The organism is Streptomyces sp. NPDC057963 (assembly GCF_042887155.1).
Lineage (GTDB): Bacteria > Actinomycetota > Actinomycetes > Streptomycetales > Streptomycetaceae > Streptomyces.
On sequence record NZ_JBHVPX010000018.1, the window covers coordinates 1 to 54,873 of the forward strand.

A 54,873-nucleotide genomic window follows, 5' to 3' on the forward strand; every position below is an offset into this window, starting at 1 on the left:
TGCGTTTCCGACTCTATCAGACTCTTTCGTGTCCGATTCCCGGTCGAAGCGGGGTTGCTTTCCAGTTCTTCGCTTTCGCGTTTCCCTTTCCAGCGGTTCCAACCTTACCAGATTCTTTTCCGTTCCGTTTCCGGTCCGAATTTGAATTCCGGCGGCCTTTGGAGTGGCCTTGCCTTTCGGCTTCCGCTACATTAACCGATCCTCTTGGCAACTCATAATCGAGTCGATGGGGTCGAATTACGGGCATGCCGAATTCGCACCCGCCAGGGTGAATCGTAGGTAGTGGTTGGCCGCTTCCGAATGCTCGGGGCGGTCCGATGGACCGTACCGACAGCAGTACCCGTTTCAAGCGGCTCGGGCTACATTAGGCGGCGCCCAAGGGCGAGTCAAGTTGCGCGGCGGCGTGGCACGTGGGCCCTGTAGGGACTCACTGTGCGATCTCCGTCGATCCAGAAGCGCCAGGGATGTACGGATCCGTCGCCGCCCACTCCGGTGCGTGGGCCGCTGCGTACCTGGTCGCGCGGTGGTGGGGTGCCTTGCAGTACGACCAGCTGGGCGCCGGGGTGGGTGATGACGTCGGTCCCGTCGAGCGCACGGTCGATGTCGAGGGCGGTGGCCAGTCGAGCCGGGCCTTTGGCCAGTTCCTTGTCATTGCGGGCCGAGACTCGACGTTTGCGAGTGAGGTCGGCCCCGACCTGGATGTCTCCGGCCCTCAGCAGCACCCCGCTCGCCCTGCCCTCGGGTCCGCACACCAGGTTGAGGCAGTGCCACATGCCGTAGGTGAAGTAGACGTACGCGTGGCCGGGTGGTCCGTACATGACGCTGTTGCGCGGGGTGCGGCCTCTGAACGCGTGCGATCCGGGGTCGATCTCGCCGGCGTAGGCCTCCACCTCGGTGAGGCGGAGTTCGATGGGGCCTTCGGACGTGGTGCGTACCAGCGTCCGGCCCAGGAGGTCGGGGGCGACCTCCAGTACGGGGCGGTCGAAGAATGCGCGTGTCAGTGGCGTACGGTCCAGGCCCTCGATCATGGCGTTCGAGGGTACCGGGAACCGACTGCGGTCGTGGCGCGTATCTAGGGGTCAGGACCAAGGAGGAGTAAACATGGGCTTCAAGCGGCTGCTCGCGAGCATGGGTGCCGGCGGTGCTTCGGTGGAGACCGAGCTGACCGAGCTCAATGTCGTACCGGGAGGGGTCGTCCAGGGCGAGGTACGGGTCCAGGGCGGATCCGTGGATCAGCGGATCGAGGGGCTCTCCGTCGGTCTGCAGGCCCGGGTCGAGGTCGAGGGCCACGACACGGAGACCAAGCAGGACATCGAGTTCACCAAGCTCCGGCTGGGCGGCGCGTTCGAGGTGCGGGCCGGTGCCGTGCACATTGTGCCGTTCGGTCTCGAAATCCCGTGGGAGACGCCCATCACGATGTTCGCCGGTCAGCATCTGCACGGCATGAACATCGGCGTGACCACGGAGCTGGAGATCGCGCGGGCGCTGGACTCGGGCGACCTCGACCCGATCAATGTGCATCCGCTGCCGGCCCAGCAGGCCATTCTCGACGCCTTCGGGCAGCTCGGCTTCGGCTTCCGCAGTGCGGACATGGAGCGGGGCCACATTCGCGGTACGCGCCAGCGGCTGCCGTTCTACCAGGAGATCGAGTTCTTCCCGCCGCAGCAGTACCGCGGGCTGAACCAGGTGGAGCTGACGTTCGTCGCGGACGACCGCGAGATGGACGTCGTCCTGGAGATGGACAAGAAGTCGGGGCTCTTCAGCGAGGGCAGCGACTCGTACCGCTCGTTCAAGGTCGGGCTGAACGACTTCCATGGGACCGACTGGGCGGCGTACCTCAATCAGTGGCTCGCCCAGGTCGGCGGTCAGCGCAACTGGCTCTAGGGTCGGTGGGAGACCTGCCGACAGCAGTAGAGCGATCAGAAGAGGTGCTGACGTGACCGAGCGGAAAAGGGCGCCGCTGCCGCACGACTTCCATCCCGAGGTGCCGTCGTTCACGGTGGTGAGCGAGGACCTCGCCCCCGGGGCGGTCCTGGCGGACGCCCAGGTGTTCGCGGCCGGGAACACTTCGCCGCAGTTGCGGTGGGAGGGGTTCCCGGACGGGACCGGGAGTTTCGCCGTGACCTGTTTCGATCCCGACGCTCCGACGGGCAGCGGTTTCTGGCACTGGGTGGTCTTCGACATCCCGGCGTCGGTCACGGAGCTGCCGGCCGGTGCGGGCGGCGGGAAGTTCGAGGGGCTGCCCGCCGGTGCCGTGCACGTTCGCAACGACTACGGGTCGAAGGACTTCGGCGGTGCCGCTCCGCCGGCCGGGGAGAATCACCGCTATGTGTTCACCGTGTACGCGGTGGACAGCGAGAAGCTCGGTGTCGACAGCGATGCGTCGCCCGCGGTCGTCGGATTCAATCTGCGGTTCCACACGCTGGCCCGTGCTCAGCTGATCGGTGAATACACCGGTCCCGTCCAGTAGCCGGTGGGCCGGGAGTTCACCTGCCGTTTGCCCTGCCCTGGTCTTGGAGAGACCAGGGCAGGGCATTTTTATTGCGTTGTCCATCACGGCCTGCCCGGCCAGAGTTGATCCGGGCCTGCCAGGGGGCGGGCGGCACACGGGAGGTGGGCGGGATGCGGGACACGCTGGTACTGAACGCGAGCTTCGAGCCGCTGTCGACGGTGACGCTGAACCGTGCGGTGGTGCTGATTCTGCAGGACAAGGCCGTCGTCGAGCAGTCGCACCCCGATCTCCGTATGCGAGGCGCCGCCGTGGACATCCCGGTGCCCCGGGTGATCAGGCTCTGCAGGTACGTGAGGGTGCCGTTCCGAAGACAGGCCCCGTGGTCCAGAAGGGGCGTGCTGATCCGGGACCAGCACCGGTGCGCGTACTGCGGGCGGCGGGCGAGCACCGTCGACCATGTGGTGCCGCGTGCCCAGGGCGGTCAGGACACCTGGCTCAACACGGTGGCTTCCTGTGCCGAGGACAACCACCGCAAGGCGGCCCGGACGCCGGAGCAGGCGGGGATGCCGCTGCTGCGACAGCCGTTCGTACCGTCTCCGGCAGAGGCGATGCTGCTGGCGCTGGGGGCCGGCGAGCGGTCGGCACTACCGGAGTGGCTGGACCGCACCGCGGCATAGTCGGCGTAGTCGGGCTACGCATGGTGTCGTACTCCGAAGCCCGTCTCCTGGTGGGGGGCGGGCTTCCGTGTGTCAGCGGAGCAGCAGCTGGACGATGGCGGCCGTACCGACCGCGACGATGAGGGCGCGCAGGACGGTGGGGCTGAGGCGGCGGCCGACCTTGGCGCCGATCTGACCGCCGAGTGCGGAGCCGACCGCGATCAGTACGACGGCCGTCCAGTCGAAGTCCGCGACGAAGAGGAAGAAGAGCGCGGCGATGCTGTTGACGACGGCGGCCAGGACGTTCTTGACGGCGTTGAGGCGCTGCATCGTGTCGTCGAGCAGCATGCCCATCAGGGAGAGATAGATGATCCCTTGGGCGGCGGTGAAGTAGCCGCCGTAGACGCTGGCGAGCATCAGCCCGGCGAAAAGGAGCGGACCGCCGTCGGGGCGGGCGGGGATGCCCGAGTTCTCGCGTCGGCGCTGGACCGCTTTGCTGATGCGGGGTTGCAGGATGACCAGGACGAGGGCCAGGGCCACCAGGATCGGCACGATCGTCTCGAAGGCCGTGGAAGGCAGGGTCAGCAGGAGGGTCGCGCCGGTGAGGCCGCCGATCAGGGCGCCGATGGCGAGCTTGAGGACACGGCGGGCCTGCCCGGTGAGTTCCTCCCGGTAGCCGATGGCGCCGCTGATCGAGCCCGGGATCAGACCGAGGGCGTTGGAGACGGTGGCGGTGACCGGGGGCAGGCCGGTGGCGAGCAGCACGGGGAAGGTGATCAGCGTTCCCGATCCGACGATCGCGTTGATCGTCCCGGCGCTGATGCCCGCGGCGAAGACGGCGAGCATCTCCCAGGTGGTCATGGCGAATCCCCCGTGCATGATCGGTGGTTGGTGCACTGATCATGCACGAGGGCGTGTACACATCAGTCGACCGGGGGCTGTTCCCGGCGTTCCTTCCCGGTGTCGAATCCGGAGGCGCCGCTGCCGAGGTTGCCGAAGGCTCCGCTGAGGCCCTTGAGGGCGTCACCGATCTCGCTGGGCACGATCCAGAGCTTGTTGGCGTCGCCCTCGGCGATCTTCGGGAGCATCTGGAGGTACTGGTACGAGAGGAGCTTCTGGTCCGGGTCGCCGGCGTGGATGGACTCGAAGACCGTACGGATGGCCTGGGCCTCGCCCTCGGCGCGCAGGGCCGAGGCCTTGGCCTCACCTTCGGCGCGCAGGATCGCGGACTGCTTCTCGCCCTCGGCGGTGAGGATCGCGGACTGCCGGGTTCCTTCGGCCTGGAGAATCGCGGCGCGCTTGTCACGGTCGGCGCGCATCTGCTTCTCCATCGAGTCCTGGATGGAGGTGGGCGGCTCGATCGCCTTGAGCTCGACGCGGTTGACGCGGATGCCCCACTTGCCGGTCGCCTCGTCGAGGACTCCGCGGAGGGCCGCGTTGATCTCCTCGCGGGAGGTCAGGGTCCGCTCCAGGTCCATGCCACCGATGATGTTGCGGAGGGTGGTGACGGTGAGCTGCTCGATCGCCTGGATGTAGCTGGCGACTTCGTAGGTCGCGGCCCTCGCGTCGGTCACCTGGTAGTAGATGACCGTATCGATGTTGACGACCAGGTTGTCCTGGGTGATCACCGGCTGGGGAGGGAACGGCACGACCTGTTCACGGAGGTCGATGCGGTTCCTGATCGTGTCGATGAACGGAACGACGATGTTCAGGCCCGCGTTGAGCGTGCGGGTGTAGCGGCCGAAGCGCTCCACGATGGCGGCGCTGGCCTGCGGAATGACCTGGATCGTCTTGATCAGGGCGATGAAGACGAGCACCACCAGAATGATCAGAACGATGATGATCGGTTGCATCGTGTTCCTCGTTGCCCTTCGGTTGCCGACGGATCGCGATGATCGAGGTCGAGATCGCGGGAGGGACCGTATGTCTGGACGGCCCCGTTCTCATGATGATCGACTTCGAGTCTGACAGAACGTGCTCTGTCGTGTGGGTGGTTCGGTCACATGACGACTGCTGTGGCACCGTCGATGTCGACGACATCGACCTGTTGGCCCGGGTCGAAGCTCTGGTCCCCGTCGAGTGCGCGGGCGGACCAGATCTCTCCGGCCAGCTTGATCCGGCCGCCGCTGCCGTCGACCCGTTCCAGGACGACGGCCTGACGGCCTTTCAGCGCGTCGATACCGGTGGCGAGTTGAGGCCGGTCGGCACGGTGTCTGGCGGCGATCGGCCGGACCACGGCGATGAGCGCCACGGAGACCGCGACGAATACCAGTACTTGGGCCACGATGCCGCCGCCGAGTGCCGCGACGACCGCCGCGACGACCGCTCCGACGGCGAACATCCCGAACTCGGGCATCGCGGTCAGGACGAGCGGGATGCCCAGTCCCGCAGCGCCGATCAGCCACCACACCCACGCGTCGATGTCCACGTGTTCATGGTAGGACCGCGGGTGCCCTCGCGGACAGGGCGCAAGCGGGCGTCGTGCCCGACAGGTTCCGGCCAGACCGGTTCTGCGAGTGCGACAGGTTCTACGGGTTCTGCGGGTCCGCCCGTTCTACGGGTTCTGCCGGTTCTGCCGGTTCTACGAGAGCGGGAGTCCGTGGGCCGTGTAGCGGTCGCCCGTGTGCTCGACGACGAGCGGCAGGCCGAAGCAGAGGGAGAGGTTGCGGGAGCTGAGCTCGGTCTCCATGGGGCCCGCGGCGAGCACCTTGCCCTGGCGGATCATCAGGACATGGGTGAAGCCGGGGGCGATCTCCTCGACATGGTGGGTGACCATGATCATGGAGGGAGCGAACGGGTCGCGGGCCAGTCGGCCGAGGCGGCGGACCAGGTCCTCACGGCCTCCGAGGTCGAGTCCCGCGGCGGGCTCGTCGAGGAGGAGCAGCTCGGGGTCGGTCATCATGGCGCGGGCGATCAGGGTGCGCTTGCGCTCGCCCTCGGACAGGGTGCCGAACTTGCGGTCGAGGTACTCGGTCATGCCGAGGCGGTCGAGGAAGGCGCGGGCGCGCTCCTCGTCGACGGCTTCGTAGTTCTCGTGCCAGGTGGCGGTCATGCCGTAAGCGGCGGTGAGCACCGTCTGCAGCACGGTCTGGCGCTTGGGCAGCTTCTCGGCCATGGCGACGCCCGCGATGCCGATGCGGGGGCGGAGGTCGAAGACGTCGGTACCGACGCCGCCGAGTTGCTCGCCGAGGATTCTGGCGGTGCCGGTGCTCGGGAAGAGGTAGCTGGACGCGATGTTGAGGAGGGTGGTCTTGCCGGCGCCGTTCGGGCCGAGGATGACCCAGCGCTCCCCCTCCTTGACCTGCCAGGAGACGTCGTCCACCAGAGCGCGTCCGTCGCGGACCACGGATACGTCCACCAGCTCCAGTACATCGCTCATGGCGCGTTGTCTCCCCATGCAGTGTCGAGATCGTCGCGTGCCTGTGGGCACAGCTCCCAGGGAAATCTACGCCACCTCGGGAGTGCCTCAGGCGCTGGGCCCGTGTGAGGACAGGCCCCTGGTCCGTTCCCTAGGCTGTTCCCATGCTTTCGGAACCACGCTCAGGGCTGCTGGCCGCTTGGGGAAACGCGCTTCTGGCGGGACTCGCGTCGCCGGACGACGCGGTGCTCGCGATTGTCGGGGAGGACGCGGTCCACCGCGTGGAGGGGCTGCCGGGTGAGGCGGGGCCGGTCGGGCTCACGCTGGCGCTCGGGCGGTTGCGGGGTCTGGGGGTGACCGGATTCCGGGTCGCGCTGCCGGCACCCGGACACCCGCTGGGGCTGAGCGGTCCGCCGGACTTCAACGCGCGAGCGCTGGAGGCCGAGGAGGCGGTGGTCGCGTTCGGTGCGCCGTACGGGCTGGTTCCCGAGGTCCGTGAGGCGGGGCGGGAGGGGGATGTGCACGTCGAGGTGGTGTGGCGCTGTCTGCCGGTACGGGAGGCGCCGCCGGCCGATGTGCCGTCGCTGGGTGAGGCGGAGCGGGAGCTCGCCGAGGCGCTGCGGGACGCGACGGCGGTGCTGTCGCGGCTGGACGTGGCCGGCTCCGGGCCGGTGGCCGAGGCGGCGGTGGATGCGTACCGGGCGCGGACGGAGCGGGGGCGCGAGGTGCTGGCTCCGGGATATCCGCCGCGGGCGGTGCGGGTGCTGGAGCTGGCGCAGCGGGTCGGGCTGCTGATCACGGTGGCGCACGAGAACGGGCACGGCGGTGCGGTGAGCGCGTCGGAGATCGCGGCGCGGGGGGAGGCGCTGAGGCCGGTGGAGCGGGTGGCTCGACGGGCGCAGGTTGCCGCGTACAACGCGTATGTGGAGGAGAGGGAACGGGAGCGGTAGGGCCGGGCGGCCGGGCGGGAGCACCCCTTGCCCCGCCCGGCCGCCCGGGTGCCGTCCTGCGTCCTCGATCGCCGGACGGGCCGGGACGGTGTCGCCGGACGGGCCGAGCGTGTGCCGGACGGAGTTCGACGCGCCCGTCCGGCGACACAGGACCGTGGGGCCGGTCAGCCGTTCAGGCCGAAGTTCCCGAAGGCCGGGTTGAGCAGGCCGATCACATTGACGGTGTTGCCGACCACATTCACCGGGACGTTCACCGGGACCTGGACGACGTTGCCGCTGACCACACCCGGGGAGTGGGTCGCGGCACCGTGGGCGTCCGCGCCGTGGCCTGCGGCGGAGGCCGCACCGGCACCGGCGGCGATGATTCCGCCGGCGAGCAGGGTGACGGCAGCGGCCTTCTTCAGGTTCTTCACTTCAGGATCCTCCTAGCGTGGCTGCGGCCGATCGCCGCAGCACCCTGGAGAACGCCCCCGAGTCGAACAGGTTGCGCCGTCCGGGTGACATACACCCGACAGTATGAATCTCGGTCCGGAGGAAGATGCGCCGCTTCGGTGCGGGTCAGCCCGCCGCCCCGTGCCGGACGGCCCAGAGGGCCGCCTGGGTCCGGTCCGAGAGATCCAGCTTCATCAGGATGTTCGAGACGTGCGTCTTGACGGTCTTCTCGGAGAGGACCAGCGCTCGCGCGATCTCGCGGTTGGAGCGGCCGTCGGCGATCAGGCCCAGCACTTCCCGCTCCCGCTCGGTGAGAGTGCTCCCCCGGCCCGTACCGCTGCCTCCGTCGTCCTGGGCGAGCAGGGCGCCCGCGACCTCCGGCTGGAGCAGGACGTGGCCCGCGTACACCGAGCGGATGGCGCCGGCCAGGGCGTCCGGGTCGACGTCCTTGTATACATAACCGGAAGCTCCGGCCCGTAGCGCGGGGACCACGGTGCGCTGTTCGGTGAAGCTGGTGACGATGAGGACCTTGGCCGGGTTCTCCAGCTCGCGGAGCCTGCGCAGGGCCTCGATCCCGTCCGTGCCGGGCATCTTGATGTCCATCAGGACGACATCGGGACGGAGCTCCTCGATCCTGGCCACCCCTTCCGCGCCGTCGGACGCCTCACCGACCACTTCTATGTCGTCCTGTACCTCAAGGAACGTACGCAGACCGCGGCGGACCACCTGGTGGTCGTCGACCAGCAGCACCCTGATGATCTTGTCAGCCACCGGGTACCTCCATCTCGATCGTGGTGCCCTTGCCGGGCGCCGATTCAACGGTGAGCCTGCCGCCGACCCCGCTCGCGCGGTCCCGCATCGACACCAGGCCCAGGTGGCGGCCTGCCTGCCGGGTGGCCGCGGGTTCGAAGCCGCTGCCGTCGTCGGTGATCCGCAGCAGCGTGCCGCTGCCGTGCCGGGCGAGCGTGACGCCGACGTGCTCGGCCCCCGAGTGGCGCAGCGCGTTGTGCAGGGCCTCCTGGGAGACCCGGAGCAGCGCTTCCTCCTGGGCGGCGGGCAGGGCTCGCACGCCCAGGCTCTCGAAGGTGACCCGGGCGCAGTGGGCGCGGTCCAGAACCTGGATCTGGGTGCGGAGGGTGGCGATGAGACCGTCCTCGTCGAGCGCGGCCGGGCGCAGTTCCACGACGGCGGCGCGCAGCTCCTCCACGGCTTCCGCGGCGAGCGCGGCGACCTGGTGGAGCTCGCCCTTGGCGCGGGCCGGGTCGCGGTCGATCAATGCGGTGGCGGCCTGGGCCGTCAGCCGCAGCGAGAACAGCTTCTGGCTGACCGCGTCGTGCAGCTCATGGGCGAGCCGGGAGCGCTCCTCGGCGATGGTGAGCTCCCGGCTGCGTTCGTACAGCCGGGCGTTGGTGAGGGCGATCGCCGCGTGCTGGGCGAGGATCGACAGCAGTTCCTCGTCCTCGGCGGTGAAACCGCAGCTGCCCTCGGGTTTGGGGCAGCGCTTGTTGGCGAGGAAGAGTGCGCCGATGATCTCGTCGCCGTCCCGGATGGGCAGGCCGAGGAAGTCGGACATGTCGGGGTGGGCGTCGGGCCAGCCCTCGAAACGGGGGTCCTTTCGGACATCGGCGAGGCGCTCGGGCTTCGCCTGGTGGAGCATCGCGGCGAGGATGCCGTGCTGCCGGGGCAGGGGGCCGATGGCCTTCCACTGCTCGTCGCTGACGCCGTCGACGACGAACTGCGCGAAGCCGCCGTGGTCGTCGGGCACGCCCAGCGCGGCGTACTCGGCGTCCAGCAGTTCGCGGGCCGAGGCGACGATCGTCTTCAGGACGTCGCGCATTTCGAGATGCCGGCTCATGGCGAGCAGCGCGGCACTCACCGCTGCGAGGCCCGACGGTGGGCGATGGCTCATGGCCTCACCGTACCGGCGGGGGTACGGACGCCGTATCGGCCTGTGGACGGCTGCCGATTAGGGCGCAGGGACTAGGTCCGGCCCGTCCGGGGCGGGGACCGGCGAGGAACCCGCCCCGGACGTGAGGACCGGCACGGGACCCGTCGGCCCGGGGCGAAGTGCCCCGTGGTGGCGGGTGGGAGCGGGCGGAGGGACCGGATCCCTCGCGAGCGGGGACGGGCGCTGTCCCGCCGTACGCCTGCACCCCTGTCCCGCCGTACGCGTACACCGCTGCTGCCCTGCCGTACGCGTGCACCGCTGCCTCCGGCACGAGTCCGGGGACGTCCATCCGTCGGATCCGGGACCGGACCCTCACACTCCGAATTGCTTGAGCAACCAGTGGTGAGTTCGTTATCCGGCCGATGTGAGGCCGGGCATAGGACCCACGTCACTTACGAAGCCTGCTAGTGGATACATAAACACCGCATCAGTAGGCATGAGCACGGGACGCCACCTTCGAGCAGGGCCGTGATCCACTACCCGGAATCGTACGTCACACCTTTGCCACGCCATTTTGCTGGCGCTAAGAATTGCACTCGTCCCCGACGGAGATGCGAACACACCGCCTCCCGTCTTCGTCCTCCGTGAGGACTCCCGCTATTCGAAGAGGTACGTCTGCATGTCCGAGTCCAGCATCCCCGGCCGCCGCCGTCGTCTGAACAAGACCCAGAAGCTCTCCGTCGCGGGCATCTCCGCCGTCGCCGTCGCCTCCCTCTCCTTCTCGCTCGTCCCCGCCAATGCCGAAGGCAAGCCCGAGGCCTCGGCCCCTGTGTCCGCCGCCCCCGTGGTCCTCGCGTCGGCCGCCGGTACCCCGCAGGCCAAGGCACTGCAGGCCAGCCTCATCGAGCAGCACTCCACCGCCGAGAAGCTGGTGAAGGCCGCGGACCTCGCGAGGGCCAAGAAGGCCGCCGCGGTCGAGGCGAAGGCGCAGGCCGCCGCGAAGGCCAAGGCTGCCGCCGCGGCCGAGGTCAAGGCGCAGGCCGAGGCCAAGGCCCGGGCGAAGGCCGAGGCCGTCGCCGAGAAGCGCACCGGCACGCAGGCCGCCAGCCGTTCCGAGGTCCGTACCCCGGTCTACGCCAACAACCTGGACGGCTGGATCAGGCAGGCCCTGGACATCATGAAGACGCGCGGCATCCCCGGCTCGTACGACGGCCTGCACCGCAACATCATGCGGGAGTCCACCGGCAACCCGAACGCGGTCAACGGCTGGGACATCAACGCCAAGAACGGCACCCCGTCCTGCGGTCTGCTGCAGGTCATCCAGCCAACCTTCAACGCGTACCACGTCTCCGGCACCTCCTCGAACATCTACGACCCGGTCGCCAACATCACCGCGGCGGCCAATTACGCCGCCGACCGCTACGGCTCGATCGACAACGTCAACAGCGCGTACTGATCGGCTCCGGACGTCCTCGGACGGCCTGCGGATCCACATGCGCACACGCCGAAGGGCGGCACCCCGCGCGGGGTGCCGCCCTTCGGCGTTCCGTGCCGGTGGCCGCGCCTACTTGCGCATGACCTCCGGCTCGTGGCGGCGCAGCAGCCGCGCGACCACGATGCCGCAGATGATGCCGAGGAGCAGCAGCACCGAGATGTCGATCCCCCACTGGCCGGCCGAGTGCTCCCACAACGGGTCCAGGTCGGCCGGGTTCTTCGGGTCCCACGGTGCCATGAGGTGCGAGAGGTCGAGCGTCGTACCCACGCCGGCGATGGCCCAGCGGGACGGCATCAGCCAGGCGACCTGCTCCAGGCCGGGCGATCCGTAGACCTGGAAGAGGATGCCGGTGAAGACGATCTGGACGATCGCGAACATGACCAGCAGCGGCATGGTCTTCTCGGCGGTCTTCACCAGCGAGGAGATGACCAGGCCGAACATCATCGAGGTGAAGCCGAGCACGGTGATCGTCAGGCAGAGCTCGACGGCCGGCGGCATGATCAGGCCCTCTGCGGGCAGCTCACGGGTGGCGAACCCGATGCCGCAGATGATGACGCCCTGGATGGCCGTGATCACACCGAGGACGATCACTTTGGACATCAGATAGGCGGAACGGGAGAGACCGGTGGCCCGTTCCCGTTCGTAGATGACGCGTTCCTTGATCAGTTCTCGTACGGAGTTGGCCGCGCCGGACAAGCACATGCCGACCGCGAGGATCAGCATGATCGTTCCGGCGGCCCCGTTGAACCGGGACGGCGGCTTCGGCGGGGCCAGGCCGAAGGTGGCCGGGATGACCACGCTGACGACGCCGAGCACGGCGGGCAGGATCACCATCAGGCCCATGAAGCCCTTGTCGGACGCGATCACCGAGATGTAGCGGCGGATCAGTGTCCACAGCTGAACCGTCCAGCCCTGCGGCTTCGGCGGGCGCATCTGCTGCGGAGTCGGCATGTGCGCGGACTGCACGGCGACGGCGTCGATGTCCGCCGCGTACATCTGGTAGTGCTGCGAACCGCGCCAGCGGCCCGCCCAGTCGTAGTCGCGGTAGTTCTCGAACGCGGAGAAGACATCGGCCCAGGTGGTGTAGCCGAAGAAGTTGAGCGCCTCCTCCGGGGGGCCGAAGTAGGCGACGGAGCCGCCCGGTGCCATGACGAGCAGCTTGTCGCAGAGGGCCAGCTCGGCGACGGAGTGGGTGACGACGAGGACCGTACGGCCGTCGTCGGCCAGGCCGCGCAGCAGCTGCATGACATCGCGGTCCATGCCCGGGTCGAGGCCGGAAGTCGGCTCGTCCAGGAAGATCAGCGACGGCTTGGTGAGCAGCTCCAGGGCCACGGAGACACGCTTGCGCTGGCCGCCGGAGAGCGAGGTGACCTTCTTGTCCTTGTGGATGTCGAGCTTGAGCTCGGCGAGGACTTCGAGGATCCGGGCCTCGCGTTCGGCCTCGGTGGTGTCCGCGGGGAAGCGGAGTTTGGCCGCGTACTTGAGAGCCTTGGTGACGGTGAGTTCCTTGTGCAGGATGTCGTCCTGCGGGACCAGACCGATGCGCTGGCGCAGCTCGGCGAACTGCTTGTACAGGTTCCGGTTGTCGTAGAGGACGTCCCCCTGGTTGGCGGGCCGGTAGCCGGTGAGCGCCTTGAGCAGGGTGGACTTGCCGGATCCGGACGGGCCGATGACCGCGACGAGCGACTTCTCCGGGACGCCGAAGGAGACGTCCTTGAGGATCTGCTTCCCACCGTCGACCGTCACCGTGAGGTGGCGGGCGGAGAAGGAGACCTCACCGGTGTCGACGAACTCTTCCAGCCGGTCCCCGACCAGGCGGAAGGCCGAGTGACCGACGCCGACGACGTCGTTCGGGCCGATGAGCGCGGAGCCGGACTTGGAGAGCGGCTGGCCGTTGACGTAGGTGCCGTTGTGGGACCCGAGGTCACGGATCTCGAAGCGGCCGTCGGGCGTCGCGTGGAATTCGGCGTGGTGGCGCGAGACCTGGAGGTCGGAGACGACCAGTTCGTTCTCGAGCGCACGGCCGATACGCATGACGCGGCCGAGGGCCACCTGGTGGAACGTGGTCGGGTTGCGGTCGCCGTAGATCGGCGGGGCCCCCGCGGCACCGCCGGGCCGGCCCGCGCCGGGTGTCTCCGCCATGCCCTGCTGATGCGGGACCTGGGGCTGCTGGGGCTGCGCGGGCTGCTGTTGCGGCTGGGCCTGAGGATTCTGCTGCCAGCCCTGCTGCGGCTGCGGAGCCGGGGCGGCCTGCCCGCCGGGCCGGCCCGCGCCTCCCTGCTGGGCCGGCCGGCCGGGGGCCTGCTGCGCACCCGCGCCCTGCCCGCTGTACGCATCGGCACCCGCGGCGGCGGCGACGCTCAGCCGCGGTCCGTCAGTGGCATTGCCCAGGTGCACGGCGGAGCCGGGGCCTATCTCCAGCTGGTGGACTCTCCGGCCCTGCACATAGGTGCCGTTGGTGCTGCCGTGGTCCTCGATGAACCAACTCCGGCCCCCCCAGCTGATCGTGGCATGCCGCCACGAGACCCTGGCGTCGTCGATCACCAGGTCACCCTGCGGATCACGACCCAGGGTGTACGGCCTGGACGGATCGAGCGTCCAGGTCCTGCCATTCAATTCCAGTACGAGTTCCGGCACTCCGCGCCCCACTAGTTGTCCCCCGAGTTACCCCCGTTGCAGGGAGTCTAGGGATGCTGAACATCGTGGGGAACTATTCCAGGAGCGGTCCCCGATACGAAAGTCGGGCGGGGTGAAGGCCCCGCCGAGACCTGCGGTGTTGCGCCGTCGGCCCACGAATGACCGGCACGGAGCCCGGCAGGCGCGCGAGTGCGTACGAACGGTGAGTGAACGGATCGATCCAGGATGCTCCGGCCTCGCGCGCACTCCCCCGGATGCGTCCGCGGTCGCCGGACGTGCCCACGCGTGTCCTGTCCGTCATCGCACGGTGTTCCGGGCGGGCGGGAGCGCGGCGGCGAGCACAGAGAACCGGACGACGCGCTGTCCGGCCTTCGGGACGGGCCCCCGGTGCCATCGATCGGACCGATACGGTGGGAGCACCATGAGCGCATCTCAGCCACCTCAGTCCTCCCCGTCTCCTGAGCTCCCTGAGTCCCGTCAGGGCACGGACACACCTACCCTTCTCGTGAAGATCTTCGGGAAGGACCGCCCCGGGATCACCGCCGGGCTCTTCGACACCCTCGCCGCCTACTCGGTCGATGTCGTCGACATCGAGCAGGTCGTCACCCGTGGCCGCATCGTCCTGTGCGCGCTGGTCACCTACCCGACCGCCGGCGGCACCACCGAGGGCGACCTGCGGGCGACCGTGCACAGCTGGGCCGGCTCGCTGAAACTGCAGGCCGAGATCATCTCCGGTACGGGTGACAACCGCCCGCGTGGCTACGGACGTTCCCATGTGACGGTGCTCGGGCACCCGCTGACCGCGGAGTCGACCGCCGCCATAGCGGCCAGGATCACTTCGACCGGCGGGAACATCGACCGGATCTTCCGGCTCGCGAAGTACCCGGTCACGGCGGTCGAGTTCGCCGTCTCCGGCACCGGGACCGAGGAGCTGCGGACGGCGCTGGCGACGGAGTCCGCGGGGATCGGTGTCGATGTCGCGGTCGTCTCGGCCGGGCTGAGCCGCCGGGCGCAGCGGCTGGTCGTCATGGACGTCGACTCGACGCTCATCCAGGACGAGGTCATCGAGCTCTTCGCCGCCCACGCCGGCTGCGAGGACAAGGTCGCCGAGGTGACCGAGCAGGCGATGCGCGGCGAGCTCGACTTCGAGCAGTCGCTGCACGCACGGGTGGCGCTGCTGGCGGGGCTCGATGTGTCGGTGGTGGACAAGGTGCGCGCCGAGGTGCGGCTGACACCGGGGGCCCGCACCCTGATCCGTACGCTGAAGCGGCTCGGCTACCAAGTGGGCGTGGTCTCGGGCGGGTTCACCCAGGTCACCGACGATCTGAAGGAGCGGCTCGGGCTCGACTTCGCCTCCGCCAACACCTTGGAAGTGGTCGACGGAAAGCTCACCGGCAGGGTCGTCGGCGACATCGTCGACCGGGCCGGCAAAGCCCGGCTGCTGCGCAGTTTCGCCGAGCAGGCCGGGGTGCCGCTGGCGCAGACCGTCGCGATCGGCGACGGTGCGAACGACCTCGACATGCTGAACACGGCCGGGCTCGGGGTGGCCTTCAACGCCAAGCCGGTGGTCCGCGAGGCCGCGCACACCGCGGTGAACGTGCCGTTCCTGGACACCGTGCTGTATCTGCTGGGCATCACGCGCGAGGAGGTCGAGGCCGCCGACGGTCTCGTCGAGTGAGGCACGTCCCCGTAACAAACAGGGCCCCGGTGGTTTCCGCACCGGGGCCCTGCTCGTACGGGGACGTGAACCGCGGCACGCCGTGAACCGCGGCACGTCGAGGGCTGTGGGACGTCAGCGGCCGTGCGGCAGCGGGAACCGTACGGCGGCGGAATCAGTCGTTGGGTGTCCAGTACTCGATCAGCTTGCCCACTCCGTGCTCCACGCCCTTCCAGGAGCCGGTGAACTCCACGACGGCGAAGGCGGCGGTCGGGAAGCCGCCGCGGTTCATCCGGGCCAGGGCATCGCCCTCGGCCGATTCCGAGAGGGCGTCGGCGACCGCGTGCATCCCGGGGTTGTGGCCGATGACGAGCAGGTCGCGCACGTCGTCGGGGGTCTCGTTGATCAGGGCGATCAGTTCGCCGGGAGACGCCTCGTACAGTCGCTCCTCGTACACGGTCCTGGGACGGTGCGGCATCTCGTGCACCGCCAGCTTCCACGTCTCGCGCGTCCTCGCGGCGGTCGAGCAGAGGGCCAGATCGAGAACGATCCCGGAGTCGACGAGTCTGCGGCCTGCGACGGGGGCATCCTTGCGGCCGCGCTCCGTGAGTGGCCGCTCATGGTCGGAGTCCTGCGACCATTCCGCCTTTGCGTGCCTGAGAAGGACGATCCTGCGAGGTGTATCGACGCTCATACACCTCAGCTTCGCACGAAATGTGCCGCCCGGCGCAGGGTGTTGAAGGGCTTCCACAGGCTGCGTGGAAACCGTCAGCCGGACACCAGGGCCGCGATGCGCTCGAACAACCGGCCGATCGCGGGGTCGGCCGTCGCCACGCTCGTGTCCTCGGATCCCACGATCAACAGCAGGAGCGCGGCGAACGCGATCGCGGGCAGCGCGATGGCCCACCACGGCAGCCTGACCTCGACACTGCCCGTGGCCGAGTGGGTGGACCGGGTGTGCATAGGGGCCGACATGCCCGCCTCCGTGAGTCGTGGATTCTGATACTCAGAACCTACGGACACGGAGCAGCCCGCCCCATCCGGTGACCCACCCACTTCACCCTGACCCTGTCCCCCTAGGGGACAGTGGTGCTAGCCCCACCCCCGGCACCACCGGCCGTCGGACCGTACGCGACCGCGCGCTTCGGGAAGGGGGCGGGCGGAGTCGCGGAACCGGCGGAATCGGGGGCCGGGCGGGTTTCAGGGGGACGCGACCGAGGCGATCACCGCGATGACCACGGTGACCAGCAGCATCGCCCCGAGCACGAGGAGCAGCTTCTTCTGACCGTTCTGGGGATTCGGGTCGAGCACAGGAGACATGGGCTCAGTCTCGCATCTCAGCACTCGTCCTCGATCGTCCGGTCCCGCCCGGCCAGAACCCCGGCCGCCATCTGCGGCACCATGAGGCCGGCCATCAGCGCGATCGGCAGCCCCCAGCCGCCGCTGTGCTGGTGGAGCACGCCGACGAGCAGCGGGCCCGGGATCGAGATCAGATAGCCGGTGGACTGCGCGAACGCGGAAAGCCGGACCACGCCGGCGCCACTGCGGGACCGCATGCCGATCATGGTCAGGGCGAGCGGGAAGGCGCAGTTCGAGATGCCGAGCAGCAGCGCCCAGGCCCAGGCCCCGCCGGCCGGTGCGAGGTAGAGGCCCGCATAGCCGATGAGGCCGCAGGCGCCGAGGACGACGACGATCGGGCCCTGGTTCCTCATACCGGCGGCGACCCGGGGTATGACGAACGCGAGAGGCACGCCCATCGCCATGGTCACGGCCAGCAGGACACCCGCCGTACCGGCCGAGACGCCCGCGTCACGGAAGATCTGCGGCATCCATCCCATGGTGATGTACGCGGCGGTGGCCTGCAGGCCGAAGAAACAGGCGAGGCCCCACGCGGTACGGCTGCGGGTGATCCTGAGCGCCGGGGCGTCGTTGTGGTGGGCGGCGGGCCTCCCCGGGGCGTCGCGCCGCTCCCGTACCAGCGGAATCCAGGGCAGGATCGCGGCCGTGGCGAGCACGGCCCACATGCCGAGGCCCGCCCTCCAGCTGCCGCCCAGCGCGCTGGTCATGGGCACGGTCACGGCGGCGGCGAGCGAGGTGCCGAGGGCCAGGGCCATCGAGTAGAGCCCGGTCATCGGACCGACGCGGTCCGGGAACCAGCGCTTGACGATCACTGGCATCAGCACATTGCTGACGGCGATGCCCATGAGGGCGAGGGCGCTCGCGGCGAGGAAGCCTGCCGTGCCGCCGACGAGCGGCCGGATCACCAGACCGGCCGTGATGGCGATCATGCCGACGCAGACGATCGCCCCCGGGCCGAAGCGGCGGGCGAGGCGCGGCGCCATGACGCCGAAGACCGCGAAGCAGAGCGGCGGTACGGAGGTGAGGATCCCGGCGACGCTGCCGCTCATGTGCAGCCCGTCCTGCACCTCTTCGAGGAGGGCGCCGAGGCTGGTGATGGCGGGGCGGAGGTTGAGCGCGGCGAGGACGAGACCGATGGCGACCAGCCGGAGCAGCCACGGGGAGGGACCGGGAGCGGCCTGCATGGCCTGTGCGGTCTGCGGGGCGGAAGAGGCTTGCGGGGCCGGGGTTTTCGCAGGGGTGTCCGCTGTGGTGGCGGGACTCAGGGTCCGGGTCCGGTTCTGCGGCTGGATCTCGTCGTCGGGCATGGGGTCATCATAGAATCATGGGATGATTGATTGTCCAATCCTCCGCATACTGCTCTGAGACCATTCACCACCGGGAGAGCACCCCCGTCCCGCTCGCTTCTCTTCCTCCCTCCTCACCCCTCCCTCCTCACCCCTCACCCAGCAACCCGAGCAACCCGAGCAACCCGAGCAAGGAGCACCATGGCGCTGACGTCTCCGCGGCGTTCGGCACTCGCCGACCAGGTGATTGCCCAGCTGAGGAATCAGATCACCTCGGGCGAGTGGCCCGTGGGTTCACGGATCCCCACCGAGCCCGAGCTGGTGGAGCAGCTGGGCGTGGCCCGCAACACGGTCCGCGAGGCCGTGCGCGCGCTCGCGCACAACGGCCTGCTCGACATCCGGCAGGGCTCGGGCACCTATGTCGTCGCCACCAGCGAACTGGCCGGGGTCATGCACCGCCGCTTCGCCGCCGCCGATCCGCGCCATGTCGCCGAGCTGCGCTCCACGCTGGAGTCGTCGGCGGCACGGCTGGCCGCCGCCCGGCGCACCGAGCGGGATCTGAAGCAGCTGGACGCGCTCATGGCACGCCGTGAGGAGACCTGGGCCGCGGGCGACGCCGAGGCATTCGTCGCGGCGGACGCGACGCTGCACCTGGCCGTGGTCGCGGCTTCGCACAACGACGTGCTGACCGGCCTCTACGCCGATCTGGGCGATCTGCTGCGCGACTACCTCAGGGGCGATGTCGGCCAGGAGCTGCGGCCGGAGAACCACATGGACCACGGCCGGCTGGTCGAGGCGATCCGGGCCGGGGACGCGGAGACGGCGGCGGCGGAGGCCGCGAGCCATGCGTTGAGCTGTCTGGTGGACCGGGTGTGAGGGGGCGCGTCGAGCCGCGCCGCGGAGAACACCGGAGGAGCGTCGAAGGAATCGTCAGACGGAACCCTGGATCCGGTGGGTGATCCAGACGGAGCCGACTTCCTTCCAGCAGCGGTCGTCGAGCCGCACGGTCCGGCCCGGCCCCACGTCGACCGGGACCGCGTCCGCGTCCATGTCCCACCAGCGGCGGCATTCGGTGTGCAGTTGCACGCGGTCGGTGGAGGGGTAGGGGTTGTGGCAGTAGGCGACGACCTGGGAGCCCCGGACCGACGTCCGGCATTCGGATCCGGCGGGATCGGGCAGGGGAGCGTCGGGGGCCGATGCCCCGGCTCCGGCCCGGCCCGCCGTGGATATGACGGATACGCCCCAGGGGGCGACCAGTCCGGCCACGACCATGGAGGCCGCAGGCAGGGCCCAGGTCCGGCGACGTGTGGAGCACATGGCGACCTCCTCCCCGCAGCCTGACCAGAAGTCCGGTTCCACCACATTCTGCGGTGGATCGACCATCTTTTCGACTTGAGCGGGCCGGGCCGGACGCAGACGTACGACGGCCGCGTACCGCCTGTTCAAAGGCGGTACGCGGCCGTGTCACAGCCGGTCGTAAGAGGTCAGGCGCCCATCATGTGCACGCCGCCGTCGACGTGGATGATCTCTCCCGTGGTCTTCGGGAAGAAGTCCGAAAGCAGGGCGACGACACCGCGGCCGGCCGGCTCGGGGTCCGCCATGCTCCAGGACAGCGGGGAGCGGGTGTTCCACACGTCCGCGAGCTCGGAGAAGCCCGGGATGGACTTCGCGGCCATGGAGCCGATCGGTCCGGCCGAGATCAGGTTGCAGCGGATGTCGTCCTTGCCCAGGTCACGGGCGAGGTAGCGGGAGGTTGCCTCCAGCGCGGCCTTGGCCGGGCCCATCCAGTCGTACTGCGGCCAGGCGAACTGCGCGTCGAAGGTGAGGCCGACGATCGAGCCGCCCTCGCTCATCAGCGGCTTGCAGGCCATGGCGAGCGACTTCAGCGAGAACGCCGAGACGTGCATCGCGGTGGAGACGGACTCGAACGGGGTGTTCAGGAAGTTGCCGCCGAGCGCGTCCTGCGGCGCGAAGCCGATCGAGTGCACGACGCCGTCGAGCGAACCGAGCTCGTCACGGACCAGCCCGGCCAGGCGGTCGAGGTGCTCGGTGTTGGTCACGTCCAGCTCGATGACCTTGGCCGGCTTCGGCAGCTTCTTGGCGATGCGCTCCGTCAGCGTGGGCCGGGGGAAGGCGGTCAGGATGACCTCGGCGCCCTGCTCCTGGGCCACCTTGGCGGTGTGGAAGGCGATGGACGACTCCATCAGCACACCGGTGATGAGGATGCGCTTGCCGTCGAGAATTCCGCTCATGGTGATCAGTGACCCATGCCCAATCCGCCGTCAACGGGGATGACGGCTCCAGTGATGTACGACGCGTCGTCGGAGGCGAGGAAGCGCACTGCGGCGGCGATCTCCTCGGGCTGCGCGTAGCGGCCGAGCGGCACCTGGGACACGATGCCCTTGCGCTGCTCCTCGGTGAGCACCTGGGTCATGTCGGTGTCGACGAAACCAGGTGCGACGACGTTGAAAGTGATGTTCCGCGAGCCGAGTTCACGGGCCAGCGACCGGGCGAAGCCGACCAGACCCGCCTTGGAGGCGGCGTAGTTCGCCTGCCCGGCCGAGCCGAGGAGCCCGACGACGGAGGAGATGAGGACGACGCGGCCCTTCTTCGCGCGCAGCATGCCGCGGTTGGCACGCTTGACGACCCGGAAGGTGCCGGTGAGGTTGGTGTCGAGTACGGACGTGAAGTCCTCCTCGGACATCCGCATCAGCAACTGGTCCTTGGTGATACCGGCGTTGGCGACCAGTACCTCGACGGGACCGTGCGTGTCCTCGATCTCCTTGTATGCCTGCTCCACCTGTTCGGCGTCGGTGATGTCGCACCGGACGGCCAGAACGCCCGCCTCGGTGAGGATCTGGGGGGGCTCGCCCGAGCGGTACGTGATCGCGACCTTGTCGCCGTTGTCGGCGAAAGCGCGGGCGATGGCGAGGCCGATGCCTCGGTTTCCTCCGGTGACGAGAACCGAGCGGCTCAACGGATCACCCTTTCGATAGCGGTCTGGTACCTCGAAAACCTATCGGTACCACCCGCCCCACGGGGAATCGGCCCCTGACAGCGCCTCACCCCGGGCACTGTGGGGTTCCTACAGAGGTTCTCCGCCGCACCGCGCCGCATCCGCCCACGGGCGGGCGACGCCCGATATCACCGGGTGCGGTCACCGTCCGGCGTGGTTCACTGCCGTGGTGTATCGAGAAGGGAATTCCCTGTGCCCCACGAGGTAGACCAGTCGTTCCTCGCCCTGCCGCTGCGGGCCCTCGCCGACGCGGCACTCGCCCGCGCGCGTGCGCTGGGTGCCGTGCATGCCGACTTCCGCCTGGAGCGGGTGCGCAGCGCGTCCTGGCGGTTGCGGGACGCCCGGCCCGCCGGGACCTCGGACACCACCGATCTCGGGTACGCGGTCCGTGTGGTGCACGGCGGGGCGTGGGGGTTCGCGTCGGGCGTGGATCTGACGATGGACGCCGCGGCGAAGGTGGCCTCGCAGGCCGTCGCCATGGCCAAGCTGTCCGCGAAGGTGATCGCGGCGGCCGGGTCCGACGAGCGGGTCGAGCTGGCGGACGAGCCGGTGCACGGCGAGCGGACCTGGGTCTCGGCCTACGAGATCGATCCCTTCGACGTACCGGACGAGGAGAAGGCGGGGCTGCTCGCCGAGTGGAGCAGCCGGCTCCTGGGCGGGGAAGGGGTCGCCCATGTGGACGCCTCGCTGATGACCGTCCACGAGAACAAGTTCTACGCGGACACGGCGGGCACCGTCACCACCCAGCAGCGGGTGCGGCTGCATCCGCAGTTCACCGCGGTCGCCGTGGACGGGACCACCGGTGAGTTCGACTCGATGCGGACGATCGCCCCGCCGGTGGGCCGCGGCTGGGAGTACCTGACCGGGACCGGCTGGGACTGGGACGGCGAGCTGGAGCGGATTCCCGGGCTGCTGGCCGAGAAGATGCGGGCGCCGAGCGTCGAGGCGGGGACGTACGACCTGGTCGTCGACCCGTCCAACCTCTGGCTGACCATCCACGAGTCGATCGGCCACGCCACCGAGCTGGACCGGGCGCTGGGGTACGAGGCGGCGTACGCCGGGACCTCGTTCGCCACCTTCGACCAGCTGGGGAAGCTGGCCTACGGCTCCCCCGTGATGAATGTGACGGGCGACCGCACCGCCGAGCACGGGCTCGCGACCGTCGGGTACGACGACGAGGGTGTCGAGGCGCAGTCCTGGGACCTGATCAAGGACGGGACGCTGGTCGGGTACCAGCTGGACCGGCGGATCGCGAAGCTGACGGGTCTGGGCCGGTCCAACGGCTGCGCGTACGCGGACTCGCCCGCCCACGTCCCCGTCCAGCGGATGGCGAACGTCTCGCTGCGGCCGGATCCGGACGGGCTGTCCACGGAGGATCTGATCGGCGGGGTGGAGCGCGGGATCTATGTGGTCGGCGACCGGTCCTGGTCGATCGACATGCAGCGCTACAACTTCCAGTTCACCGGGCAGCGGTTCTTCCGCATCGAGAACGGCAGGCTGGCCGGTCAGCTGCGCGACGTCGCGTACCAGGCGACGACGACGGACTTCTGGGGCTCGATGGAGAAGGTCGGCGGCCCGCAGACGTATGTCCTGGGCGGCGCCTTCAACTGCGGCAAGGCCCAGCCCGGCCAGGTCGCGGCCGTCTCGCACGGCTGCCCCGCCGCCCTCTTCCGGGGCGTGAACATCCTCAACACGACGCAGGAGGCCGGACGATGAGCCGCGTCAGCAAGCCGCACGAGATCGTCGAGCGGGCGCTCGAACTGTCCACCGCCGACGGCTGTGTGGTCATCGCCGACGAGGAGTCGTCCGCCAATCTGCGCTGGGCCGGCAACGCGCTCACCACGAACGGCGTGACGCGGGGACGGACCCTGACCGTCGTCGCGACCGTCGACGGTGCGCAGGGCACCGCGTCCGGCGTGGTCTCGCGGTCCGCGGTCACCGCCGACGACCTGGAGCCGCTGGTACGGGCCGCCGAGGCGGCCGCGCGCGGGGCCGGTCCTGCGGAGGACGCACAGCCGCTGGTCAGCGGGGTCCCCACGTCGCCCGGCTTCACGGACGCGCCGGCCGAGACGGGCTCGGACGTCTTCGCGGAGTTCGCCCCGACGCTCGGCGACGCCTTCGCCCGGGCCCGGTCCGGCGGCCGTGAGCTGTACGGCTTCGCCCACCACCAGCTGACCTCGACCTACCTCGGTACGTCGACGGGGCTGCGGCTGCGCCACGACCAGCCGAACGGGACGCTGGAGCTCAACGCCAAGTCCCCCGACCGGTCCCGGTCGTCCTGGGCGGGCCTCTCGACGCGCGACTTCAAGGACGTCGACCCCGCCGGGCTCGACGCGGAGCTGGCGCAGCGGCTGCGCTGGGCGGAGCGCCGTATCGAGCTGCCCGCCGGGCGGTACGAGACGCTGCTGCCGCCGACCGCCGTCGCCGATCTGCTGATCTACCAGCTGTGGTCCTCGACGGCACGGGATGCCGCGGAGGGCCGGACGGTGTTCTCCAAGCCGGGTGGCGGGACGAGGCTCGGCGAGACCCTGTCCGAGCTGCCGCTGTCGCTGCGCAGCGACCCGCACGCACCGGGCCTGGAGTCGGCGCCGTTCGTGATCGCCCATGCCTCGGGGGACGGTGCCTCCGTCTTCGACAACGGTCTGCCGCTGACGTCGACCGACTGGATCCGGGACGGCAGGCTGGAGCAGCTGACGACCACCCGGCACACGGCGGGGCTGACCGGGCTGCCGGTCGCGCCGGCGATCGACAACCTGGTGCTGGAGGGCGGGGGTGAGCGGTCGCTGGACGAGATGGTGGCCGCGACGGCCGGCCGCGCGCTGCTGCTGACCTGCATGTGGTACATCCGGGAGGTCGATCCGGCGACACTCCTGCTGACCGGGCTGACCCGCGACGGGGTATATCTCGTCGAGGACGGCGAGGTCGTCGGCGAGGTGAACAACTTCCGGTTCAACGAGTCGCCGGTGGACCTGCTGTCGCGGGCCGCGGAGGCGGGCCGTACGGAGAAGACGCTGCCGCGCGAGTGGGGCGACTGGTTCACCCGGGCCGCCATGCCCGCGCTGCGGATCCCGGACTTCAACATGAGTTCGGTGAGTCCGGGGGTGTGACCCGCCCGGGGCCGTCCCGTAATCCCTGGCCTTCGTGCGACGACAGCTGCGGCACCGCGCCGCGTTCTCGGAACGCCCGGATACCTCCGGTATTCGGGCGCCCCTCCGCCTTGCGGTGCACCGCATCCGACGCCGGACGCCGATCCACCAGGGGTTGACAGGACAGCCCTTAGACTTGCTGTTGCCATTCGACACACATCTGAGGAGAGAAAGAAACGTGACGGACATCGTCGACGAGCTGAAGTGGCGTGGGCTGTTCGCCCAGTCCACTGATGAGGACGCACTGCGCAAGGCTCTCGCGGACGGTCCCGTCACGTTCTATTGCGGCTACGACCCCACTGCGGCGAGTCTGCACGTCGGCCATCTGGTGCAGGTGCTCACCATGCGCCGGCTCCAGCGGGCCGGGCTGCGGCCGCTGGCCCTGGTGGGCGGGGCCACGGGACAGATCGGTGACCCGAGGCCGACCGCCGAGCGGACGCTGAACGACCCGGAGACGGTCGCCGACTGGGTGTCGCGGCTGCGGTCCCAGATCGAGCCGTTCCTGTCCTTCGAGGGCGAGAACGCGGCGGTCATGGTGAACAACCTGGACTGGACCGCGGGCATGTCCGCGATCGAGTTCCTCCGTGACATCGGCAAGCACTTCCGGGTCAACAAGATGCTGACCAAGGACTCCATCGCCCGGCGGCTGGAGTCCGACGAGGGCATCAGCTACACCGAGTTCAGCTACCAGCTGCTCCAGAGCATGGACTTCCTGGAGCTGTACCGGCGCTACGGCTGCACCCTCCAGCAGGGCGGCAGCGACCAGTGGGGCAACCTCACCGCCGGCCTCGACCTGATCCACCGCCTGGAGCCGGGTGCCGAGGTGCACGCGCTGGCGACCCCGCTGATGACGAAGGCGGACGGGACCAAGTTCGGCAAGTCCGAGAGCGGGGCCGTCTGGCTCGACCCGGCGATGACGACGCCGTACGCGTTCTACCAGTTCTGGCTGAACGTGGACGACCGGGACATCTCCCGGTACATGCGCATCCTCAGTTTCCAGAGCCCCGCGGAGCTGGCGGAGCTGGAGAAGGTCACCGAGGAGCGTCCGCAGGCCCGGACGGCGCAGCGCGCACTGGCCGAGGAGCTGACGACGCTGGTGCACGGCGCCGACCAGTGCGCCGCGGTCGTCGCGGCGTCGAAGGCGCTTTTCGGCCAGGGCGAGCTGGGCGAGCTGGACGAGGCGACGCTGAGCGCCGCGCTGTCCGAGGTGCCGCACGCGCGGGTCACCGAGCTCGGCCCGCTGGTGGACCTCCTGGTGGAGGTCGGCCTGGCGCCGAGCAAGTCGGGCGCCCGCCGCACGGTGAAGGAGGGCGGTGCGTACGTGAACAACGTCAAGGTCACGGACGGCGAGAGCGCACCGGACCGCGAGGAGCTGCTGCACGGGCGGTGGCTGGTGCTGCGCCGGGGCAAGAAGAACCTCGCCGCCGTCGAGGTCACCGGCTGATTTCCCGGCGGACGGACATCGGCTGGTCACCGGCCGGCGGACATCGGTAGTGCGGCCGGGCACGCGTGACGCGTGTCCGGCCGCACACGCGTGGGGGCCAGGGGCCCACCTTTCGCTCGGGCTCGGGTCCTCCGCCCGGCTCAGGCCCTCTGTCTGGTGCGGCGGAACGACGTCCACAGCATGTCGCCGAGACCGACGACGACCACCGCGCCGATCAGCTGGAGCAGATGGCGTGTCCAGTCGATGCCCTTGGTGTTGTTGACACCGATCCAGGTGGCCACGGCATTGCCGAGGACGCTGCCGAGGATCCCGAAGACCGTCGTCAGCCAGAGTGGGATGTTCTGTTTGCCGGGCAGGATCGCCCTCGCGATCACACCGAGCACCAGGCCCACGATGATTGCCCACAACCAGCCCATGTCGCCTCCTCGTGCGACGCGATGTCGCGCATGTGGGCCCAGTCTCGGCCAGTGGGCCGTGCGCCGCACGCCGGAGGCGTCCGTATGCGCGGTGCCGCTCCCGATCGTACGAATGCGACGCGCCCCGGTCTCGAAGCAGCCGGGCACCGGGCGTACCGTGGATGCGGTCCGGTCCGGGGAGCGTCCGGCCCGGGAATGAGGTCTCCCCCGATCCGTGAGGTGCCGGGGGAAGGGTGGTGGAGGCGTGATGCGGAAGCAGAGCGGTGTCGAGGTCTTCCGGATCACGGGGGCGCGGCAGGGGCTCGCGGACGATGTGCGCGGCAGGCAGCGGCGCTATGTCATCTCGATGTCCGTCAGGACGGTTTCGGTGGTCCTGGCCGCCGTGCTGTGGAACGTCGAGCGGTATGTCGCGATCGTCGCACTCGCGCTCGGGGTTCTGCTCCCGTACGTGGCGGTGGTCATCGCCAACGCGGGCCGGGAGAACACTCCTTCGCTTCCTTCCACCTTCGTCCCGGCGCCGATGCGGCCGGTACTCGACGCCGCGCCCGTGGCGGATTCCGGCCCGGAGGCCGACAGCACCCGCCGCACCGGTGGATCGGCGTGAGCCACGAGAACAGGCGTGAGCCACGGGAATTCGGCATGAGCACAGTTGAGGCCGCACCGCACCCCAGGGTCGCGAAAACCTCAGATCAATCATGAAGTTACGGTGCACCCCACCCCGGTCTGCGTGACATACTTCGAAAGCGCTCCGTATCCCCCGTCGGAGCGACAGACCGACGCCGGGCAGCTCCCCCCGTGGCTGCCCGGCGTCGCTTTTTCTCCGGCTTTTCTCCGGCTTTTCTCCGGACTTTTCTCCGTTTTCGGCTCCGGTGCGGGTCCGGTGCCGATCCCTCGGGCGGCCGGTCCGCGTGGGTCCGTACCCGCGCTGACCTAGGGTTGAGTCCGTGAACTCCCCCGAATCCGCGGCCGAAAGCGCTGCCGCCGCACCCATCTGTTCCGCCAAGGGCTGCCGGGCCGACGCCGTGTGGGTGCTGGCCTGGAACAACCCCAAGCTGCACACGCCGGAGCGCCGCAAGACGTGGCTGGCCTGCGAGGAACACCGGGAGCACCTCGCCTCGTTCCTGGACGTCCGGGGTTTCCTCAAGGACGTGGTGACCCTGGCGGAGTGGGAGTCCGGCCGACCGGGACCGGGCAGGCCCTAACCGCCGATCGCCGACATCGGCCGGTCCGGCTGCAGGAAGGACGGGTCGTCCAGACCGGATCCGGCCTTTTTCCCCCACATCGCGAGCGTCCAGATCCGGGCGATCTCCTCGTCCGGTGCGTCCGAGCGCAGGGCGCCGCGCAGATCGGTCTCCTCGCGGGCGAACAGGCAGGTGCGGACCTGGCCGTCGGCGGTGAGTCTGGTCCGGTCGCAGGCCCGGCAGAAGGGCCGGGTGACGGAGGCGATGACGCCCACGCGGTGGGGCCCGCCGTCGACGAGCCAGCGCTCGGCGGGGGCGGAGCCGCGCTCTCCGTCACCCTCCTCGGTGAGGGTGAAACGGGTACGCAGCGACTGGAGTATGTCACCTGCCGTGATCATGCCGTCGCGCTTCCATCCGTGCTGCGCGTCGAGCGGCATCTGCTCGATGAAGCGGAGCTCGTATCCGTGCTCGACGGCCCAGGCGAGCAGGTCGGGGGCCTCGTCGTCGTTGAGCCCCGGCATCAGGACGGTGTTGACCTTGACCGGGGTGAGGCCGGCGTCGTGGGCGGCTTCGAGACCTGCCAGCACGTCGTGGTGGCGGTCGCGGCGGGTGAGTGTCCTGAAGACGTCGGGCCGCAGGGTGTCCAGCGAGACATTGACCCGGTCCAGGCCGGCGGCCCCGAGCGCGGCCGCCGTGCGCTTCAGTCCGATGCCGTTGGTGGTGAGCGACATCCTGGGGCGCGGGCTCAGTGCCGCACATCGCTCGACGAGGGAGACGAGCCCGGGGCGCAGGAGCGGCTCACCGCCGGTGAAGCGGACCTCGGTGATGCCCAGCCGGGTGACGGCGATGCGGACCAGCCGGACGATCTCGTCGTCGGTGAGCAGATCGGGCTTGGCCAGCCATTGCAGGCCCTCTTCCGGCATGCAGTACGTGCACCGCAGATTGCAGCGGTCGGTCAGCGACACGCGCAGGTCGGTGGCGACCCGGTCATAGGTGTCGATGAGCATGTGGGCCCCCTCCCGGTTGCTTCCCGGCTGCCTTGTCCGGCCTTCCGGGCTGACTCCTCCGAGACTACGCGAGACCTGTGACATCGCAGGGGGCTCGTATGGCACGAGGGGCGGCCCGGCCGTCTCGTAGGACTCTACGACGCGGCCGGGCCGTACCCGGTCCTTCTCGCTCAGTGCGCTCCGACGCCGGTGAGGGACTTGACCTCCAGTTCGGCGTACTTGCCCTTGTCCGGCTCCTCCTTCGAGAGGAGGGAGCCGATCCAGCCGAGCAGGAAGCCCAGCGGGATGGAGATCAGGCCCGGGTTCTCCAGCGGGAACCAGGCGAAGTCGACGCCCTTGAACATCGATGTCTTCGGGTTGCCGGAGACGACCGGGGAGAACAGCACCAGGATCACCGAGCCGGCCAGGCCGCCGTAGATCGACCACAGCGCGCCCCGGGTGGTGAACCGCTTCCAGAAGAGGCTGTAGAGGATCGTCGGCAGGTTGGCGGAGGCGGCGACGGCGAAGGCGAGCGCCACCAGTCCGGCGACGTTCATGTCGCGTGCGAAGGCTCCGAGGAGGATGGCGACCGCGCCGATGAGGACGGTGGCCCAGCGGGCGGCCCGCATCTCCTCCTTCTCGGTGGCCTTCCCCTTGCGGATGACGTTGGCGTAGATGTCGTGCGCGAAGGAGGACGAGGACGCGAGGGTGAGCCCCGCGACGACGGCGAGGATGGTGGCGAAGGCGACGGCCGAGATCACGGCCAGCAGCACGGCGCCACCGGTGGAGCCGACCCCGCCGAGGTACTCGGCGAGCTGCGGGGCGGCCGCGTTGCCGGCCGGGTTCTTGGCCTTGATCTCGTCCGGGCCGATCAGGGCCGCGGCGCCGAAGCCCAGCGCGATGGTCATCAGGTAGAAGGCGCCGATGATGCCGATGGCCCAGTTGACCGACTTGCGGGCGGCCTTGGCGGTCGGCACCGTGTAGAAGCGGATCAGGATGTGCGGGAGTCCGGCGGTGCCGAGGACCAGGGCGATGCCCAGGGAGAGGAAGTCCAGCTTGGAGGTGCCGGTGGCGCCGTACTTGAGTCCGGGCTCCAGGAACGCCGCTCCGTGGCCGCTCTTCGCCGCGGCCGTGCCCAGCAGGTCGGAGATGTTGAAGTCGAACTTCAGCATCACCAGGAAGGTCATCAGGAGGGCACCGGCGATGAGCAGGACGGCCTTGACCATCTGGACCCAGGTGGTGCCCTTCATGCCGCCGATCGTGACGTAGACGATCATCAGCACGCCGACCAGCGCGACGATGAGGATCTTGCCCGCGTCGCTGGTGATGCCGAGCAGCAGCGAGACCAGGACGCCGGCGCCCGCCATCTGCGCCAGCAGGTAGAAGATCGAGACGACGATGGTGGAGACGCCGGACGCGGTCCGGACCGGGCGCTGCCGCATCCGGTAGGCGAGGACGTCGCCCATCGTGTAGCGGCCCGAGTTGCGCAGCGGTTCGGCGACCAGCAGCAGGGCCACCAGCCAGGCCACGAGGAAGCCGATGGAGTACAGGAAGCCGTCGTAGCCGAAGAGGGCGATGGCTCCGGCGATGCCGAGGAACGAGGCCGCCGACATGTAGTCACCGGAGACCGCGAGCCCGTTCTGGAACGCGGTGAACTGCCGGCCGCCGGCGTAGAAGTCGGAGGCGCTCTTGGTCTGCCGCCCGGCCCAGACGGTGATGCCGAGGGTCGCGGCGACGAACACCGCGAAGAGCGTGATGATCAGCGGCCGGTGCTCGGTGGTCGAGGAGGCGGCCAGCTGGAGTACGGGGTGCGGGTGGTACGCGGCGCTCATGCGTCGGCCTCCATACGGGACTTGATGGCCTCGGCCTTCGGGTCCAGCTTCGCGGCGGCGTGGCGCGAGTAGAGCCAGGCGATGAGGAATGTGGTGACGAACTGGGCGAGGCCGAACACGAAGGCCACGTTGATGTTGCCGTACACCTTGGTGCCCATGAAGCCGCCCGCGTAGTTGGACAGCAGCACGTACAGCAGGTACCAGAGGACGAAGGCGATGGTCAGCGGGAAGGCGAAGGAGCGGTACGTGTGGCGCAGTTCGCCGAACTCCCCGCTCTCCTGCGTCGCGATGAACGCCTCGGTCGTGGGCTCGGCGGGGCGGGTGTCCGTACTGACCTCGGGCGGCGGTGCATCGGTAGCCACGGAATCTCCTCGCGATGCGGGTGCGGTGGTGGGGACGGTGGATCCCACTGGGCGGAACCTCGGTGCCGGGGGGTGGTGGTGCGCCTCCCCCGACAACGGCACGGACCGCGCGGCGAAGCGGTTCACCGCGGTTGCGCACTTCTCGGGCCCGCCGCCGCGCGGCCGTCCGGACGAACCCGATACCCCCGAGTCATTGAAGAGCGGGGATGATCAGCGATAACTTCACTCGTCATGTACGCGACTTGGCACACCCCGTGTCCGGTCGCCCGGCACGGATGATGTGGAGACCCCATGGCTCATCTGGGATCCAGACGGACGCGCGCGCTGACGTTGCCCGTCGGATTGGCACTCACGGCCTCACTCGGCTTCCTGCCGACGGGGGCCGCCTCTGCCGCACCGGTGGACGCGCAGCCCGCGGCGGCGGTGTCGGCCGACGGCCCGAAGCTCTCGTACGTGGTCAACACCCAAGGTGGCCACGGGACCGTCGAGCGCGTGAAGAAGGCGATAGCCGAGGCCGGCGGCACGGTGGTGGTCGCCTACGACCAGATCGGTGTCGTCGTCGCCCACGCGCAGAACCCGGACTTCGCGAAGTCGATCCGCCGGGTCAAGGGGGTCGACTCGGCCGGGGCCACCCGTACCAACCCCATCGTTCCGCAGGCCACCACGGACATCGGGGTCGAGCAGCCGCTCACCGCCGAGCAGGCCCGGAGCGCTGCGGCGAAGGCGACGGCCGGCCAGGATCCGATGGAGCCCCTGCAATGGGACCTGCCCGCCATCAAGGCGGACCAGGCGCACCGGAAGACGCTGGGCAGCAGCAAGGTCACGGTCGGTGTCATCGACACGGGTGTCGACGACACCCACCCCGACCTGGCGCCGAACTTCAACCGCGGGGCCTCGGCGAACTGCGTGTCCGGGGCGCCGGACACGACGGACGGCTCCTGGCGTCCGAAGACCGGTGAGAGCGACCACGGCACGCATGTCGCGGGCACCATCGCCGCCGCGAAGAACGGCATCGGGGTCACGGGGGTCGCGCCGGGCGTGAAGGTCGCCGGGATCAAGGTGGCGAACCCGGACGGGTTCTTCTACACCGAGTCGATCGTCTGCGCCTTCGTCTGGGCCGGCGAGCACGGTGTCGACGTCACCAACAACAGCTATTACACCGACCCGTGGATGTTCAACTGCAAGGACGACCTCGACCAGGGCGCCCTGGTCGAGGCCGTCGCCCGTGCCACGCGGTACGCGGAGCGCAAGGGCACGGTGAATATCGCCTCGGCCGGCAACAGCAGCTTCGACCTGGCCTCCGGGGCGATCGAGGACGCGTCCAGCCCGAACGACACCACGCCGGCCACCCGGACGATCGACCCGCGCACGTGCCTCGACATCCCGGCGATGCTGCCGGGCGTCGTGACCGTCTCCGCGACCGGTGCCAAGGGTCTGAAGGCCTCGTACTCGAACTACGGGAACGGCGTCATCGACGTGGCCGCCCCGGGCGGCGACTCGACGGTCTACCAGACGCCCGCACCGCCCGCCACGAGCGGCCTGATCCTGTCCACGCTGCCGGGCGGCGCGTACGGCTACAAGGCCGGTACGTCGATGGCCTCCCCGCATGTCGCGGGTGTCGCGGCCCTGATCAAGTCGACGCACCCGCACGCCTCCGCGGCCGCGGTGAAGGCGCTCCTGTCGGCCGAGGCGGACGCCACCGCCTGCGGCGCGCCGTACGACATCGACGGCGACGGCATCGTCGACGCCGTCTGCAAGGGCGGCAAGAACCGCAACGGCTTCTACGGGGCCGGTGTGGTGAACGCGCTGAACGCGGTTCGCCGGTAGGGAAACACGGCACAGCGGGCGGGGCCGGAACCGGCGGTCCCGCCCGCTGTCTCTTCGCGGGCCGTACGGGGCGTCTCCCGGCTCCCCTTCCTGGCGGGTGGCACGCAGTGCCATAGTGCGGGGATGACTCACGCACGCATGTCCGGTACGGAGCGGGCCTGGGCGGCTCTCGGCGGCGATCCCGCACTTCTCGCCCGCATCGAAACGGGTGGCCCCGAAGGGCTGCTGCCTTCCCGGTTGCCCGTCATGGAACTGGCCCGTTCCGCCGTCGCGGTCTGCTCACTGGCCGCCGCCGAACTGGCTGCCCGCCGCACCGGGCACGCCGTGCCGCGGGTCCGCGTCGACGACGGTGCGGTGGCCACGGCGTTCACCAGCGAGCGCCATCTGCGGATCGACGGGCGCGCGCCGACCGTTTTCGCGCCGCTGTCCCGGTTCTGGCGCACGGCGGACGGCTGGGTCCGGACGCACGCCAACTACCCGCACCACCGGGCCCGGTTGCTGGCCACGCTCGGACTGCCCGCGGACACCCCGGACGGCATCGCCGTGGACGCCGTCGCCGCCTCGTTCGCCGGGCGCCGGGGCAGCGAGATCGAGCAGACCGTGTACGCGGCGGGCGGCCTGGCCGTCGCCGCCCGTACGCCCGAGGAGTGGGCGGCGGACCCCCGGGGCGCCGCCCTCGCGGGCACGCCGCTGGTGGCCGGGGACCGCATCGGCAGCGCGCCCGTCCGCCGGACGGCGGCGCTCACCGGTGAACCGCTGCTGCCCGCCGCCGGGATGCGCGTGCTGGACCTGACCCGGGTCATCGCGGGGCCCGTCGCCACCCGTACGCTCGCGCTGCTCGGCGCGGACGTCCTGCGGATCGACGCCCCGCAGCTCCCGGAGAGCCCGGACGCGCACAGCGACACCGGTTTCGGGAAGCGGTCGGTGGAGCTGGATCTCGGCAGCCGCTCCGGCGCGGCCGCCTTCGACGAGCTGCTGGCCGGCGCGGACGTGGTCGTCGTCGGCTACCGGCCCGGCGCGGTCGAGCGGTTCGGTCTGACGCCCCGGTCCCTGGCCGCGCGCAGGCCGGGGCTGGTGGTCGGGCGGCTCTCGGCCTGGGGGCACGGCCCGTGGGCGCGGCGGCGCGGCTTCGACAGCCTGGTGCAGGTGGCCACCGGCATCGCCTCGGTCGAGGCGACGGCCGGGGCGGAGCGCCCGCCCGGTGCCTTGCCCGCCCAGGCGCTCGACCACGGCACGGGCTATCTGCTGGCCGCCGCCGTGCTGCGCGCACTGACCGAGCAGCACGACGAGGGCGGTTCACGGCTGGCCACGCTCTCGCTCGCCCGGACCGCCGCCTGGCTGCTGGACGAGCTGCCCGCCCGCCGGGAGACGGAAGCCATGGATCCGTCGTACGACCCGGAGAAGTGGCTCACAGAGACGGACGGCCCGCTGGGCCGGCTGCGTCACGCCCTGCCGCCGGTCGCCTTCGACGGCTCCCCCACCGACTGGTCGCGCCCGCCCGGCCCGCTGGGGGCGGACGCGACCGCCTGGCTCACAGCTCGTTGAACGCTCTCGGGGCCGTGCGCATGCCGTGCCGTGGGGGCTTGGACGGCAGTGGCGCGCATGGGCGGGGGGCCTCGCGGATGTCAGACGCCGATGCGCCGCTCACGGTACGCCACATGGGTGAAAGCGGGTGATTTCGCACCGGGGGCGAGCGCTCCGACGGTCAGCAGGAACTGGGCGGCGACGTAGGTGAGCATGACCCAGAAGTCGGGGGCGGGCAGCTGCGGCCAGTCGGCGATGCCGGTGGCGATGAGCGCGTCGGAGAGCAGGAAGAGCGCGCCGCCGACGGCCGCGTACCGGCCGAGGGCGCCGGCACGGTACGCCATCGCCGTGAGCAGCAGGCTGTAGCCGGTCATCGGGATCCGCATGTCCGCCGGCAGCCCGTTCCAGAGCAGCGCCACGAAGGTGGCCAGGACGACCGCGTACCCGGCCGCGGCGAGCAGCGGGCTCCGGGCGCGCCCGAAGAGCCACAGGTAGCAGACGTGGCCCGCGGCGAAGGATCCCATCCCGACGAGGAAGGCGGTACCGGAGCCGGACAGCAGCAGCGTGTCGCCGCCCCAGCCGCACAGGAGCGCCACGACGAGCAGCCGGGGGCCGCGCCGCGCGGCGGCGTACCCGGCCAGCAGCGGCATCAGCAGGGGCTTGGCGACGAGGTGGACGACCGGAACGTCGGCGAGCACGCCGAAGAGGTCGACGGCGCAGGCCGCGAGGAAGGCGATGAGCAGCGGGCGTACGAGACGGGCGCGCCGGTCCGCGGCGGCATGGGCTCCCGTGAAGGCATCGGCGCTCATCCGGTGCGCTCCTGGACGGGGAGGGCCGTACGGGCGGCCGTTCCGGCGGGCTGCCAGCCGGGCCCGCAGAAGATCCGCCCGGCCCGCTCGCTCCAGTTGCCCGCCGCGCGCACGTCGCGGGCGATGGCGGCGTACTCGTGGGTGGCGACGCGGAGCGGGTTGAACGTGTCGATGTTCTTGGTGAGGCCGAACACGGGCCGCTCCGCCTCCGCGGTGAAGGACCCGAAGAGCCGGTCCCACAGGATCAGGATGCCGCCGAAGTTCCGGTCCAGGTAGCCGCCTTGCGACGCGTGGTGCACCCGGTGGTGGGAGGGCGTGTTCAGTACGTACTCGAAGGGCCTGGGGAGTTTGCCGATGCGCTCCGTGTGCACCCAGAACTGGTAGACGAGGTTCGCCGACGTGCAGAACGCGAGCGCGGCCGGATGGACGCCGCACGCGATCAACGGCAGGTAGAACGGCCAGACGGTCAGCGAGGTCCAGGGCTGGCGCAGTGCGGTGGAGAGGTTGAACCTCCGGCTGGAGTGGTGGACCACGTGGCAGGCCCAGAGGATCCGGACGACGTGGTGGCCGCGGTGGGACCAGTAGTAGAAGAAGTCCTGCGCGAGCAGCATCGGCGGGACGGTCCACCACAGCACGGGGACCCGGAGCGGGGTCAGCTCGTACACGGCGGTGTAGATCGCGACGATGGGCACTTTCCACAGCAGGTCGAAGACCAGGCTGCCGAGCCCCATGGTGATGCTGGTGACGGCGTCCCTGGCCTCGTATCCGGCGGCTTCCTCGTCGGGATGGAAGTGGTGGAGGGCCATTTCGAGGACAGTGAGCAGGACGAAGGCCGGTATGGACCAGAGCACGACATCGGGCAGGTTCGGCGGCATGCGAGCACCGTAGAGCCGCAGGTCGGCTGCGGACTAGACGTTGTTACCAACAAGTATGCGAGACGCGGTGTCAGCAGTCTTTGGCGACTTCTGCCAACGCGGACGTCGCACGATCCCCTGTACTGGAGCTTCCATGGGCGAGGAACTGCCGTGTACGGTCCGGGAGTTGCGATGCTTCGGCCGACCAGGACGGCGATCGGCGCGGCGACCGGGCCGCTGATGGCAACGAAGCCCGGCGCGAGCGCAACATCCGGCACCCTCAGGTCCCCACCGCCCCCAGCAACTCCCCCGCCGCATAGGTGACCGCCATCGCCACCGCTCCCCCGCCCATGTTCCGCAGCACCGCCCGCCACGGTGCCGCCTCGCCCAGGCGGGCGCTCCACCAGCCCGTCAGGGCCAGCGCCGCCAGTACCGACAGCACCGTCACGAGCAGCCGCAGCGACGCCGGGGGCAGCACGATCGCCAGCAGCGGAAGCAGCGCGCCGACCGTGAAGGCCAGGAAGCTCGCGCCCGCCGCGTGCCAGGGGTTCGTCAGCTCGTCCGGGTCGATGCCCAGCTCGACCACCGCGTGGGCGCGCAGCGCATCGCGCGCGGTGAGCTGGAGGGCGGCCTCGCGGGCGACTTCGCGGCTCAGGCCCTTGCCCTCCAACAGGCCGGTCAGCTCGACGAGTTCAGCCTCGGGAGCCTCCGCCAGCTCCTGCCTCTCCGTCGCCAGTGCGGCCTTCTCCGAATCACGCTGGGTGGAGACCGATACGTACTCGCCCGCCGCCATCGACATGGACCCGGCCAGCAGCCCGGCCAGGCCCGCGGTGAGCAGGATGCCGCGGTCGGCGGTGGCGCCGGCCACGCCGACCACCAGGCCCGCGGTGGAGACCACGCCGTCGTTGGCGCCGAGGACCGCGGCGCGCAGCCAGTTCAGCCGCGCGCCGAGCCCGTCGCCGTGCGCTTCGTCATGCGTCTGGGTATCCGTCACCCGGGGATGGTCTCACCCCGCCCCGTCACCACACGCGTACCGACCCGCCCCGTGCGAAGGCGGGGCTGGTCGCGTCGGCCGGGGCCTCCTTCAGGGGTTCGGCGATCTCGTCCACCGTCGGGCCGACCGTCGCGGCGACACGGTCGAGGGCGGTCAGGTCGAAGCCGTAGACGCGGGCGGCGTTGCCGCCCGTCATCGCCGCGATCTCTTCGGGCGGCAGGCCCGCGTACGCGATCCGCAGGCCCTCTCGCGAGTACGGGGCGGTGCCCTCGTCGTGCGGGTAGTCGCTGCCCCACATGATCTTGTCGAGGCCGATCCGGTCGCGCAGCGGCACCTCGTGGGGCCGCATGAAGCTGGCGCCGACGTAGCAGTTGTCGCGCCACACCTCGCCGGGGCTCGCACCCATCGAAGCGGCAAGCCCCGCACCGAACTTGGACTCGGCGGTGGCTGCCCGGCCCGCCGCCGCGACCAGCCGCCCGTGGTAGTAGTCCAGCATCTCCACGACACCCGGGATCCAGCCGGAGCCCTGTTCGGTGAGGACCAGTTTCAGTCCGGGGTGGCGGCGGAAGGCCCCGCCGAAGATCAGGTGCCACAGCGCCCGGTGGGAGAACCAGGTCGTCTCCACCATGAAGACGGCACGGGCCGCCGGCTCGTCGCCGAGCGGCGGGGAGGCCGAGCCGCCGTGGTGGTTGACCGGTACATCCAGTTCCGCGCAGACCGCCCACAGCGGGTCGTACACCTGCGAGTACAGCTCGGGAATGCCGGAGCCGGGCGGGGCACCGGGCAGCAGGATACCGCCGGTCAGGCCCGCGTCCTTGGTGCGGCGGACCTCGCGTACCGCCTCCTCCGGATCGTTGAGGAGGATCTGCGCGACGCCCGCCCGCCGGCCCGGCGCCTGCGCGCAGAAGTCGGCGAGCCAGCGGTTGTGGGCGCGCAGGCCGGCCCAGCGCTGTTCGTACTCCGTCTGCGACGGCGCGGGCGCCATCAGGGCGGCGGAGGGGAAGAACGGCGGGACGGTGTTGGGGAAGACGACCTCCGCGACGATGCCGTCCGCCGCCAGCTCCGCGACGCGGCGTGCGGAGTTCCAATTGCGGTCGGCGGTGTCGGCGAGGAGGTCCTCGTACGGATTGACGTAGGCCGCCGCCCACGCGTCGAAGTCGTCGTGGAACTTCGCCTCCAGGTAGGGCCTGTAGTCGAGGAGGTCGGCTCCGGCGTGGCAGTCGGCGGAGATGACCGTGTAGCGGTCGGTGTTCCCGTTCATCACTCGGCCCCCAGGACCGGGAAGTCGTGGTCCGTCAGCCAGTGCCGGCCCACTTCGCGCGACCTGGCCCAGGACGCCTCGGCCGCCGCCTGGTCGGCGCTCTGGCCCAGGTCCTCGGGTGTGGGGCCGATGCGTTCGGCGATCGGGGCGAGCTTCGCCGTGTCGAAGCCGAACACCTCGGCCGCGGCGAGTCCCAGCATGCGGCGGGTCTCGGCGACGGGGATGTCGTGGAAGGTGTCGCGCAGCCACCGGGCGGTGTCCGGCCACGTGCCTTCGGGGTGCGGGAAGTCGCTGCCCCACAGGATGTTGTCGACGCCGATCTCGTACCGCTGGGCGAGTTCACGGCGTTTGGTGTTGGTGGCGCAGACGAAGACCTGGCGGTCGAGGTACTCGTGCGGGGGCCGCTTCAGTTCCGCGAACGGGGAGAGTTTCTTTCCGCCGTGGGCGCCGAGGTAGAGCCGGTCCATGAACCAGAGGAGGTTCGGCAGCCACCAGCAGCCGGACTCGGCGACGCCGAACCTCAGCCCCGGGTGGCGTTCGAAGGCGCCCGACCAGAGCAGGAACCAGAGCGGCCGGGACGGCCACCAGGTGACCTCGGAGACATAGATCCCGAGATGGTCGCCGTACTCGTGGCGCGGCGCCGCACCGGAGTGGGTGACGACCGGCATCGCCGTCTCGGCGGCGGCCGCCCACACCGGGTCGTAACGGCGGTCGTGGTACGGGGCCTTGTCCACCCACATGGAGGGAATCATGAGCGCGCCGAGTCCGGACTCCTTCGCCCGGTGGATCTCCGCGACGACCCGGTCGACCTCGCCGGTGACGGGCAGCAGGGCGACCCCGCAGTGGCGTTCGGGGTTCTGCGCGACGAAGTCGGCGAGCCAGCGGTTGTGGGCCTGCGCGCCCGCCATGCCCAGGTCCGGGTCCTGGTCGCCGGAGAGTCCGAGGCCGACGCCGAACGGGGCGGCGGTCCGGCTGTCGACGGCGTCCGCGTCCGGGAAGACGACCTCGGCCGCCACCCCGTCGCCGTCGAGTTCCTTGAGCCGCTGTGCGGCGTCCCAGCCTCCCCTCAGACCTTCCTCGTTGTCGTGGAACCATCTCTCGGCGAAGGCCTCGTTGCGCACCCCGAGGCGGGTCATCTCCTCACGGCGGCGGTCGCGTCCGGCGAGGAAGTCGTCGAAGTCCCGGTGGAAGCGGGGGTCGAGGTAGGGCCGGTACTCCTCGGTGGGCAGCCCGGCGTGGCAGTCGGAGGAGATGATCAGGTACGGGTCGTCGGTCATCGCTCGCTCCTCAGTCGAGTATGAAGCTCTCCAGGTACGACGGTTCGGCCCGGTCGAGCATCGACTGCGACCTGGCGCGGATCTGCCGGTCGCTGTGCTCGCTCTCCGGCAGCATCCAGAAGCGGTCGGCGCGTATCCCGTCCACGACCGTCGCGGCGACGTCCTCCACGGGGGTGAACTCCACCTCGCGGCCCGCCGCCCGCATGGCGGACTCCCACTGGCCGAGGCTGCGGTACGGGGTCCTGCGCGGGCGCTCCTTGGCGTACCGCTCGGGCCGGTTGCGGTGCGACTCCCACAGCCCGGTGCGGAGCATGTGCGGGCCGGGGAAGAGGACGGAGGCGCCGACCGCCGCACCCTCCGCCTTCAGATGCGCGTACAGGGACTCGGTCATCGTGACGACGGCGGACTTGGTGACCGCGTACACGGAGGCGGTCGGCAGCGGGGCGATCCCGCCGTCGCCGGACGAGGTGTTGACGACATGGCCGGGTCCGCCGTCCGCGAGCATGCGCGGCACGAACGCCTGGATGCCGTGGAAGACACCCCACACGTTGACCGCGAACGCCCACTTCCAGTCGTTCGGCTCGTGCTCCCACATCCGGCCCTCGGCCCCGGAGCCGACACCGGCGTTGTTGCACAGCACGTGCACGGCGCCGAAGGTGTCGTACGCGGCTTCGGCGAGGGCCTGTACGGAGTCGCGTTCGCCGACGTCGACGACCCGGGCCAGCACCCGCGCACCGTCCTGGCGCAATCCGGCCGCAGCCGCGTCGAGCGCGCCCTCCTCCACGTCGGCGAGGACGACCTTCAGCCCCTCGGCCGCGAACCTGCGCGCCATCGCGAGGCCGATGCCGCTCGCGGCGCCGGTGACGACGGCCACCTGCCCCTCCTCCAGTCTCATCGGACGCTCCCCTCGGGCGGGCCGTCGTGGATCTGCTGCGGGTCGTCGTAGCGCTGGTGGATGTACGGCAGCAACGCCTCGGCGCTCACCCGCTCCACGGCCCTGCCCCGCTGGTCACTGGTCTTCTCGCCGATGGTGAGGTCGACCAGCCGGTGCACGGGGAGGTCGGCGACCGGGTCGTACACCGACTCGCGCAGCACCACGTCGCCCGCGATGCGTTCCAGCCGGCGGACCTTCTCGCGGCGGGTGCAGTGGATCAGGACGGGATCGGAGTCGAAGCCCTCACCGTCCACGGCGGGCAGGAACTTGAAGTAGAAGTCGAGCTTGTCGGCCGGTTCGGGCAGCGGGAGCGGCCCGTCGACGGCGCCCCGCACCTCGACGAAGGCGATGCCGTGCCGGGCGAGCGCGGCCCGGACGACGAGGCCGTCCCGTTCGACGGTCACCTCGCCGAGCTTCTTCGGTTCGCCGAACACCTCGCGGCCGCCGGTCAGCGCCCGTTCATGGGTCATCGGCATGACGAGCGGATACCAGCCCTCGTGCCCGCCGTGGACGGCGGCCACCGCGACGGAGCCTGCGCCGAGCGGGTAGCCGGGGAGCTGGACCGTGCTGATGTTGGCCCGGACCAGTGGGCGCCCGGCGGGTTCGAGGGGCGGCGGGAGGACGGCCGCCACCGCGTCGGGGTCGCTCTCCCAGAGGGCCACCACACCGGTGGACCAGATGTCGGGGAGTGTGGAGCGGGCCGCGCGGGCCGCCGCGATCTCGGCCTCGGTGCGCGCGCCGTACCGTACACGTGCCATGCCGTGCCACCCTTCTCGGTCGTCCGTGAATCGGTTCTCCGTGTCTGGGGTCTCCGTGCCCGGGTGCTCTCCGTGCCCAGGTGGTTCGGGCCGGGTTCCCCCGATGCCCGGGTCTCCGGGCCGGGTTCTGTAACACAGTTACACCGGCGCCGATGAAGGGTAAAGAGGCGTGCACGTAACGGAGTCCGGGAGTCGAGGAGCACTGTGGCCCGATCGTCGCTGACCCGTGAAGAGGTCCTGGACACCGCCGCGGCGCTGGTGAAGCGGCACGGTCCGCAGGCCCTCACCATGCGCGCCCTCGCCGCCGGACTGGGCACCGCGGTCACGTCGATCTACTGGCACGTCGGCAATCGCGAATCGCTCCTGGACGCCCTCGTCGAGCGCACCGTGCGGGAGATGGGCACCCTCCGCCCGGCCGGCCGGACCCCGGCGGCCCGCATCGTCTCCGTCGCCCGCGGCCTGCGCCGTGAACTGCGGGCCCGGCCGCATCTGATCGCGATGGTCCACGAACGGGGGCTCACCGAGCGGATGTTCCTCCCCGCGCAGCAGGCCCTCGTCCACGAGGTGCACGCCGCGGGGCTGCGCGGGGCGCGGGCGGCGGCGGCGGTGCGGGCGGTGCAGTTCCAGACCGTCGGCTTCCTGCTCGTCGAACGCAACCGTGAGCGGTCCCCCGTCCAGTCCCCCGGCGAGGGCGACCTGTGGACCGCGTCCACCGCGGACGACGACCCGGCGCTGGCCCGCGCGCTGGCCCGGCCCGCCGACCCGGACCGGCTGTTCGCGGACTCCGTGCGGGCCCTGGTGGAGGGGTTGCTGGCCGGTCCCGTACCACGGGCGTCCCGCCCCGGAACCCCCGCGCCGGGGCGGGAGACGGCCGAATAGGAGACTGTCGGTCGCGGCCCGTATTCTCTGTGACCATGCTCGACGACCGCCAGACCGCAGCACCGTGGCCGCCCGCCTACCCGCAGGGGTACGCGGTCGTCGACGTGGAGACCACCGGCCTCGCACGGGACGACCGGATAGTGTCCGCCGCCGTCTACCGCCTGGACGCACAGGGCAATGTCGAGGACCACTGGTACACCCTCGTCAATCCGCAGCGCGATCCCGGTCCTGTCTGGATCCACGGACTGACCAGCGAGGTCCTCGAAGACGCTCCGCTCTTCCCGGAGGTCGCCGCCCAGTTGTCCGAACGGCTCGCGGACCGCGTGCTCGTCGCGCACAACGCGGCCTTCGACTGGTCGATGCTGGCCCGGGAGTACGCGCGGGCCTCCTCCGCCGCCCCCGTCGAGCAGCGGCTGTGCACCATCGCCCTCTCCAAGGAGCTGCGGCTGCCGCTGCCCAACCACAAGCTGGAGTCGCTGGCCGCGCACTTCGGAGTGGTGCAGCAGCGCGCCCACCACGCGCTGGACGACGCCCGGGTCCTGGCGGAGGCGTTCCGGCCGAGTCTGCACGCGGCGGCGCGGGGCGGGGTGCGGCTGCCCTTGCTGGAGTGCCGGCCGCTGACCGAGTGGTCGGACTCCCCGGTCACCCCGCGGATCGGCCATCAGTCTTCGTACGGTCAGGGCAGCTGGCGTCCCTCGCGCAAGCGTCCGGCGTGCCCGTATCCGAACCCCGGGCGGTACGAGAAGGACAGACCCCTCATGCAGGGCATGCGGGTGGCGTTCTCCGGCGACACCTCCGTCGACCGCGAGCTGCTGGAGGACCGGGCCGTCGAGGCCGGGCTGCATGTGGCGACCAGCGTGTCCCGGCTGACGAGTCTGCTCGTCACCAACGATCCGGACGCGGCGACGTCGAAGACGGTGAAGGCGAAGTCGTTCGGGACCCCGATCCTGGACGAGGGCGCGTTCACCCATCTGCTGCGCGATGTGGCGCCGGCGGCGACACAGCGGGCCGCGCGGTCATCGGAGTGAACCGGGGGCGACTCGCCCGCCCGCCGCTCGCCCGCCACCGCCCCGGCGTCCCACCCTGTGGCGCATGGCACGTTGTGAGGTTTGCGGAAACGACTACGGCATGTCGTTCGAGGTGCACGCACAGGGCGCGGTGCACGTCTTCGACTGCTTCTCCTGCGCCATTCACCGTATGGCGCCCCTCTGCGAGCACTGCCGGGTCCAGATCATCGGCCAGGGCGTCGAGGTCGACGGCCACTGGTTCTGCGGCGGTCACTGCGCCCGCGCCGAGGGGAAGGTGGGCATCATCGACAAAGTCTGAGCACCGGCCGCCGCGCCCCCTTCCCCCACCCCTGCGCGATGCACCCCATGACGCAGTTGTACCGTCATGGGGTGTACCGCTTCCTGTTGACCCGGCAGTGGCTGATCCTCGCCCTCCTCGCCCTCGTACTGATTCCCACGATGGTCGAGCTGGGCTTCTGGCAGCTGCACCGGCATGAGCACAAGGTCGCGCAGAACTCCCTGATCTCCCGCAACCTCAAGGCGAGACCGGTTCCGGTCGCCTCGCTCACCTCCCCGGGTCACACCGTCCCGCGCTCCGACTACTGGCGCGCGGTGACGGCCACGGGAACGTACGACACGGCGCACGAGGTGGTCGTACGGCGCAGGACCTCCACCGACGGCCGGATCGGCGTCCATGTGCTGATCCCGCTCGACCTCAAGGGCGGCGGCACGGTCCTGGTCAACCGCGGCTGGGTGCCCTCCGCCGACAGCCAGCGCGCGTTCCCCGACGTACCGGCCGTGCCCAAGGGCGAAGTGACCGTGACCGGGCGGCTCAAGGCCGACGAGACGACGGGCACCAGCGGCATCAAGGACATCGCAGACCTGCCGGACCGCCAGGTGATGCTGATCAACAGCGCCCAGGAGGCCGAGCGGCTCTCCCGGCCGGTGCTCGGCGGCTACGTCGAGCAGACCGGGCCCGAGCCGTCCGGCGGCTCACCGGAACCGATCGCCGCCCCCGACGACGGCTCGATCGGTCCGCACATGGCGTACGCCGTGCAGTGGTGGCTGTTCGCCGCCGGGGTCCCGGTGGGCTTCGTGGTGCTCGCCCGCCGGGAGAAGCGCGACCGCCTGGAGGCCGCGGCAGCGGCCGCGGCCGCCGGGGAGCAGGAATCCTCCGGACCGGCGCAGCCGGAACAGCCGGAGAAGCCGGAGCCCGCGACGGCCTGACGCCGTCCGCGCCCGAGCGCCGTCGTACCGGAGCGGCCGGGGGTGCCGACGTGACGCCTGCTTCTCATGGGACCGGCCTGCTTAACGAGGCCCATGTTCGGGAACACGCCAGAACGTGACCCCACGCATCGAGGACTATGCCCTCATCGGCGATCTGCAGACAGCCGCCCTGGTCGGCAGGAACGGTTCTGTCGACTGGCTCTGCCTGCCCCGATTCGACTCGGGCGCCTGTTTCGCGGCCCTGCTCGGCGACGAGGACAACGGCCACTGGCGGATCGCCCCGAAGGGCGCCGACACCTGCACCCGGCGCGGCTACACGGGTGACTCCCTGGTCCTGGAGACGTACTGGGAGACCCGTACCGGCACGGTCAAGGTCATCGACTTCATGCCGCAGCGCGACCAGGAACCCGATGTCATGCGGATCGTCGAGGGCATCAGCGGCACGGTCGAGATGAGCTCCGTGATCCGGTTGCGCTTCGACTTCGGCTCGGTCGTGCCCTGGGTGCGCCGCTCGCAGGGGCACCGGGTGGCGGTCGCCGGGCCGGACTCGGCCTGGCTGCGGAGCGAGCCGCCGGTCAAGACCTGGGGGCAGCAGTTCTCCACCTGCTCGTCGTTCACCGTCTCCGCGGACGAACAGGTGGCGTTCGTCCTGACCTGGCACCCCTCGCACTCGCCCCGTCCCGAACTCGTCGACCCGTTCGAGGCGCTGGAGAACACCCTGGCCGACTGGTCCGAGTGGTCCGCGCGGTGCAAGTACCGGGGCCCGTACCGGGAGGCGGTGATCCGCTCGCTGATCACGCTGAAGGCACTCACCTTCGGCCCGACCGGCGGCATCGTGGCGGCTCCCACCACCTCACTGCCCGAGGAGATCGGCGGCGTACGGAACTGGGACTACCGCTTCTGCTGGCTGCGGGACTCCACGCTCACCCTCGGCGCCCTCATCTCGGCCGGCTATCTGGAGGAGGCCGCGGCCTGGCGGGACTGGCTGCTGCGGGCCGTCGCCGGGGACCCGGCCGACCTGCAGATCATGTACGGCCTGGCGGGCGAGCGCAGACTGCCCGAGTCGGAGCTGTCCTGGCTGCGCGGCTACGAGGACTCCGGCCCGGTCCGGATCGGCAACGCCGCGGTGCGCCAGCGCCAGCTCGATGTGTACGGCGAGGTCATCGACTCGTTGCGGCTCGCACGCGAGGCCGGCCTGGACGACAAGCCGCACGCCTGGAATCTGCAGCTCAGCCTGCTCGGCTTCCTGGAGTCCACCTGGCGCGAGCCGGACGAGGGGCTGTGGGAGATCCGCGGCCAGCGCCGCCACTTCGTGCACTCCAAGGTGATGGCCTGGGTCGCCGCCGACCGCGCCGTACGCACCCTGGAGAAGAACCCCGCGCTGGCCGGCGACGCCGACCGGTGGCGGGCGATGCGGGACGCGGTGCACCGGGAGGTGTGCGAGAAGGGGTTCGACCCGGTGCGGAACACCTTCACGCAGTCCTACGGCTCCCGGAACCTGGACGCCGCGACCCTGCTCATCCCCCGGACCGGATTCCTGCCGCCGGACGATCCCCGGGTGATCGGGACGGTCGACGCGGTCCGGGAGGAGCTGGGCAGCGGCTGCCTGGTCCGCCGCTACAGCACCGACGGCATCTCGATCGACGGGCTGCCCGGCAGCGAAGGGGCTTTCCTCGCCTGCTCCTTCTGGCTGGCCGACGCCCTGCATCTGACCGGGCGCACCGACCAGGCCCGCACCCTCTTCGAGCAGCTGCTGGCGCTGCGCAACGATGTGGGGCTGCTCGCCGAGGAGTACGACACCGTCGGGCGCCGGCAGGTCGGCAACTTCCCGCAGGCGTTCAGCCACATCGGACTGGTGGGCACCGCCATGGCCCTGGCCGGGGAGGACACACTGGAGCCCGGCGCGGCAGGATAGGGCCCATGGATCTTGGACTGAAGGACCGCGTGTACCTCGTCACCGGAGCGACCCGGGGGTTGGGCAACGCCACGGCTCGGGCGCTGGCCGAGGACGGGGCGAGGGTGATCATCACCGGGCGGGACGAGAAGCGCGTCGAGGCGGCCGCCGCCGGACTGGGGGCGAGCGCCCTCGGCCTCGCCGCCGACAATGCCGACCCCGCCTCGGCTCAGCGCCTCGTCGACCGTGCGCACGAGCGGTTCGGGCGGCTCGACGGCATTCTCATCAGCGTCGGCGGACCGGCGCCCGGCTTCCTCGCCGACAACACCGACGCGCAGTGGCAGTCGGCCTTCGAGTCGGTGTTCCTGGGTGCGGTACGCCTCGCCAGGGCCGCGGCGGCCGCGCTCGGCGAGGGCGGGGTCATCGGTTTCGTGCTCTCCGGCTCCGTGTACGAGCCGATCGCCGGGCTGACGATCTCCAACGGTCTGCGCCCCGGCCTGGCCGGTTTCGCCAAGTCCCTGGCCGACGAGCTCGGCCCCCGGGGCATCCGGGTGCTGGGCGTGCTGCCGGGTCGGATCGACACGGACCGGGTACGTGAGCTGGACGCGCTCTCGGGCGACGCGGAGGCATCCCGCACGGCCGGTGAGGCGCGTATTCCGCTGCGCCGGTACGGCACGCCGGAGGAGTTCGGCCGGACCGCGGCGTTCCTGCTCTCGCCCGCGGCCTCGTATCTGACGGGCCTCATGGTGCCGATCGACGGCGGCTCCCGGCACGGCTTCTGAACCGGTCCCACCGCGTGAAGCACCGCCGGACGGGCAGGCCCCCAAGCCCGCCCGACGGTCCGTCAACTCACCCTTTCCGCACGGTGCTTGACCGCCCTCAGCCGCACCTCCGCAGGCAGTTCGGCCAACCCCGCGGAGTCCCGCGCATGGGCCAGCACCTCGTCGGCGAGGCGGCCGAGTGCCTCGTCCGGCGCCGCGTGCGGCTCCGTCAGCAGGCGGATCCTCGCCTGCGGCGACCTGCGCCGACCGGTCAGCCTGACCTGGGCGCGGGCCACTCCGTCCAGGGTCCCCGCCTCCTGGGCGAGCACCCCCTCCAGGGCCCGGCCCCGCAGCAGCGCGCCCTCGCCGTCGCCGCTGTCCACCAGCACCTCGGCGAGGCGGGCACGGCGCAGTTGGGCCAGCAGCCACCACAGGGCGAGGACGACCACGACGGCCAGGACCGCGATCACCGCCGGCCACCACCATCCCTCGCCGCGCCAGCGGTCCCGTTCGGCCTCGCCGAGAAGGACGGCGCCCTTGCCGTGCCAGGGCCACCAGGACGGCACGGCGAGGCCGAGTCCGGCGGCGAGCGCCGCGCCGCCGGCACAGATCAGCACCAGCCCGGCGAGGCCGAGCAGCACCCGGTTGACGGTCCTGAGCAACGGACTCACCCCTTCTTCGCCGGACGGCGGACCCGCACGGACAGGCTCGGGGGCCTGGCCAGCCCCAGTTCCCCGACTGCGGTCCCGAGCACGGTGTCCAGATCGGCCCGTACGTCGTCGAGCTCGCGGAAGTGCGACACCGCGCGCACCCCGGCCCTGCCCCGGCCCATCCGGACCCGCACCGACTGCACACCGGACACCTCGACAGCCCGGTCGCGCAGTACCAGTGCTGCCGCGGTCCGGTCGAGACCGGCCCGTACACCGGGACGGTCGCGGCGCATCGGCAGCAGGGCGCGGAGCCCGGGGGTGACGGCGAGCACCAGCAGCCAGAGGCCGATCGCCAGCGCGGCCACCGCGCCGGCCAGTACCCAGATGTTGTCCAGCGGCCGGCCGGCGAGCTCGTCGGCCAGCGCGCGGCGCCACCGCATCGCCGGACGGCCGGCCCGTACCGCCGCCACGTCGTAGAGCAGCAGACCGGTGCCGCCGAGGACGACCAGCGCGAGCACCGCGGCGGGGATGCGGCGCGCGGACCAGAAACGCCCCGGCCGACCGCCGCCCTCCTGCTGCGCGGGCACCGGGTCGTACGCGGCGGACGAGGCGGACCGGCCGGGTTCGAGCCCGTCCCCCTGTTCGGCGGGCCGGGCGGCGGGCGGCCGCCCCGTACGGTGCTCCGGGTCGTGGGGCTCGGTCATCGGGTCCTCCCCTGTGCCGCGATACCCGCTCCCGTCGGGTACAGGCGTTCGACCTGCACGGCGACCTCGGGCACTTCCATCCCCGCCAACGCGCTCACCCGTTCGGCGACATGCCTGCGCACCCCGCCGCACTGGCGGCCGATGTCGGTGGGGTATCCGAGCTCCAGGCTCACCCGCACCCGGGCGGCGCCGCGGTGCACCCTCACCGTGGCGCGCGGCGAGGCACCTTCCTCCGGCGGCTCGTCGACCGCCTCCTTCGCCGCTTGTGCGGCGATCTTCGCGACCACCCGGTCGGCGATCCGGGTCTCCCCGCGCTCACCGGCCGCGACCCGGCCGCCCACCCCCGGCACCGCCGTCACCGCCGTCGGTCGCCGCGTTCGCGACCTCGGAAGAAGTCGCCGGGTTCCAGGTCACCTTCCAGGAGCCGGCCGACGACGAAACCGACCGCCCCCAACGCCGCCACCAGGAGAAAGGCCCCGAATCCGCCGAAGTACCCGGCGAATCCGAGCGCCATGCCGGCCACCATGCCGACCACCGCCATGCTCATCGTGCGCTCCTCGACTGCATCGGTTCGCAGGCCCACAGGTTCGGAGGCCTACTGAAGACGTGGTTCGGTCTGGTCCTCGTCGTCGGCCTCGTCGGGCAGCTTCACATCGCTCACCGCGATGTTGACCTCGACGACTTCCAGGCCGGTCATCCGCTCGACCGCCGCGATCACGTTCTCCCGCACGTCACGGGCGACATCGATGATCGATACGCCGTAGTCGACGACGATCTCCAGGTCGAGCGCGGTCTGCGACTCTCCCACTTCCGCCTTGACCCCACGCGTGACGGACTTGCCACCGCCGGGGACCCGGTCGCGCACCGCGCCGAACGTGCGTGACAAGCCGCTGCCCATCGCGTGGACACCGACCACGTCACGTGCCGCCATGCCCGCGATCTTCTCGACCACGCCGTCGGCGATGGTCGTGCGGCCACGGGTCGCGGGGTCTCCCCCGCCGCGCTTGACGAGCGGGCTCGATTCCTTGTCGGGGTTCTCGGGACGGTTCCGCTGGGGGGTGTCGGTCATCGCCACTCTTCCCTTCAGGGCATTTTGGACCTCTTTGCCCACATTAAGTGCGCTTGCCCCGTCTCGCGCCGCGGATGCGGCAGGCTGAGGGAATGACGACAGCGGACGGCCGGCACCGGGCCGACGGATGGACGGCGGCGGTTCGGCAGCGGATCGGCCTCGGTCGGCTGCTGCCACTGGGCGGTCCGGCGGACGGGGCCTGGATCTCGGAGCGGGCCGCGGTCGCGGTGCTGCGCGGCGCGGCGGGCGGACCGGGGCCGGGCCCGGTCCTCGGAAAGCTCAGGATCTCGGTGGCGGATCCGGACAGGAGCCCGGCCCCGGAGGTGGAGCCGCCGCCGAGCGCGCTGCCGCCGGGGCCGCTGCGGATGGAGGCGGCCATGTCGGCGATGTCCGGTCTGCCGCTGCCCGCCGCCGCGGCGGCACTGCGCTCGGCGCTGCTGACGGCGGCCGGGCAGCGGTTGGGGCTGGTGGTCGCCGAGGTGGATGTCCGGGTGACGGAACTGCTGGACACGCCACCCGTACGGCCGACCCCCGAACCGGCCGCGGTGCGCGAGGCGAGGCCGGAGGGGGTGGCGGGGGCCGCTGCCGCGGGTGTTCCCGGTGTCGTGACGCTGACCGGGGTGCTGGGCAACGCGGTGCACACGGGCCCGGGTCACGTACGGGTCGAACTGGCGACGGACGCGGGCCACCGGGCGCTCGACGTGGCACGTGCGGTGCGGGATGCGGTGGCGGCCTCGGTGGAGGGGCACCCCTCGGTCGCCGTACTGATCACCGCGGTGGTGGAGCGGACCTGACCACCGGACGCGGGGCCGACCACCGAGCGGACCTGGCCACCGGGCGCCGATCGACCGCCGGACGGCCCCGACCATCGGACGTTCGGGCCCGGGGCCGGGGACCGGGGACCGAGCCCCGCGGCCGTCCGGCGGTCGAGGGCTGAACCGGCTCCCGCTCAGTCGGTGATGCCCGCCAGGTCGCGCAGACGCCGCCCCTGCGCGGCGCGTTCGGCGATGCGCTGCTCCTCGTAACCACGGGAGACGGCACCGCTCAGCAGCGCCTTGGTCTCCACGACCGCGTCGCGCGGGGCGGCGAGCAGTGCGCCGGCCAGGTCACGGGCCGCGGCGTCCAGCTCACCGGCAGGGACCACAAGGTTGGCGAGGCCGGTGCGCTCGGCCTCCTCGGCGTACACGAAGCGGCCCGTGGCGCAGATTTCGAGCGCACGGGCGTACCCCACCAGATTCACCAGGGGGTGGGTGCCGGTGAGGTCGGGGACCAGACCGAGACTGGTCTCACGCATGGCGAACTGCACGTCCTCGGCGACGATGCGCAGATCGCAGGCGAGGGCGAGCTGGAAGCCGGCACCGATCGCGTGCCCCTGGACCGCCGCGACCGACACGATGTCGTTGCGGCGCCACCAGGTGAACGCCTCCTGGTACTCGGCGATGGTCGCGTCGAGTTCGGACTCCGGACCACGCGCCATGTCGAGGAAGGACGGCTCGCCGTCGAACCCCTCCGGGGTGAACGCCTGCCGGTCGAGCCCCGCGGAGAAGGACTTGCCCTCGCCACGGAGCACGACGACCCGCACGCTGCCGGGCAGTGCCCGTCCGGCCTCGGTCAACGCCCGCCACAGAGCGGGGGACTGAGCGTTGCGCTGGGCCGGATTGGTGAGGGTCACCGTGGCAACCGCGTCGTCGACGGTGAGCTGTACGCCGTCCTTGTCGAGCACAGAGTCGTACAAGGTCATGGGGCGCCTCCGGATCGGTTCAGTCAGCACAGAGAGCTAAGTGACTGAACAGTAACCACCCGGCCGACACCATGGTCGACCGGGTGGCCACCGCCGAAACCGGTGAGCCCCGGGACGGGTCCGGACGGACCTGCCCCGATCCGCCGACGGCCGTCAGGCCGTGGCGGCCTTCTTGCCTCGTGTTGCTCCGCCGCGTCCACGCAGCGTGACTCCGGACTCACTGAGCATCCGGTGGACGAATCCATAGGAGCGGCCGGTCTCTTCGGCCAACGCCCGGATGCTCGCACCGGAGTCGTACTTCTTCTTCAGGTCTGCCGCGAGCTTGTCGCGCGCGGCGCCGGTAACCCGGCTGCCCTTCTTCAGAGTCTCGGCCACCCGTGCCTCCTCATGGGAAGTGCGCTCTGGACTCTCATGATCACCCCTCGGGGGCTTCCTGGCCACCCATTCCGCAAGGTCCGTGCAACTGGATTCCCGCCCGGACAGCGGGCCGACCTGACCGGAATCCTGCATTCCGCGGGGCTGTGGGGGCGGCTGGGAAGAGCCGTGGGACGAACCGCCAGGTCAGGGCCACACGGGGATTGCGGCCCCCAAATGGGTGCGCCCGGCAGGTATCTGCCGGGCGCCGCGCCGAGGTACGAGACGTACTCACGCAGATGATGGATCACGCATGGGCCGAATGATCCATACGGGGTGGATCAGAGGTGACCGGGCGGCGATCAGGCCAGTGCCACCAGGTCCCGGTAGTCCGCGCCCCACAGGTCCTCGACACCGTCCGGCAGCAGGATGATGCGCTCCGGCTGGAGGGCCTCGACCGCCCCCTCGTCGTGCGTGACGAGGACGACGGCGCCCTTGTACGTGCGCAGCGCGCCGAGGATCTCCTCGCGGCTGGCCGGGTCGAGGTTGTTCGTCGGCTCGTCCAGGAGCAGCACGTTGGCGGAGGAGACCACGAGGGTCGCCAGCGCGAGACGGGTCTTCTCGCCGCCGGAGAGGACTCCGGCCGGCTTGTCGACGTCGTCGCCGGAGAAGAGGAACGAGCCGAGCGTCTTGCGTACGTCGACGAGATCGAGGTCGGGTGCCGCCGAGCGCATGTTCTCCAGGACGGAGCGGTCCGGGTCGAGGGTCTCGTGCTCCTGGGCGTAGTAGCCGAGCTTGAGTCCGTGCCCCTCGATGACCTCGCCGGTGTCGGGCTTCTCGGCGCCGCCGAGGAGCCTCAGCAGGGTGGTCTTGCCCGCGCCGTTGAGGCCGAGGATGACGACCCTGGAGCCCTTGTCGATGGCGAGGTCCACATCGGTGAAGATCTCGAGCGAGCCGTACGACTTGGACAGCCCCTCCGCCATCAGGGGGGTCTTGCCGCACGGCGCGGGCTCGGGGAAGCGCAGCTTGGCCACCTTGTCGGAGACCCGGACCGCCTCCAGACCGGAGAGCAGCCGCTCGGCCCGCTTGGCCATGTTCTGCGCGGCGACGGTCTTGGTGGCCTTGGCGCGCATCTTGTCGGCCTGCGAGTTGAGGGCCGCGGCCTTCTTCTCGGCGTTCTGGCGCTCGCGCTTGCGGCGCTTCTCGTCGGCCTCGCGCTGCTGCTGGTAGAGCTTCCAGCCCATGTTGTAGATGTCGATCTGCGACCGGTTGGCATCAAGGTAGAAGACCTTGTTGACGACCGTCTCGACGAGCTCGGCGTCGTGGGAGATCACGACGAAGCCGCCGCGGTAGGTCTTGAGGTAGTCGCGCAGCCAGACGATCGAGTCGGCGTCGAGGTGGTTCGTCGGCTCGTCGAGCAGCAGGATGTCGGCGTCCGAGAACAGGATGCGGGCCAGCTCGACACGGCGGCGCTGACCGCCGGAGAGCGTGTGGAGCGGCTGTCCGAGCACCCGGTCGGGCAGGCTGAGCGCGGCGGCGATGGTGGCGGCCTCGGCCTCGGCGGCGTATCCACCCTTGGTGAGGAACTCCGTCTCCAGGCGCTCGTACTTCTTCATCGCCTTCTCGCGGGTGGCGCCCTTGCCGTTCGCCATCCGCTCCTCGTTCTCCCGCATCTTGCGCAGGATCTCGTCGAGGCCGCGGGCGGAGAGGATGCGGTCGCGGGCGAGTACGTCGAGGTCGCCGGTGCGCGGGTCCTGCGGCAGGTAGCCGACCTCGCCGGAACGGGTGATGGTGCCGCCGACCGGGTTGCCCACACCGGCGAGGCACTTGGTGAGGGTGGTCTTGCCCGCTCCGTTGCGGCCGACGAGGCCGATGCGGTCGCCCTTGGCGATACGGAAGGAGGCGGATTCGATGAGGATCCGGGCGCCGGCGCGCAGCTCGATGGCGGAAGCGGTGATCAAGGTAAATCTCCAGGGCGGGTGGACGGCGGACGGACGACTACGGACTCACGACTCGACGCCGTTTACTCACTCACGGGGAGAATTGCCATACGGCTCATTCTACTGGCGGTGTGCAACTGCTTTTCCGCATGCGCTCACGCCCCTTGCGGACAACCGGCTCGGCGCCACCGCTCCTCTCCACCGCGCGACCGAAAACGGGGCACTTCCATGTGAACTACCTCATACTCGGCGAAGGCAGTGAGGCCGCCGCGGCCGGAGCGGAGGGTGGTGCCGCATGCAGTCCGACGACGGCGCCGAGCTGGACACGCCCGAGGTCCGGGACGTGCGCGACAGCCGCATCCCCAGCGGCAGGGCCACCGGGGGCGGCGGCATCGCCGGGCTCATCGCCCCCGCCCCGGGGCTGCTCTTCGGCGTCGGCCCTGATCGGCTCGGCCTGTCGTCCGGCGACCAGGGCGCGGGGGCCACCGCGTCCTCGGCCGCGCCGGTGCGGCAGTCCTGCCGCACCGGGCAGGACGCAGACACCCGGGACGACCGCCGGACCGCAGCGGTGGTCAACAGCGCGCAGGGCCACCGGGGCTCTGGGCGCACGGCTCGGCCGCGCAGCACCAGGACTGGTTCACCACGGGCTTCCGCAGCGGCAGCACGGCCGACTGCAGCACCTTCCGCCGAGCCGGGCCGTTGTCGGCGGCCGATGGAAGACTGAGACGCAGATCACAGAGATGGCAGAAACGGGTCACGGAGGACGAGAAGGGGTGAGCGTCATGGCAGGCGCACCGGCCGGTGTTCCGACGATCTATCCGACGATTCTGTACGACGACGCGAAGGCCGCGATCAGGACGCTGACCGAGGGGCTCGGCTTCAAGGAGGAGGCGGTGTACGAGGGCGAGAACGGCCAGGTCCTCCATGCGGAACTGTCCTGCGGCAACGGCAGGGTGATGCTCGGCTCCAAGGGACGCGAGGGCGTCTTCGCCAAGGCGATGCAGGGGGCGGGACCCGCCGGTGTCTACGTCGTGGTGGACGAGGTCGATGCGCACTACGCCTGTGCCGTGGAGCACGGGGTGGAGATCCTGATGCCGCCCACGGACCAGGACTACGGCTCGCGCGACTACACGGCGCGGGACGGGGAGGGCAATGTGTGGAGCTTCGGGACGTACGCACCGGGGTCGGCGGACTGACGGCCGAAGCGGACCGACGGCCGAACGAGGCCGGCGTACGGCCGGAAGCACGGGCCGCGGCGGACGAACGGGCCGGCGACCCGCCGGAGACACGGACCGCCGGAGACACGGGCCGGTGGGCGAGCCGGCTGACGGACGCGCGGCCGGACGGGCTCCGGGGTCGGAGCCCGTAGCCCGTCCGGCACGCCGTACGCGCTACGCGCCGCCCGTGTGCACCTGGAACGCGGCCCGGCGCACCGCTTTGGCCAGCGCGGGGTCCGGGTGCGCGGCGGCCAGGGCCACCAGGACCTGCACGGTGCGCGGGTGACCGACGGCCCGCACCTCGTCCAGCAGGGCCGGGACCGTGCCCTGGACGGCCGAGTCGAGATGGCGGACCAGCAGCCCGGTCTCGCCGTGGTCGGCGACGGCCGCCGCGGTGTCGACCCAGAGCCAGGTGGCCTCCTCGCGGCTGAGCACGTCCTGGGCGTCCTCGGGGTCGGCTCCGTCGTACTCCGCCAGCCAGAGCAGCGCGTAGGGGCGCAGCGAGGGGTCGCCGACGACGGAACGCACCTCGGGTTCGGCCGGTGCGCCGACGACCCGGAGTGCCTCGAAGGCGAGCCCGCGCAGCAGCGCGTCCTCGCCGCGGGCCACGGCGAGGAGTTCGGCGACGGCGCTGCCGAC

Annotated in this window: 58 protein-coding genes and 2 pseudogenes (1 of these 60 only partly in view); 24 read left to right on the plus strand and 36 right to left on the minus strand. The window is 70.7% G+C overall.

The features are described from left to right. Positions 1–386: 386 nt before the first annotated feature. Complete coding sequence (locus ACFVT1_RS31655) at positions 387–1,028, minus strand: DNA-3-methyladenine glycosylase (RefSeq protein WP_389801545.1); 642 nt, start codon at positions 1,026–1,028, stop codon at positions 387–389. 73 nt (positions 1,029–1,101) lie between these two features. Between ACFVT1_RS31655 and ACFVT1_RS31660 the strand changes: the two genes are divergently transcribed. The 3 genes from ACFVT1_RS31660 to ACFVT1_RS31670 all read left to right on the plus strand — a co-directional run bounded on the left by ACFVT1_RS31660 (position 1,102) and on the right by ACFVT1_RS31670 (position 3,129). After that, entirely contained in the window at positions 1,102–1,884 is a 783-nt protein-coding gene (locus tag ACFVT1_RS31660) for a sporulation protein (RefSeq protein WP_389801548.1), read from the plus strand. Positions 1,885–1,936: 52 nt separating this feature from the next. Beyond that, positions 1,937–2,470 carry a YbhB/YbcL family Raf kinase inhibitor-like protein gene (locus ACFVT1_RS31665; RefSeq protein WP_389801551.1) on the plus strand — a complete coding sequence of 178 codons (534 nt, stop codon included), beginning with the start codon at positions 1,937–1,939 and terminating at the stop codon, positions 2,468–2,470. Between the two features lie 152 nt (positions 2,471–2,622). Then, entirely contained in the window at positions 2,623–3,129 is a 507-nt protein-coding gene (locus ACFVT1_RS31670) for an HNH endonuclease (RefSeq protein WP_093895792.1), read from the plus strand. Positions 3,130–3,201: 72 nt separating this feature from the next. Here ACFVT1_RS31670 and ACFVT1_RS31675 read toward each other — a convergent pair whose 3' ends face one another. The 4 genes from ACFVT1_RS31675 to ACFVT1_RS31690 all read right to left on the minus strand — a co-directional run bounded on the left by ACFVT1_RS31675 (position 3,202) and on the right by ACFVT1_RS31690 (position 6,487). Next, complete coding sequence (locus ACFVT1_RS31675; RefSeq protein ID WP_389801554.1) at positions 3,202–3,969, minus strand: sulfite exporter TauE/SafE family protein; 768 nt, start codon at positions 3,967–3,969, stop codon at positions 3,202–3,204. A 62-nt stretch (positions 3,970–4,031) separates the two neighbouring features. Beyond that, complete coding sequence (locus tag ACFVT1_RS31680) at positions 4,032–4,961, minus strand: SPFH domain-containing protein (RefSeq protein ID WP_389801556.1); 930 nt, start codon at positions 4,959–4,961, stop codon at positions 4,032–4,034. A 146-nt stretch (positions 4,962–5,107) separates the two neighbouring features. Further along, a complete protein-coding gene (locus tag ACFVT1_RS31685; RefSeq protein WP_389801559.1) occupies positions 5,108–5,536 on the minus strand; it encodes an NfeD family protein in 429 nt (142 codons plus the stop codon). A 153-nt stretch (positions 5,537–5,689) separates the two neighbouring features. After that, positions 5,690–6,487 (minus strand): ABC transporter ATP-binding protein, encoded by a 798-nt coding sequence (locus ACFVT1_RS31690; RefSeq protein ID WP_389801562.1) that lies wholly within the window; start codon positions 6,485–6,487, stop codon positions 5,690–5,692. A gap of 143 nt (positions 6,488–6,630) precedes the next feature. Here ACFVT1_RS31690 and ACFVT1_RS31695 point away from each other — a divergent pair, with 143 nt between their 5' ends. Further along, entirely contained in the window at positions 6,631–7,416 is a 786-nt protein-coding gene (locus tag ACFVT1_RS31695; RefSeq protein WP_389801564.1) for a hypothetical protein, read from the plus strand. A gap of 164 nt (positions 7,417–7,580) precedes the next feature. On the opposite strand, the gene ACFVT1_RS31700 is transcribed toward ACFVT1_RS31695, so the two are convergent. From ACFVT1_RS31700 to ACFVT1_RS31710, 3 genes are all read right to left on the minus strand, one after another. Then, complete coding sequence (locus tag ACFVT1_RS31700) at positions 7,581–7,829, minus strand: chaplin family protein (RefSeq protein ID WP_389801567.1); 249 nt, start codon at positions 7,827–7,829, stop codon at positions 7,581–7,583. Between the two features lie 145 nt (positions 7,830–7,974). After that, positions 7,975–8,619, minus strand: coding sequence for a response regulator (locus tag ACFVT1_RS31705; RefSeq protein ID WP_389801570.1), 645 nt, complete (start codon positions 8,617–8,619; stop codon positions 7,975–7,977). Further along, a complete protein-coding gene (locus ACFVT1_RS31710) occupies positions 8,612–9,757 on the minus strand; it encodes a GAF domain-containing sensor histidine kinase (protein ID WP_389801573.1) in 1,146 nt (381 codons plus the stop codon). The genes ACFVT1_RS31705 and ACFVT1_RS31710 overlap by 8 nt, the downstream gene beginning before the upstream one ends. A 658-nt stretch (positions 9,758–10,415) precedes the next feature. Between ACFVT1_RS31710 and ACFVT1_RS31715 the strand changes: the two genes are divergently transcribed. Continuing rightward, positions 10,416–11,192, plus strand: coding sequence for a transglycosylase SLT domain-containing protein (locus ACFVT1_RS31715; protein ID WP_389801576.1), 777 nt, complete (start codon positions 10,416–10,418; stop codon positions 11,190–11,192). Between the two features lie 108 nt (positions 11,193–11,300). Here ACFVT1_RS31715 and ACFVT1_RS31720 read toward each other — a convergent pair whose 3' ends face one another. Beyond that, on the minus strand, positions 11,301–13,880 hold the full coding sequence (locus tag ACFVT1_RS31720; protein ID WP_389801579.1) for an FHA domain-containing protein: 2,580 nt from the start codon (positions 13,878–13,880) through the stop codon (positions 11,301–11,303). 409 nt (positions 13,881–14,289) lie between these two features. Between ACFVT1_RS31720 and serB the strand changes: the two genes are divergently transcribed. Further along, entirely contained in the window at positions 14,290–15,546 is a 1,257-nt protein-coding gene (gene serB, locus ACFVT1_RS31725) for a phosphoserine phosphatase SerB (RefSeq protein WP_389801581.1), read from the plus strand. Positions 15,547–15,700: 154 nt separating this feature from the next. Here the strand turns inward: serB and ACFVT1_RS31730 are convergent, their stop codons facing one another. The 4 genes from ACFVT1_RS31730 to ACFVT1_RS31745 all read right to left on the minus strand — a co-directional run bounded on the left by ACFVT1_RS31730 (position 15,701) and on the right by ACFVT1_RS31745 (position 18,191). Continuing rightward, on the minus strand, positions 15,701–16,219 hold the full coding sequence (locus ACFVT1_RS31730) for a histidine phosphatase family protein (RefSeq protein WP_362205853.1): 519 nt from the start codon (positions 16,217–16,219) through the stop codon (positions 15,701–15,703). A 74-nt stretch (positions 16,220–16,293) separates the two neighbouring features. Next, on the minus strand, positions 16,294–16,500 hold the full coding sequence (locus ACFVT1_RS31735) for a hypothetical protein (protein WP_389801584.1): 207 nt from the start codon (positions 16,498–16,500) through the stop codon (positions 16,294–16,296). Positions 16,501–16,725: 225 nt separating this feature from the next. Continuing rightward, complete coding sequence (locus ACFVT1_RS31740) at positions 16,726–16,836, minus strand: SGM_5486 family transporter-associated protein (protein ID WP_269812581.1); 111 nt, start codon at positions 16,834–16,836, stop codon at positions 16,726–16,728. Positions 16,837–16,862: 26 nt separating this feature from the next. Then, positions 16,863–18,191 carry a CynX/NimT family MFS transporter gene (locus ACFVT1_RS31745; RefSeq protein WP_389801587.1) on the minus strand — a complete coding sequence of 443 codons (1,329 nt, stop codon included), beginning with the start codon at positions 18,189–18,191 and terminating at the stop codon, positions 16,863–16,865. A 180-nt stretch (positions 18,192–18,371) separates the two neighbouring features. Between ACFVT1_RS31745 and ACFVT1_RS31750 the strand changes: the two genes are divergently transcribed. Further along, complete coding sequence (locus tag ACFVT1_RS31750) at positions 18,372–19,046, plus strand: FadR/GntR family transcriptional regulator (protein WP_389801590.1); 675 nt, start codon at positions 18,372–18,374, stop codon at positions 19,044–19,046. Between the two features lie 54 nt (positions 19,047–19,100). Here the strand turns inward: ACFVT1_RS31750 and ACFVT1_RS31755 are convergent, their stop codons facing one another. The 3 genes from ACFVT1_RS31755 to fabG all read right to left on the minus strand — a co-directional run bounded on the left by ACFVT1_RS31755 (position 19,101) and on the right by fabG (position 21,147). After that, the gene (locus ACFVT1_RS31755) at positions 19,101–19,487 is read right to left on the minus strand and encodes a hypothetical protein (RefSeq protein WP_389801593.1); all 387 of its coding nucleotides are present in this window, start codon (positions 19,485–19,487) and stop codon (positions 19,101–19,103) included. Positions 19,488–19,654: 167 nt separating this feature from the next. After that, complete coding sequence (gene fabI, locus ACFVT1_RS31760; RefSeq protein WP_362205868.1) at positions 19,655–20,422, minus strand: enoyl-ACP reductase FabI; 768 nt, start codon at positions 20,420–20,422, stop codon at positions 19,655–19,657. Between the two features lie 5 nt (positions 20,423–20,427). After that, positions 20,428–21,147: a 3-oxoacyl-[acyl-carrier-protein] reductase gene (gene fabG / locus ACFVT1_RS31765; RefSeq protein WP_362205871.1), complete on the minus strand. Its 720-nt coding sequence runs from the start codon at positions 21,145–21,147 to the stop codon at positions 20,428–20,430. Positions 21,148–21,378: 231 nt separating this feature from the next. Between fabG and ACFVT1_RS31770 the strand changes: the two genes are divergently transcribed. From ACFVT1_RS31770 to tyrS, 3 genes are all read left to right on the plus strand, one after another. Continuing rightward, positions 21,379–22,902 (plus strand): TldD/PmbA family protein, encoded by a 1,524-nt coding sequence (locus ACFVT1_RS31770; RefSeq protein WP_389801597.1) that lies wholly within the window; start codon positions 21,379–21,381, stop codon positions 22,900–22,902. After that, positions 22,899–24,293 (plus strand): metallopeptidase TldD-related protein, encoded by a 1,395-nt coding sequence (locus ACFVT1_RS31775; RefSeq protein ID WP_389801600.1) that lies wholly within the window; start codon positions 22,899–22,901, stop codon positions 24,291–24,293. Before ACFVT1_RS31770 ends, ACFVT1_RS31775 begins: the two co-directional genes overlap by 4 nt. A gap of 217 nt (positions 24,294–24,510) precedes the next feature. Then, entirely contained in the window at positions 24,511–25,776 is a 1,266-nt protein-coding gene (tyrS, locus tag ACFVT1_RS31780; protein WP_389801603.1) for a tyrosine--tRNA ligase, read from the plus strand. Positions 25,777–25,916: 140 nt separating this feature from the next. Here the strand turns inward: tyrS and ACFVT1_RS31785 are convergent, their stop codons facing one another. Continuing rightward, positions 25,917–26,192 carry a GlsB/YeaQ/YmgE family stress response membrane protein gene (locus ACFVT1_RS31785; RefSeq protein WP_389801606.1) on the minus strand — a complete coding sequence of 92 codons (276 nt, stop codon included), beginning with the start codon at positions 26,190–26,192 and terminating at the stop codon, positions 25,917–25,919. A 247-nt stretch (positions 26,193–26,439) separates the two neighbouring features. Here ACFVT1_RS31785 and ACFVT1_RS31790 point away from each other — a divergent pair, with 247 nt between their 5' ends. Both ACFVT1_RS31790 and ACFVT1_RS31795 read left to right on the plus strand, forming a co-directional pair. After that, positions 26,440–26,796: a DUF3099 domain-containing protein gene (locus ACFVT1_RS31790; RefSeq protein ID WP_389801609.1), complete on the plus strand. Its 357-nt coding sequence runs from the start codon at positions 26,440–26,442 to the stop codon at positions 26,794–26,796. A 340-nt stretch (positions 26,797–27,136) separates the two neighbouring features. Continuing rightward, on the plus strand, positions 27,137–27,394 hold the full coding sequence (locus ACFVT1_RS31795; RefSeq protein ID WP_362205890.1) for a hypothetical protein: 258 nt from the start codon (positions 27,137–27,139) through the stop codon (positions 27,392–27,394). Here the strand turns inward: ACFVT1_RS31795 and moaA are convergent. The 3 genes from moaA to ACFVT1_RS31810 form a co-directional block, all read right to left on the minus strand. After that, positions 27,391–28,380 carry a GTP 3',8-cyclase MoaA gene (gene moaA, locus ACFVT1_RS31800; RefSeq protein WP_389801613.1) on the minus strand — a complete coding sequence of 330 codons (990 nt, stop codon included), beginning with the start codon at positions 28,378–28,380 and terminating at the stop codon, positions 27,391–27,393. The genes ACFVT1_RS31795 and moaA overlap by 4 nt on opposite strands. A gap of 170 nt (positions 28,381–28,550) precedes the next feature. Then, positions 28,551–30,191 carry a cation acetate symporter gene (locus tag ACFVT1_RS31805; protein WP_389801616.1) on the minus strand — a complete coding sequence of 547 codons (1,641 nt, stop codon included), beginning with the start codon at positions 30,189–30,191 and terminating at the stop codon, positions 28,551–28,553. After that, positions 30,188–30,553: a DUF485 domain-containing protein gene (locus ACFVT1_RS31810; RefSeq protein WP_389801618.1), complete on the minus strand. Its 366-nt coding sequence runs from the start codon at positions 30,551–30,553 to the stop codon at positions 30,188–30,190. The genes ACFVT1_RS31805 and ACFVT1_RS31810 overlap by 4 nt, the downstream gene beginning before the upstream one ends. A gap of 291 nt (positions 30,554–30,844) precedes the next feature. On the opposite strand from ACFVT1_RS31810, the gene ACFVT1_RS31815 reads away from it, so the two are divergent. Further along, entirely contained in the window at positions 30,845–32,380 is a 1,536-nt protein-coding gene (locus tag ACFVT1_RS31815; RefSeq protein ID WP_389801621.1) for a S8 family serine peptidase, read from the plus strand. 123 nt (positions 32,381–32,503) lie between these two features. Then, entirely contained in the window at positions 32,504–33,925 is a 1,422-nt protein-coding gene (locus ACFVT1_RS31820; RefSeq protein WP_389801624.1) for a CoA transferase, read from the plus strand. Between the two features lie 80 nt (positions 33,926–34,005). Here ACFVT1_RS31820 and ACFVT1_RS31825 read toward each other — a convergent pair whose 3' ends face one another. The 7 genes from ACFVT1_RS31825 to ACFVT1_RS31855 form a co-directional block, all read right to left on the minus strand. Next, positions 34,006–34,713 (minus strand): lysoplasmalogenase, encoded by a 708-nt coding sequence (locus ACFVT1_RS31825; RefSeq protein WP_389801626.1) that lies wholly within the window; start codon positions 34,711–34,713, stop codon positions 34,006–34,008. After that, on the minus strand, positions 34,710–35,588 hold the full coding sequence (locus ACFVT1_RS31830) for a sterol desaturase family protein (RefSeq protein ID WP_389801628.1): 879 nt from the start codon (positions 35,586–35,588) through the stop codon (positions 34,710–34,712). Before ACFVT1_RS31830 ends, ACFVT1_RS31825 begins: the two co-directional genes overlap by 4 nt. A 259-nt stretch (positions 35,589–35,847) precedes the next feature. After that, complete coding sequence (locus ACFVT1_RS31835; protein WP_389801631.1) at positions 35,848–36,561, minus strand: VIT family protein; 714 nt, start codon at positions 36,559–36,561, stop codon at positions 35,848–35,850. Between the two features lie 25 nt (positions 36,562–36,586). Next, positions 36,587–37,822: an amidohydrolase family protein gene (locus tag ACFVT1_RS31840; protein ID WP_389801634.1), complete on the minus strand. Its 1,236-nt coding sequence runs from the start codon at positions 37,820–37,822 to the stop codon at positions 36,587–36,589. Beyond that, positions 37,822–39,099 carry an amidohydrolase family protein gene (locus ACFVT1_RS31845; RefSeq protein ID WP_389801637.1) on the minus strand — a complete coding sequence of 426 codons (1,278 nt, stop codon included), beginning with the start codon at positions 39,097–39,099 and terminating at the stop codon, positions 37,822–37,824. Before ACFVT1_RS31845 ends, ACFVT1_RS31840 begins: the two co-directional genes overlap by 1 nt. 10 nt (positions 39,100–39,109) lie before the next feature. Further along, positions 39,110–39,994 carry an SDR family NAD(P)-dependent oxidoreductase gene (locus ACFVT1_RS31850; protein WP_389801639.1) on the minus strand — a complete coding sequence of 295 codons (885 nt, stop codon included), beginning with the start codon at positions 39,992–39,994 and terminating at the stop codon, positions 39,110–39,112. Beyond that, positions 39,991–40,791, minus strand: a complete 801-nt coding sequence (locus ACFVT1_RS31855) for an acetoacetate decarboxylase family protein (RefSeq protein WP_389801642.1) — start codon at positions 40,789–40,791, stop codon at positions 39,991–39,993. The genes ACFVT1_RS31850 and ACFVT1_RS31855 overlap by 4 nt, the downstream gene beginning before the upstream one ends. 204 nt (positions 40,792–40,995) lie before the next feature. On the opposite strand from ACFVT1_RS31855, the gene ACFVT1_RS31860 reads away from it, so the two are divergent. The 6 genes from ACFVT1_RS31860 (at position 40,996) to ACFVT1_RS31885 (ending at position 46,580) form a co-directional block, all read left to right on the plus strand. Next, positions 40,996–41,670 carry a TetR/AcrR family transcriptional regulator gene (locus tag ACFVT1_RS31860; protein ID WP_389801644.1) on the plus strand — a complete coding sequence of 225 codons (675 nt, stop codon included), beginning with the start codon at positions 40,996–40,998 and terminating at the stop codon, positions 41,668–41,670. Between the two features lie 29 nt (positions 41,671–41,699). Then, a complete protein-coding gene (locus ACFVT1_RS31865; RefSeq protein ID WP_389801647.1) occupies positions 41,700–42,698 on the plus strand; it encodes a DEDDh family exonuclease in 999 nt (332 codons plus the stop codon). Between the two features lie 64 nt (positions 42,699–42,762). Further along, positions 42,763–42,996 carry a hypothetical protein gene (locus tag ACFVT1_RS31870; protein WP_362205935.1) on the plus strand — a complete coding sequence of 78 codons (234 nt, stop codon included), beginning with the start codon at positions 42,763–42,765 and terminating at the stop codon, positions 42,994–42,996. 71 nt (positions 42,997–43,067) lie between these two features. After that, a complete protein-coding gene (locus tag ACFVT1_RS31875) occupies positions 43,068–43,904 on the plus strand; it encodes an SURF1 family protein (protein ID WP_389801777.1) in 837 nt (278 codons plus the stop codon). 115 nt (positions 43,905–44,019) lie between these two features. Next, positions 44,020–45,819, plus strand: coding sequence for a glycoside hydrolase family 15 protein (locus ACFVT1_RS31880; RefSeq protein WP_389801650.1), 1,800 nt, complete (start codon positions 44,020–44,022; stop codon positions 45,817–45,819). A 5-nt stretch (positions 45,820–45,824) separates the two neighbouring features. Beyond that, positions 45,825–46,580 carry an SDR family oxidoreductase gene (locus tag ACFVT1_RS31885; protein WP_389801652.1) on the plus strand — a complete coding sequence of 252 codons (756 nt, stop codon included), beginning with the start codon at positions 45,825–45,827 and terminating at the stop codon, positions 46,578–46,580. A 62-nt stretch (positions 46,581–46,642) separates the two neighbouring features. On the opposite strand, the gene amaP is transcribed toward ACFVT1_RS31885, so the two are convergent. The 5 genes from amaP to ACFVT1_RS31910 are packed head-to-tail and all read right to left on the minus strand — an operon-like array spanning position 46,643 to position 48,982. After that, entirely contained in the window at positions 46,643–47,230 is a 588-nt protein-coding gene (gene amaP, locus ACFVT1_RS31890; RefSeq protein ID WP_389801655.1) for an alkaline shock response membrane anchor protein AmaP, read from the minus strand. Continuing rightward, positions 47,227–47,913, minus strand: coding sequence for a DUF6286 domain-containing protein (locus tag ACFVT1_RS31895; protein ID WP_389801658.1), 687 nt, complete (start codon positions 47,911–47,913; stop codon positions 47,227–47,229). The genes amaP and ACFVT1_RS31895 overlap by 4 nt, the downstream gene beginning before the upstream one ends. After that, the gene (locus tag ACFVT1_RS31900; protein WP_389801661.1) at positions 47,910–48,263 is read right to left on the minus strand and encodes a hypothetical protein; all 354 of its coding nucleotides are present in this window, start codon (positions 48,261–48,263) and stop codon (positions 47,910–47,912) included. The genes ACFVT1_RS31895 and ACFVT1_RS31900 overlap by 4 nt, the downstream gene beginning before the upstream one ends. 5 nt (positions 48,264–48,268) lie before the next feature. After that, the gene (locus tag ACFVT1_RS31905; RefSeq protein ID WP_362206137.1) at positions 48,269–48,460 is read right to left on the minus strand and encodes a hypothetical protein; all 192 of its coding nucleotides are present in this window, start codon (positions 48,458–48,460) and stop codon (positions 48,269–48,271) included. A 48-nt stretch (positions 48,461–48,508) separates the two neighbouring features. Beyond that, entirely contained in the window at positions 48,509–48,982 is a 474-nt protein-coding gene (locus ACFVT1_RS31910; RefSeq protein ID WP_362205953.1) for an Asp23/Gls24 family envelope stress response protein, read from the minus strand. Positions 48,983–49,074: 92 nt separating this feature from the next. Between ACFVT1_RS31910 and ACFVT1_RS31915 the strand changes: the two genes are divergently transcribed. Further along, the gene (locus tag ACFVT1_RS31915; protein ID WP_389801666.1) at positions 49,075–49,776 is read left to right on the plus strand and encodes a hypothetical protein; all 702 of its coding nucleotides are present in this window, start codon (positions 49,075–49,077) and stop codon (positions 49,774–49,776) included. Positions 49,777–49,931: 155 nt separating this feature from the next. Here ACFVT1_RS31915 and ACFVT1_RS31920 read toward each other — a convergent pair whose 3' ends face one another. The 3 genes from ACFVT1_RS31920 to abc-f all read right to left on the minus strand — a co-directional run bounded on the left by ACFVT1_RS31920 (position 49,932) and on the right by abc-f (position 53,038). Next, positions 49,932–50,723 carry an enoyl-CoA hydratase/isomerase family protein gene (locus ACFVT1_RS31920; RefSeq protein ID WP_389801669.1) on the minus strand — a complete coding sequence of 264 codons (792 nt, stop codon included), beginning with the start codon at positions 50,721–50,723 and terminating at the stop codon, positions 49,932–49,934. 153 nt (positions 50,724–50,876) lie between these two features. Beyond that, entirely contained in the window at positions 50,877–51,098 is a 222-nt protein-coding gene (locus tag ACFVT1_RS31925) for a helix-turn-helix domain-containing protein (protein ID WP_018518904.1), read from the minus strand. Between the two features lie 341 nt (positions 51,099–51,439). Next, positions 51,440–53,038, minus strand: a complete 1,599-nt coding sequence (abc-f, locus tag ACFVT1_RS31930) for a ribosomal protection-like ABC-F family protein (protein ID WP_389801671.1) — start codon at positions 53,036–53,038, stop codon at positions 51,440–51,442. A gap of 274 nt (positions 53,039–53,312) precedes the next feature. Here abc-f and ACFVT1_RS31935 point away from each other — a divergent pair. From ACFVT1_RS31935 to ACFVT1_RS31945, 3 genes and pseudogenes are all read left to right on the plus strand, one after another. Beyond that, positions 53,313–53,681 (plus strand): annotated as a pseudogene (locus ACFVT1_RS31935) (hypothetical protein); the annotation flags it as partial. Then, a pseudogene (locus ACFVT1_RS31940) lies at positions 53,651–53,794 on the plus strand (hypothetical protein); the annotation flags it as partial. The pseudogenes ACFVT1_RS31935 and ACFVT1_RS31940, both read left to right, overlap by 31 nt. A 5-nt stretch (positions 53,795–53,799) precedes the next feature. Then, a complete protein-coding gene (locus ACFVT1_RS31945; protein ID WP_389801674.1) occupies positions 53,800–54,213 on the plus strand; it encodes a VOC family protein in 414 nt (137 codons plus the stop codon). A 195-nt stretch (positions 54,214–54,408) separates the two neighbouring features. Here ACFVT1_RS31945 and ACFVT1_RS31950 read toward each other — a convergent pair whose 3' ends face one another. Then, on the minus strand, positions 54,409–54,873 hold the 3' end of the coding sequence (locus tag ACFVT1_RS31950; protein WP_389801779.1) for a hypothetical protein. Its footprint extends 846 nt past the window's final position; 465 of the gene's 1,311 nt are visible here — the last part of the coding sequence; its start codon lies beyond the right edge, outside the window; it ends in the stop codon at positions 54,409–54,411.

Bases quoted from the DNA above. Each gene is read 5' to 3' on its own strand.
- ACFVT1_RS31655 (WP_389801545.1), bottom strand. From the start codon at position 1,028: ATGATCGAGGGCCTGGACCGTACGCCACTGACACGCGCATTCTTCGAC.
- ACFVT1_RS31660 (WP_389801548.1), top strand. From the start codon at position 1,102: ATGGGCTTCAAGCGGCTGCTCGCGAGCATGGGTGCCGGCGGTGCTTCG.
- ACFVT1_RS31670 (WP_093895792.1), top strand. From the start codon at position 2,623: ATGCGGGACACGCTGGTACTGAACGCGAGCTTCGAGCCGCTGTCGACG.
- ACFVT1_RS31675 (WP_389801554.1), bottom strand. From the start codon at position 3,969: ATGACCACCTGGGAGATGCTCGCCGTCTTCGCCGCGGGCATCAGCGCC.
- ACFVT1_RS31680 (WP_389801556.1), bottom strand. From the start codon at position 4,961: ATGCAACCGATCATCATCGTTCTGATCATTCTGGTGGTGCTCGTCTTC.
- ACFVT1_RS31690 (WP_389801562.1), bottom strand. From the start codon at position 6,487: ATGAGCGATGTACTGGAGCTGGTGGACGTATCCGTGGTCCGCGACGGA.
- ACFVT1_RS31695 (WP_389801564.1), top strand. From the start codon at position 6,631: ATGCTTTCGGAACCACGCTCAGGGCTGCTGGCCGCTTGGGGAAACGCG.
- ACFVT1_RS31710 (WP_389801573.1), bottom strand. From the start codon at position 9,757: ATGAGCCATCGCCCACCGTCGGGCCTCGCAGCGGTGAGTGCCGCGCTG.
- ACFVT1_RS31715 (WP_389801576.1), top strand. From the start codon at position 10,416: ATGTCCGAGTCCAGCATCCCCGGCCGCCGCCGTCGTCTGAACAAGACC.
- serB (WP_389801581.1), top strand. From the start codon at position 14,290: ATGAGCGCATCTCAGCCACCTCAGTCCTCCCCGTCTCCTGAGCTCCCT.
- ACFVT1_RS31730 (WP_362205853.1), bottom strand. From the start codon at position 16,219: ATGAGCGTCGATACACCTCGCAGGATCGTCCTTCTCAGGCACGCAAAG.
- ACFVT1_RS31735 (WP_389801584.1), bottom strand. From the start codon at position 16,500: ATGTCGGCCCCTATGCACACCCGGTCCACCCACTCGGCCACGGGCAGT.
- ACFVT1_RS31745 (WP_389801587.1), bottom strand. From the start codon at position 18,191: ATGCCCGACGACGAGATCCAGCCGCAGAACCGGACCCGGACCCTGAGT.
- ACFVT1_RS31750 (WP_389801590.1), top strand. From the start codon at position 18,372: ATGGCGCTGACGTCTCCGCGGCGTTCGGCACTCGCCGACCAGGTGATT.
- ACFVT1_RS31755 (WP_389801593.1), bottom strand. From the start codon at position 19,487: ATGTGCTCCACACGTCGCCGGACCTGGGCCCTGCCTGCGGCCTCCATG.
- fabI (WP_362205868.1), bottom strand. From the start codon at position 20,422: ATGAGCGGAATTCTCGACGGCAAGCGCATCCTCATCACCGGTGTGCTG.
- ACFVT1_RS31775 (WP_389801600.1), top strand. From the start codon at position 22,899: ATGAGCCGCGTCAGCAAGCCGCACGAGATCGTCGAGCGGGCGCTCGAA.
- ACFVT1_RS31785 (WP_389801606.1), bottom strand. From the start codon at position 26,192: ATGGGCTGGTTGTGGGCAATCATCGTGGGCCTGGTGCTCGGTGTGATC.
- ACFVT1_RS31790 (WP_389801609.1), top strand. From the start codon at position 26,440: ATGCGGAAGCAGAGCGGTGTCGAGGTCTTCCGGATCACGGGGGCGCGG.
- moaA (WP_389801613.1), bottom strand. From the start codon at position 28,380: ATGCTCATCGACACCTATGACCGGGTCGCCACCGACCTGCGCGTGTCG.
- ACFVT1_RS31805 (WP_389801616.1), bottom strand. From the start codon at position 30,191: ATGAGCGCCGCGTACCACCCGCACCCCGTACTCCAGCTGGCCGCCTCC.
- ACFVT1_RS31815 (WP_389801621.1), top strand. From the start codon at position 30,845: ATGGCTCATCTGGGATCCAGACGGACGCGCGCGCTGACGTTGCCCGTC.
- ACFVT1_RS31820 (WP_389801624.1), top strand. From the start codon at position 32,504: ATGACTCACGCACGCATGTCCGGTACGGAGCGGGCCTGGGCGGCTCTC.
- ACFVT1_RS31825 (WP_389801626.1), bottom strand. From the start codon at position 34,713: ATGAGCGCCGATGCCTTCACGGGAGCCCATGCCGCCGCGGACCGGCGC.
- ACFVT1_RS31830 (WP_389801628.1), bottom strand. From the start codon at position 35,588: ATGCCGCCGAACCTGCCCGATGTCGTGCTCTGGTCCATACCGGCCTTC.
- ACFVT1_RS31840 (WP_389801634.1), bottom strand. From the start codon at position 37,822: ATGAACGGGAACACCGACCGCTACACGGTCATCTCCGCCGACTGCCAC.
- ACFVT1_RS31845 (WP_389801637.1), bottom strand. From the start codon at position 39,099: ATGACCGACGACCCGTACCTGATCATCTCCTCCGACTGCCACGCCGGG.
- ACFVT1_RS31850 (WP_389801639.1), bottom strand. From the start codon at position 39,994: ATGAGACTGGAGGAGGGGCAGGTGGCCGTCGTCACCGGCGCCGCGAGC.
- ACFVT1_RS31855 (WP_389801642.1), bottom strand. From the start codon at position 40,791: ATGGCACGTGTACGGTACGGCGCGCGCACCGAGGCCGAGATCGCGGCG.
- ACFVT1_RS31870 (WP_362205935.1), top strand. From the start codon at position 42,763: ATGGCACGTTGTGAGGTTTGCGGAAACGACTACGGCATGTCGTTCGAG.
- ACFVT1_RS31885 (WP_389801652.1), top strand. From the start codon at position 45,825: ATGGATCTTGGACTGAAGGACCGCGTGTACCTCGTCACCGGAGCGACC.
- ACFVT1_RS31895 (WP_389801658.1), bottom strand. From the start codon at position 47,913: ATGACCGAGCCCCACGACCCGGAGCACCGTACGGGGCGGCCGCCCGCC.
- ACFVT1_RS31905 (WP_362206137.1), bottom strand. From the start codon at position 48,460: ATGAGCATGGCGGTGGTCGGCATGGTGGCCGGCATGGCGCTCGGATTC.
- ACFVT1_RS31910 (WP_362205953.1), bottom strand. From the start codon at position 48,982: ATGACCGACACCCCCCAGCGGAACCGTCCCGAGAACCCCGACAAGGAA.
- ACFVT1_RS31915 (WP_389801666.1), top strand. From the start codon at position 49,075: ATGACGACAGCGGACGGCCGGCACCGGGCCGACGGATGGACGGCGGCG.
- ACFVT1_RS31920 (WP_389801669.1), bottom strand. From the start codon at position 50,723: ATGACCTTGTACGACTCTGTGCTCGACAAGGACGGCGTACAGCTCACC.
- ACFVT1_RS31945 (WP_389801674.1), top strand. From the start codon at position 53,800: ATGGCAGGCGCACCGGCCGGTGTTCCGACGATCTATCCGACGATTCTG.